This is a genomic window from Vibrio sp. R11-SG3-ISO3-SZ (genome assembly GCF_059834345.1).
In genome coordinates this window covers 1-40,870 of sequence record NZ_JCBDGX010000031.1, presented here as the reverse complement: position 1 = coordinate 40,870, position 40,870 = coordinate 1, and the positions used below count along the sequence as shown (strand labels likewise).

General features: G+C 49.9%; 39 protein-coding genes and 1 pseudogene. 16 read left to right on the top strand and 24 right to left on the bottom strand.

The window, feature by feature from the left end:
* The 3 genes and pseudogenes from AC6R1O_RS04420 to AC6R1O_RS04410 all read left to right on the top strand — a co-directional run.
* A pseudogene (locus AC6R1O_RS04420) lies at nt 1-247 on the top strand (thiamine ABC transporter permease); the annotation flags it as partial.
* The gene (locus AC6R1O_RS04415) at nt 213-851 is read left to right on the top strand and encodes an ATP-binding cassette domain-containing protein (RefSeq protein ID WP_500632483.1); all 639 of its coding nucleotides are present in this window, start codon (nt 213-215) and stop codon (nt 849-851) included. The pseudogene AC6R1O_RS04420 and the gene AC6R1O_RS04415, both read left to right, overlap by 35 nt.
* 2 nt (nt 852-853) lie before the next feature.
* Nucleotides 854-1,468, top strand: coding sequence for a CDP-alcohol phosphatidyltransferase family protein (locus tag AC6R1O_RS04410; RefSeq protein WP_500632484.1), 615 nt, complete (start codon nt 854-856; stop codon nt 1,466-1,468).
* Nucleotides 1,469-1,565: 97 nt separating this feature from the next.
* Here AC6R1O_RS04410 and AC6R1O_RS04405 read toward each other — a convergent pair whose 3' ends face one another.
* From AC6R1O_RS04405 to AC6R1O_RS04395, 3 genes are all read right to left on the bottom strand, one after another.
* Complete coding sequence (locus tag AC6R1O_RS04405; protein WP_500632491.1) at nt 1,566-2,450, bottom strand: class I SAM-dependent methyltransferase; 885 nt, start codon at nt 2,448-2,450, stop codon at nt 1,566-1,568.
* Nucleotides 2,451-2,526: 76 nt separating this feature from the next.
* Nucleotides 2,527-3,219: a TIGR01621 family pseudouridine synthase gene (locus AC6R1O_RS04400; RefSeq protein ID WP_500632485.1), complete on the bottom strand. Its 693-nt coding sequence runs from the start codon at nt 3,217-3,219 to the stop codon at nt 2,527-2,529.
* A gap of 107 nt (nt 3,220-3,326) precedes the next feature.
* Entirely contained in the window at nt 3,327-4,754 is a 1,428-nt protein-coding gene (locus tag AC6R1O_RS04395) for a sodium-dependent transporter (RefSeq protein WP_500631601.1), read from the bottom strand.
* Between the two features lie 422 nt (nt 4,755-5,176).
* On the opposite strand from AC6R1O_RS04395, the gene cls reads away from it, so the two are divergent.
* On the top strand, nt 5,177-6,631 hold the full coding sequence (cls, locus tag AC6R1O_RS04390) for a cardiolipin synthase (RefSeq protein ID WP_500646184.1): 1,455 nt from the start codon (nt 5,177-5,179) through the stop codon (nt 6,629-6,631).
* 77 nt (nt 6,632-6,708) lie between these two features.
* Entirely contained in the window at nt 6,709-7,911 is a 1,203-nt protein-coding gene (locus AC6R1O_RS04385) for a cystathionine beta-lyase (RefSeq protein ID WP_500632608.1), read from the top strand.
* A gap of 87 nt (nt 7,912-7,998) precedes the next feature.
* Here the strand turns inward: AC6R1O_RS04385 and AC6R1O_RS04380 are convergent, their stop codons facing one another.
* The 4 genes from AC6R1O_RS04380 to AC6R1O_RS04365 form a co-directional block, all read right to left on the bottom strand.
* On the bottom strand, nt 7,999-8,760 hold the full coding sequence (locus tag AC6R1O_RS04380; RefSeq protein ID WP_487902069.1) for an iron ABC transporter ATP-binding protein: 762 nt from the start codon (nt 8,758-8,760) through the stop codon (nt 7,999-8,001).
* Between the two features lie 10 nt (nt 8,761-8,770).
* Nucleotides 8,771-9,721 (bottom strand): iron chelate uptake ABC transporter family permease subunit, encoded by a 951-nt coding sequence (locus AC6R1O_RS04375; RefSeq protein WP_500632609.1) that lies wholly within the window; start codon nt 9,719-9,721, stop codon nt 8,771-8,773.
* Complete coding sequence (locus AC6R1O_RS04370; protein WP_500631605.1) at nt 9,714-10,670, bottom strand: ABC transporter permease; 957 nt, start codon at nt 10,668-10,670, stop codon at nt 9,714-9,716. The genes AC6R1O_RS04375 and AC6R1O_RS04370 overlap by 8 nt, the downstream gene beginning before the upstream one ends.
* A gap of 69 nt (nt 10,671-10,739) precedes the next feature.
* A complete protein-coding gene (locus AC6R1O_RS04365) occupies nt 10,740-11,648 on the bottom strand; it encodes a siderophore ABC transporter substrate-binding protein (RefSeq protein ID WP_500631695.1) in 909 nt (302 codons plus the stop codon).
* A gap of 270 nt (nt 11,649-11,918) precedes the next feature.
* Here AC6R1O_RS04365 and AC6R1O_RS04360 point away from each other — a divergent pair, with 270 nt between their 5' ends.
* Together AC6R1O_RS04360 and AC6R1O_RS04355 are read left to right on the top strand one after the other, a co-directional pair.
* Nucleotides 11,919-12,884: a LysR family transcriptional regulator gene (locus AC6R1O_RS04360; protein ID WP_500632610.1), complete on the top strand. Its 966-nt coding sequence runs from the start codon at nt 11,919-11,921 to the stop codon at nt 12,882-12,884.
* Nucleotides 12,885-13,025: 141 nt separating this feature from the next.
* On the top strand, nt 13,026-15,008 hold the full coding sequence (locus AC6R1O_RS04355) for a TonB-dependent receptor domain-containing protein (protein ID WP_500632611.1): 1,983 nt from the start codon (nt 13,026-13,028) through the stop codon (nt 15,006-15,008).
* Nucleotides 15,009-15,185: 177 nt separating this feature from the next.
* Here AC6R1O_RS04355 and AC6R1O_RS04350 read toward each other — a convergent pair whose 3' ends face one another.
* The 7 genes from AC6R1O_RS04350 to pspA all read right to left on the bottom strand — a co-directional run bounded on the left by AC6R1O_RS04350 (nt 15,186) and on the right by pspA (nt 22,647).
* The gene (locus AC6R1O_RS04350; RefSeq protein WP_500631608.1) at nt 15,186-15,758 is read right to left on the bottom strand and encodes a DNA-3-methyladenine glycosylase I; all 573 of its coding nucleotides are present in this window, start codon (nt 15,756-15,758) and stop codon (nt 15,186-15,188) included.
* Between the two features lie 34 nt (nt 15,759-15,792).
* Nucleotides 15,793-18,942, bottom strand: coding sequence for an efflux RND transporter permease subunit (locus tag AC6R1O_RS04345; RefSeq protein ID WP_500632612.1), 3,150 nt, complete (start codon nt 18,940-18,942; stop codon nt 15,793-15,795).
* Nucleotides 18,929-20,023: an efflux RND transporter periplasmic adaptor subunit gene (locus AC6R1O_RS04340; protein WP_500632613.1), complete on the bottom strand. Its 1,095-nt coding sequence runs from the start codon at nt 20,021-20,023 to the stop codon at nt 18,929-18,931. Before AC6R1O_RS04340 ends, AC6R1O_RS04345 begins: the two co-directional genes overlap by 14 nt.
* Nucleotides 20,023-21,054, bottom strand: coding sequence for an efflux RND transporter periplasmic adaptor subunit (locus AC6R1O_RS04335; protein WP_500632614.1), 1,032 nt, complete (start codon nt 21,052-21,054; stop codon nt 20,023-20,025). Before AC6R1O_RS04335 ends, AC6R1O_RS04340 begins: the two co-directional genes overlap by 1 nt.
* Nucleotides 21,055-21,266: 212 nt before the next feature.
* Nucleotides 21,267-21,656, bottom strand: a complete 390-nt coding sequence (gene pspC / locus AC6R1O_RS04330) for an envelope stress response membrane protein PspC (RefSeq protein WP_334550740.1) — start codon at nt 21,654-21,656, stop codon at nt 21,267-21,269.
* Nucleotides 21,649-21,882, bottom strand: coding sequence for an envelope stress response membrane protein PspB (gene pspB / locus AC6R1O_RS04325; protein WP_334550742.1), 234 nt, complete (start codon nt 21,880-21,882; stop codon nt 21,649-21,651). Before pspB ends, pspC begins: the two co-directional genes overlap by 8 nt.
* 90 nt (nt 21,883-21,972) lie before the next feature.
* Entirely contained in the window at nt 21,973-22,647 is a 675-nt protein-coding gene (gene pspA, locus AC6R1O_RS04320; RefSeq protein ID WP_500631611.1) for a phage shock protein PspA, read from the bottom strand.
* A 188-nt stretch (nt 22,648-22,835) separates the two neighbouring features.
* Here pspA and pspF point away from each other — a divergent pair, with 188 nt between their 5' ends.
* The 7 genes from pspF (at nt 22,836) to AC6R1O_RS04285 (ending at nt 30,077) form a co-directional block, all read left to right on the top strand.
* A complete protein-coding gene (gene pspF / locus AC6R1O_RS04315; protein WP_500632615.1) occupies nt 22,836-23,870 on the top strand; it encodes a phage shock protein operon transcriptional activator in 1,035 nt (344 codons plus the stop codon).
* A gap of 139 nt (nt 23,871-24,009) precedes the next feature.
* On the top strand, nt 24,010-25,623 hold the full coding sequence (locus AC6R1O_RS04310) for an ABC transporter substrate-binding protein (RefSeq protein WP_334550748.1): 1,614 nt from the start codon (nt 24,010-24,012) through the stop codon (nt 25,621-25,623).
* A complete protein-coding gene (locus AC6R1O_RS04305; RefSeq protein ID WP_500631613.1) occupies nt 25,623-26,585 on the top strand; it encodes an ABC transporter permease in 963 nt (320 codons plus the stop codon). The genes AC6R1O_RS04310 and AC6R1O_RS04305 overlap by 1 nt, the downstream gene beginning before the upstream one ends.
* Nucleotides 26,572-27,459 (top strand): putrescine export ABC transporter permease SapC, encoded by an 888-nt coding sequence (sapC, locus tag AC6R1O_RS04300; protein WP_500631614.1) that lies wholly within the window; start codon nt 26,572-26,574, stop codon nt 27,457-27,459. Before AC6R1O_RS04305 ends, sapC begins: the two co-directional genes overlap by 14 nt.
* Complete coding sequence (locus tag AC6R1O_RS04295; RefSeq protein WP_334550754.1) at nt 27,459-28,457, top strand: peptide ABC transporter ATP-binding protein; 999 nt, start codon at nt 27,459-27,461, stop codon at nt 28,455-28,457. The genes sapC and AC6R1O_RS04295 overlap by 1 nt, the downstream gene beginning before the upstream one ends.
* Entirely contained in the window at nt 28,454-29,239 is a 786-nt protein-coding gene (locus tag AC6R1O_RS04290) for a peptide ABC transporter ATP-binding protein (RefSeq protein WP_500632616.1), read from the top strand. Before AC6R1O_RS04295 ends, AC6R1O_RS04290 begins: the two co-directional genes overlap by 4 nt.
* 28 nt (nt 29,240-29,267) lie before the next feature.
* Nucleotides 29,268-30,077: a DUF2927 domain-containing protein gene (locus tag AC6R1O_RS04285; protein WP_500656533.1), complete on the top strand. Its 810-nt coding sequence runs from the start codon at nt 29,268-29,270 to the stop codon at nt 30,075-30,077.
* 19 nt (nt 30,078-30,096) lie between these two features.
* On the opposite strand, the gene AC6R1O_RS04280 is transcribed toward AC6R1O_RS04285, so the two are convergent.
* Nucleotides 30,097-30,471 (bottom strand): DUF2750 domain-containing protein, encoded by a 375-nt coding sequence (locus AC6R1O_RS04280; protein ID WP_500631616.1) that lies wholly within the window; start codon nt 30,469-30,471, stop codon nt 30,097-30,099.
* Between the two features lie 73 nt (nt 30,472-30,544).
* The gene (locus AC6R1O_RS04275; protein WP_500631617.1) at nt 30,545-31,450 is read right to left on the bottom strand and encodes a manganese-dependent inorganic pyrophosphatase; all 906 of its coding nucleotides are present in this window, start codon (nt 31,448-31,450) and stop codon (nt 30,545-30,547) included.
* 191 nt (nt 31,451-31,641) lie between these two features.
* Here AC6R1O_RS04275 and AC6R1O_RS04270 point away from each other — a divergent pair, with 191 nt between their 5' ends.
* Nucleotides 31,642-32,367: a transporter substrate-binding domain-containing protein gene (locus AC6R1O_RS04270; protein WP_500632620.1), complete on the top strand. Its 726-nt coding sequence runs from the start codon at nt 31,642-31,644 to the stop codon at nt 32,365-32,367.
* Nucleotides 32,368-32,530: 163 nt separating this feature from the next.
* A complete protein-coding gene (locus AC6R1O_RS04265) occupies nt 32,531-33,736 on the top strand; it encodes a putative manganese transporter (RefSeq protein ID WP_500656532.1) in 1,206 nt (401 codons plus the stop codon).
* Between the two features lie 88 nt (nt 33,737-33,824).
* Here the strand turns inward: AC6R1O_RS04265 and hisIE are convergent, their stop codons facing one another.
* From hisIE to hisG, 8 genes are all read right to left on the bottom strand, one after another.
* Nucleotides 33,825-34,460 carry a bifunctional phosphoribosyl-AMP cyclohydrolase/phosphoribosyl-ATP diphosphatase HisIE gene (gene hisIE, locus AC6R1O_RS04260; RefSeq protein ID WP_334550764.1) on the bottom strand — a complete coding sequence of 212 codons (636 nt, stop codon included), beginning with the start codon at nt 34,458-34,460 and terminating at the stop codon, nt 33,825-33,827.
* Nucleotides 34,457-35,230, bottom strand: coding sequence for an imidazole glycerol phosphate synthase subunit HisF (gene hisF / locus AC6R1O_RS04255; RefSeq protein WP_500631620.1), 774 nt, complete (start codon nt 35,228-35,230; stop codon nt 34,457-34,459). Before hisF ends, hisIE begins: the two co-directional genes overlap by 4 nt.
* Nucleotides 35,212-35,949 (bottom strand): 1-(5-phosphoribosyl)-5-[(5-phosphoribosylamino)methylideneamino]imidazole-4-carboxamide isomerase, encoded by a 738-nt coding sequence (gene hisA / locus AC6R1O_RS04250; RefSeq protein WP_500656531.1) that lies wholly within the window; start codon nt 35,947-35,949, stop codon nt 35,212-35,214. The genes hisF and hisA overlap by 19 nt, the downstream gene beginning before the upstream one ends.
* Before the next feature lie 13 nt (nt 35,950-35,962).
* Nucleotides 35,963-36,577 carry an imidazole glycerol phosphate synthase subunit HisH gene (hisH, locus tag AC6R1O_RS04245; protein WP_334550767.1) on the bottom strand — a complete coding sequence of 205 codons (615 nt, stop codon included), beginning with the start codon at nt 36,575-36,577 and terminating at the stop codon, nt 35,963-35,965.
* A gap of 11 nt (nt 36,578-36,588) precedes the next feature.
* Entirely contained in the window at nt 36,589-37,662 is a 1,074-nt protein-coding gene (gene hisB / locus AC6R1O_RS04240; protein ID WP_500631621.1) for a bifunctional histidinol-phosphatase/imidazoleglycerol-phosphate dehydratase HisB, read from the bottom strand.
* A 59-nt stretch (nt 37,663-37,721) separates the two neighbouring features.
* Nucleotides 37,722-38,795: a histidinol-phosphate transaminase gene (gene hisC, locus AC6R1O_RS04235; protein WP_500631622.1), complete on the bottom strand. Its 1,074-nt coding sequence runs from the start codon at nt 38,793-38,795 to the stop codon at nt 37,722-37,724.
* A gap of 3 nt (nt 38,796-38,798) precedes the next feature.
* A complete protein-coding gene (hisD, locus tag AC6R1O_RS04230; RefSeq protein WP_500656530.1) occupies nt 38,799-40,097 on the bottom strand; it encodes a histidinol dehydrogenase in 1,299 nt (432 codons plus the stop codon).
* A gap of 5 nt (nt 40,098-40,102) precedes the next feature.
* The coding region (gene hisG / locus AC6R1O_RS04225; protein WP_500656529.1) for an ATP phosphoribosyltransferase at nt 40,103-40,870 on the bottom strand (768 nt) is incomplete at its 5' end.

The window sequence follows — 40,870 nt, the reverse complement described above, 5'->3', positions numbered from 1 at the left end:
GACGATCACCACCGAAGCTGTGGCACTTTCCAGTGGCTTTGATCGCCGTGTCACCGCCATTTACGCAATCTGGCAAGCCTTACTACCCTTTGTCTTTTTTAGTGGTGCCTTGCTGTTGAGCCGCGCTGTCACCCGGAGAACAACACGCCGAGTATCAGAAAGCGCCGTAAGCGCCACTATCACATCCAATGCTGTAAAGGAAGATTCCACTCATGACGCTCTATCTCAAAAACCTCGCCATCCATAATCGACAAGGAGAGGCACTACTGCATGACCTTGATTTAACGATAGAAAATGGTGAAGTCGTCTGTGTCATGGGCCCTAGCGGCTGTGGAAAGTCGACACTACTGAATTTGATTGCGGGTCACCTCAGTGATGACTTTCAGGCGCAAGGAGAGATCATTCTTGATGAGCGAGAGATCAATCAGGTTGAGGCCCACCAGCGAGAAGTAGGGATTTTATTTCAAGATGATCTCTTGTTTCCTCACCTTAATGTTTGGCAAAACCTCGCCTTTGCTCTGCCCAATCAAATTAAAGGTCAGCAACGAAAAAAAGACGCACTGCAAGCCCTTCAGAGTGTCGGCTTGGACGCGTTAGCGAACCAATATCCTGAGCATATTTCTGGTGGTCAGCGTGCTCGTGTCAGCCTGATCCGCATGTTGCTGGCCAAGCCTAAATTGGCGCTACTTGATGAGCCGTTTAGCAAACTCGATCAACAACTCAGAGTCCAGTTTCGTGACTGGGTCTTTTCACAGCTAAGCAAAGCGCGCATCCCCACGCTACTGGTCACCCACGATGAACAAGATGTGCCGCCAGAGGGACGTATTTTGCATTGGCGTTGGGGGAAATAATCATGCTCGATAGAGTGAGTATTCGCGTGATACGCACACCGCTAACCCTTGCGGCTAAGGGATTGGATAAGCTTGGTGTAACGGCCAACCAAACCACACTATGTGGATTTTTACTTGGCGTTTTGGCTTTGCCAGCGCTGATCGTTTCTCGCTACGACTTGGCACTGTTTTTCATCGTCCTCAATCGACTCTGTGATGGCTTAGATGGCGCGCTGGCACGTAGACAAGGGATCACCGATGCGGGTGGATTTTTAGACATCAGCCTCGATTTTCTGTTCTACTCTTTAGTGCCATTTGGTTTTGTATTGGCCAACCCAGAACAGAACGCCGTTGCGGGAGCGTTTTTGATTTTCTCATTCATCGGCACCGGCTCAAGTTTTCTCGCCTTCGCCGTTTTGGCAAGTAAACGAGGTATTGAGAACCCGATCTACTCTCACAAGTCGCTCTACTACATGAGTGGGTTAACGGAAGGTACAGAGACCATCGCCTGTTTTATTCTGTTCTGCCTATTACCTGAACACTTCGCCCTGATAGCCTATGTGTTTGGCGCAGCATGCTGGTTTACCACCTTCACACGGATTTATTCTGGCTTCCATACACTGAAGTCAGCGCCATAAAGCAGGCATCTTGAAGTCATCAACTTACTGCGAACCCTCGCTTGAAAATCAGGGCTTCAATGACCGTTCGATAGCTCTATTATTCGATAACTAGGCGTTAGCGAAAACGCAGTACTTTCAGCGCGGCCTCATCGTCGACATCGGCAAATTCAGGCGGGTTCGCTAGGCGCTCAACAAACGATAGTTGCGGCGCCTCACTTTGCATACCATCAATAAGGAATTGGCTTGTGACTTGCGGTGAGTTGACACACGCCAGCACCTCACCGTCTTGCGCCAATAAATCGGGCAAGCGACGCAAGATCTTTTGGTAATCTTTCGTCAGTGCGAAACTGCCTTTTTGAAACGAAGGTGGATCGATAATCACTAAATCAAACGGACCACTTTTCTTGATTTTTCCCCACGATTTGAAGATGTCATGGGCCAAGAACTTCACTTGATTGAGATTGTGGCCATTGAGTCTATGGTTATCTCGTCCTTTGCTCAATGACGCCTTAGCCATATCGACGTTGACCACGTGATCGGCGCCGCCTTCTATAGCGGCGACGGAGAAGCCACAGGTATAAGCAAACAAGTTAAGCACGTTTTTATGGCGCGCGTTCGCTTTGACCCAATCCCGGCCAAAGCGCATATCGAGAAACAACCCGAAGTTTTGATTTCGACCAATATCGAGCTGATACTTCAGTCCAGATTCCACCACCACAGGGTGACGGTCTAACTCACCGAACAACACTTCCGTAGGCGCACCTTCACTGTATCGGTGTTGAATCACCACTGAACGCCCGCATTTTTCACGCCAAATATCGCGCTCGGCCATGGCGATAAGCGCCGCTTTAAGTGCCTGCAAACTCTCGTCGCTGACAGGTTTAAACAGGTTCACCATCAACTGACCATTGACCCAATCACAGGTGATTTGCTCTAGCCCTTCATACTGACGTCCGCGACCGTGAAATAGACGTCGAACTTCATCGCTCGCCTCTGACATCGCATGGGTCAACTGTGTGATCAATGATTCAATGGGCAGTAATTGCATAGGTCGTTATCCGTTATTTGATTAGCCGTTATTTAATGGTTGGCCAGTTGAGTGTCCAAGGCGTAAGCCAAGCGTCGATAGTTTGTGATACTGGTGCCTCACGCCATTTATTCCCCAGCGTCTCGTGCTCGCGTGGGTCACAGACAAACTGGTAGCGCTCACCTTGATAGTCAAAGCCGAGCGCAAACGCGTGTAAGTAGCCTCTATCGGCTTGGGAGCTGGCATTATAGATTGGATCACCCACAATGGCCGAGCCAATAGATTTTAGCGCTACCCGAATCTGATGAGTTTTTCCAGTATGTGGCTTACACAAAAACAGACGCTCGCCAGGCATCGCCGCGGCAGAGAAAAACTGTGTCAGCGCTGGGTTACACTGTGTATTGATTAACTTCCAACTTGCTCGGCGCGATCGCGTCATGTCACCACTGATCAATCCCTGCTTCTTTTTTGGTTTTTTGCTGCCGATTGCCAGATAAAACTTACTCACCGTTCGTTTCGCAAACAGCGCTGATAGCTCACTCGCGGCCTGACTGTTTCTACCTAGAAGCAATAACCCGGAGGTCATCTTGTCAAGGCGATGGATAAGATAGAGTTTGTCATCCCCCGAGAGACTCGCGATAGCTTGCAGAAGCAGCGTATCACCGTCGTCTTTGTGTACGGAGACACCGGGGTGTTTGTTGATGATAAGAAAGTCTGGGTGAGTGTGTAGAATATCAAACATAGACGGGCCTTTACTTGGAAAGGCGAGTATACCGATTTGAGGCGAAAGCGAAATAGCAAAAAACCTCCCAGAGGGAGGTTTTTGTTTATCAGGTCAACGCTTAGCGATTACAACTTCTTAGAGAAGATACCCGCCAATGCGATGATACCGATACCCAGCAGCATGATTTCGCCTTTACCGCTATCAAAACCAGATTTGATACCCATGAAGGCAACAATCGCGATAGCAACAGGGATAACGAATTTCACTAGGTTGTACCATAGACCGAATAGTGGGAAAGACACTTCGCCATCGTTGGTGATTTCTTTCTTCAGGTCGTCACGGTTCAGTCTCCAGCCTGCGAAGATACAGATCAACATACCACCCACTGCTAGGAAGATTTTATCCGTTAGTAGATCGAAGATGTCAAACGCACCGGTATCAAACAGTGTAGGACCGACGCCACCAAGAGAAAGCGATGCAATGATGCATAGTGTCGCCATTACAGCGCCTGAACCAATTACCGCTGTTGAACGCTTCAGACCTTTTTCATCGATAAGGTAAGACACAACCACTTCAAGTAGAGAAACGGAAGAAGTCAAAGCCGCCACTGTTAGACCAATGAAGAACGCCAGAGCAAGCAATAGACCTACGACACCACCCATTTCAGCAAACAGTTGAGGTACAACCACAAATACTAGACCTGGGCCCGCTGCTGGCTCCATACCGAAAGCAAACATTGCTGGGAACATGGCGATACCGGCAAGGATAGCAACACCGGTGTCCATCGCAGTAACGATAGCCGTGTTCTGTACTAGATTCTCTTTCTTCTTCAAATAAGAGCCGTACGTCAGCATTGCACCCATACCCAAGCTGAGCGAGAAGAACGCTTGACCTAGTGCTGCAAGTACTACGTTGCTGTCAACTTTCGAGAAATCAGGGCTAAATAGGAACTCAAGACCCGCTGTCGCGCCTGGTAGCATAAGGCCACGCACCGAAACCACGATGAGGATTAAGAAAAGCAACGGCATAAGAATTTTGCCTGCTTTTTCGATACCACCAGAGATACCTTTGATAACGATCATGATGTTTAGGAAAAGGTAAACCGCCATCCAAAGGAGAGGCTGAACAGGATCAGAGATGAAACCACCAAAGCTGCTGCCAATCGCGTCCGGTGTGCTCAGTAGACCACCACCGACTTTAAACACGTATGCTAACGCCCAACCACCAACGACTGGGTAGAAGCCCATGATCAATAGACCACTGAACACACCCAATACGCCGGTAAAGGCCCAGCGACGGTCTGTTGACTTGAACGCGCCAACCGCAGAAAGACCCGTCTTACGACCGATCGCAAATTCTGTCAGCATGACGCTGAAACCGATAACAATAACGAACACTAGGTAAATCGCAACGAACGCGCCGCCGCCGCTTTCCCCAGCAGTGTAAGGAAACTTCCAGATGTTACCCAAACCAACAGCAGAACCTGCTGCGGCCATGATGAAGCCTAATTTAGACCCCCACGTATCACGGGCTGATGAACTTGATGTAGCCACGGTTACTCCATTAAAACTTGATTGATGTTGTGTATGCTTCTGTTAGGCGTCTTTAAAAGTTATGTGTATATTATTTTTTACACTTTTAAGAATTTAGAGTGACGCTAACGTTGTGGTAAGTAAACCAGTTTACCAGTAAAATTGGAAGCCCTGCCAAGTACAAATTACCAACATATTTGTAACTTGCGCAGTTAAATGCTGCTTTTTTGACCTAGCGCGCATGCTTGTGTCTTCGTTTTACAATTCTCTAACACAATCGTTCTGTTTCGCTATACGAAACCAGTCTGGTATATAAGCCGTTCTCTACCCTATTACACATTCATAAATGTTATGCATTTGTGTCCATAGCAAACTTTCAAACGCTTGTTGGAAAACGGGGCTCGAAGTAAGATGGACAAGCTATTGCAGTCTTAGGTTAATTGATGGATAAATTTTACCAGTTCCTCACCCTCGCGGGGATCGTACTCTATTGGATACTTGTTGCTGGCGTCACGCTTCGTGTCGTCCATAAACGGCGCGCTGTCAGCGTATCGTTAGCATGGTTGATGATCATTTATATTCTTCCCGTGGTGGGCGTTGGGTGCTATTTCTTGTTTGGCGAACTTAACTTAGGTAGAAAACGCGCCGAACGGGCGAAAGAGATGCTCGCTCCCTTTGCAACTTGGTTCTCAAAACTCAATGATTGCCATGCACACTCCCCTGAGATGTTTGGCCGCCACATCACCCGCATTGACGAACTGTGCAATAATCGCCTCGGTTTGCCCGCCTTATCAGGCAACTCATTATCTCTGCAGAGTTCACCCAATGAGATATTGCGCTCCATCATAGAGGATATCGAACACGCTCAATCGAGCATTCGAATGGTGTTTTACATTTGGCACCCCGGTGGGCTCGCCGACTCTGTCGCCTCTGCCCTTATTCGCGCGGCAAAGCGAGGCGTAAATGTCAAAGTGTTGCTCGATTCCGCAGGCAGCCCGCGCTTTTTTAGCAGTGATTGGCACACCATGATGAAACAAGCAGGCGTCGAGGTGGTTCAGGCGCTCGAAGTGAGCCCGTGGCGTATTTTTCTGCGTCGCCTCGATTTGCGCCAACATCGCAAGATCATCGTTATTGATGAAAAAGTGGCGTATACCGGTTCGATGAATCTGGTCGATCCTGCCCATTTCAAACAAGATTCCGGTGTCGGTCAGTGGATCGACATCATGATCCGCATCACTGGCCCCACCGTCAATGTCCTCTCTGCCATCCATTGCTGGGATTGGGAAGTGGAAACCGGCCAGCGCAGCTTACCCTCCATTCCAGAATGCCGAATAGATGACAGGCAGACCCAGCACCCTGTGCAAGTGGTCCCTTCTGGTCCCGGGATGCCTGAGCATTTGATCTCCCAAGTTTTAACCTTGGCGATCAATCAAGCCAACCAATCCGTGCGCATTACGACGCCTTACTTCGTCCCGAGCGCCGATTTGTTGGAAACCTTGAAGATGACCGCTCAGCGAGGCGTCAAAGTAGAACTCATCATTCCACACAAAAATGACTCACTGATGGTGCAGTGGGCATCTCGCGGCTTCTACGCTGAATTGATGCAAGCGGGTGTGTCGATTTTTGAGTTCTATGGGGGGTTATTGCACACCAAATCGGTCGTGATCGACGAGCAGTTCTGTTTGGTTGGCACCGTCAATATGGACATGCGCAGCTTATGGCTTAACTTCGAGTTGACCCTTGCCATCGATGACGTGGCGTTTACTAAAGAGATGTATTGGTTACAGCAAAGCTACATCGAGAGTGCCTATAAGGTGGAGTTAGAGCAGTGGAACGAGCGCTCTCTCTATTCCCGCTTCTTAGAGCGTATCTTCTACTTGTTTAACCCACTGTTATAAGGCTTGATCATTGCCGCTCGCCATGTTTTAAATAGAGGTTCGTTTCATTGGCAACGCAGCAAAGACAAGGACTTAAGATGTCAGAGGGCAAACAAACAAAATTCGTCACCGCAGGTCGTGACAAAAAATGGACCAACGGCGTGGTCAACCCACCCGTGCAACGCGCCTCAACCGTGGTGTTCGACACCGTTGCGGAAAAACATCACGCCATGGTCAACCGCGCGAACAAAACCCTCTTCTATGGTCGTCGTGGTACTCACACCCATTTTGCCTTTCAAGATGCGATGGTCGAGATTGAAGGTGGCGCAGGGTGTGCGCTGTTCCCCTGCGGTACGGCCGCCATCTCCAACGCGATTCTCTCTTTTGTCGAGACTGGCGATCATATTCTTATGGTGGATACCTGTTACGAACCGACACGTGATTTCTGTAACACCATCATGAAGAAGATGGGCGTCTCGACGACCTACTTTGACCCTATGATTGGCGAAGAGATCGAATCACTTATCCAACCTAACACCAAAGTGCTATTTCTCGAGTCTCCAGGCTCAATCACCATGGAAGTGCAGGATGTCCCGACGCTCGCCGAAATTGCGCATAAACACGATATCATTGTGATGCTCGACAACACTTGGTCAGCGGGCGTCCACTTCTCACCGTTTGAACATGGGGTCGACATTTCGATTCAGGCGGCAACCAAATACATCGTTGGTCACTCGGACGTCATGCTAGGTACCGCGGTGGCAAATGAAAAGTACTGGGATCAGTTACGTGAGCAAAGCTATTTGATGGGGCAATGTGTCTCGCCGGATGATGCTTATCTAGGTCTGCGCGGCATTCGCACGCTGGATGTGAGACTAAAACAGCATGCGCAGAACAGTCTGAAAGTCGCCCAGTGGCTGGCCAATCGTCCAGAAGTGGATCACGTTCGCCACCCTGCGCTCGATACCTGTCCGGGTCATGAGTTTTTTGCCCGTGACTTTACCGGCGGCAACGGGTTGTTTTCCTTTGTACTCAAAACCAGTTACCCAAGAGCCACCACCGCCCTACTCGATGGAATGACGCATTTCAGTATGGGCTACTCATGGGGTGGATTTGAAAGTTTGATTTTAGCCAACGAGCCAAAGAGTTTTAACAGTTTACGCACGGTAGCCAACCCGAACTTCACTGGCACCTTGATTCGTGTCCACATTGGTCTTGAAGACGTTGACGATCTGTTGGCCGATCTGGAGGCGGGTTTTCAGCGCTACAATGCTCTCATTGCCGAAAAAGCGGCTCAGTGACAAATACCAAGCAGCCAATATGACAAAAGCGCCACGAAGGCGCTTTTGTTTTATGGATGATGCAGCGAGAGTGATTCACTAAAAGTGTCATCCTTGATAATACATACAAATACGATTGCCATCGACTTCACGAATCGTGAAAGGCAGCTCGTAAATATCACTTAATACCGACTCTTGAATCACTTCCTGCGTTGGGCCGCTTTTCACCACATGCCCCTTTTTCATCGCAATAATGTTATCCGAATAGCAGGAAGCGAAATTGATATCGTGAATCACAATCACAATCGCTTTGTTATTTTTATGCGCGAGACGCTTCAATGACTGCATCATATCGACCGAGTGTTTGATGTCGAGGTTGTTCAGTGGCTCGTCTAAAAATACGTAGTCGGTATCTTGAGCAACGACCATAGCGATAAACGCCATCTGACGTTGCCCGCCTGACAGCTGATCGATAAAACGATCTTGAATATCAGTGATCTCCAATTGCGCCAACGCATCGTCAATGACCGACTGATCCGCTTTGGTCAACCGTCCTTGTGAGTAGGGGAAACGGCCAAAGGCGACCAACTCACGCACCGTAAATCGCATATTAATGTTGTTGGATTGGCGCAGCACCGCAAGATGCTTAGCAAGCTCTTGGGTTTCCCATTGATTGAGTGGCTTGTCGCCAATCACAACCGTTCCAGCATCACTGTCGGTCAAGCGGCTCGCCATAGCAAGCAGCGTACTTTTTCCCGCTCCATTTGGGCCGATAATGCTCGTCACCTCCCCGAGAGGGAACAAAGCATCAGCATTGTTGACCACATACTGTTCGTCGTATTGTTTACTTAATCCACGGATGGTAATCATTTTGCTCGCCTTAACTGAGTTTTTCTCTGCTCAACAACATTAAGAAATAGGCACCACCGACAAAGTTGATGATGACACTAATCGTGGTTTGAAAATCTAATAGGTTCTCAACCATCCACTGCCCACCTACCAACATGACAATCGACAGCAAACTGGCACCAACCAGTAACACTCGATGCTGATAGGCGCGAAACAACTCGCGCGTCAGTGCCACCACTATCAGACCAAAAAACAGCACCGGACCGACCAACACTGTGGAAATGGAAACCAAAATGGTGATGGCAAACATCACCCTCATCGTCAGCTTTTGGGTATCGACACCGAGACTTTTCGCGTTCGCCTCTCCAAGCCAAAAAACGTCCAACTGTGGAGAGAGATAAAAGAGGTACGCCGCGCTCAAAGAGAGAGGCAACAGACTCCAGTAGACCAAGTCACCGTTGATGTTATTGAAACTCGCGAACATAGACCCCTGAATCATGATAAATTCATCGGGATCGACAATCATAGTGAAGAAGCCGGTGACGCTGCTAAATAGACTGCTCAACACCACGCCAATCAGCAGCAAGGTAAACAGGTTTCGCTGCGCCTTTTTGAAGTAAAAGCCAAACAGCGTCATGGCGAGCAACAACATAATCGACGTGGAGAGCAAAAAGTTGATGCCGCTGTTCACCACCCACACACTCATACTGCCCAACGTCACCACCAGCAAGACCTGAATCATCACATACAACGAGTCGAAGCCGAGAATACTGGGGGTGAGGATTCGATTGTTGGTGATGGTCTGAAACACCAAAGACGACGAGGCAATCGCCACCGCCGCAATCACAATCGCCAGCACTTTAGGGATGCGACGCGACAAGAAAAACTGATAGTTGTCGACGGTCAGCCCTTTCCCCAAAAAGTAACCGATAAACAGCAGTGACAAGGCCGCCAGCAACGCCATTTTTACGCCATTACGCATTGCTCTTATCCCTTAGAATCAGTGTCACGAAAATGGCCCCGCCTAGGATGCTGATGATCATCGAAATCGGTACCTCATAAGGGAAAATGATCACTCGTCCTAGCACATCACAGATCAGCACAAGCAACACCCCCCAATACGCTGTCCAGGGGAGATTGCGGCGCATGTTATCGCCCATAAACAGTGACACCACATTAGGCACAATCAAACCTAGAAAGGGAATCACGCCGACGATCATCACCACAGAAGAGGACAACACCGCCACCAGCAGTACGCCCACAGTGACGATTCGTTGATAGTTGAGACCGATATTTCTCGCAAAGCTCTCCCCAATGCTCGCCGCGCTAAACCGACTCGCGTAGAGGTAGGCCAAGATCGACGTCGGGACAGCAAGATAAAGCACTTCATAATTGCCTTTGAGAACGGACGCGAAATTGGCCACTGTCCATGAGCCTAGGGTTTGCACCAAATCGTATTTGTAAGCAATAAAGGTGGTCATAGAGGAGACGACATTGCCGTACATGATCCCAATCAATGGCACCAGCATAGCGTTCTTAAATTTCAGCTTTTGAATAAAACGGACAAAGATCAGCGTTCCAAGCAGAGCAAAACTCATAATGATGGTGAGATGCAGCCAGCTTTGCGCCTCGGAGAACAGCACTAGTCCGATAATGTAGCCGAGCATAGCGCAGTCAACCGTCCCCGTGGTCGACGGGGCAGCAAAGCGGTTTTGAACAATCTGCTGCATGATCAAGCCCGCCACACTAAGCCCTGCGCCCGCAAGCCCTATCGCCAACAGCCTTGGCAGCCGACTGGTCACAATGATGTCGAGCGTGTGACTGTCACCAACCATCAGAGACGACAAATTGATCGTCGCCACACCCACAAATAAAGAAGCAATACTCAGTGTGCACAAACCAAGTATTGCGAAGAGAATTTTGTTATTCATTACATAAAGTAGACGGATGGCCGACACCATCCGTCGCTGTCTCAAGGATAAAATTTAAACGTCAGAGGCTCAGTGGAACACTTTTTCGACGTCGGCCACCATGGTTTGCGTTGAGTGGTATCCCCCTGCGGTCAAGTACCACGCAGCAGGGTCCAAAAACACAATGCGGTCATGCTGGGCGGCGGGTGTGTTGTTGACCAAAGCATTATCAAACAGCTGTTTAGAGACATTATTGCCCGCGCCAATCGCCTGCTGTCTATCAAGGATAAACATTACATCCGGTTTGGCGTCAGCGATGTATTCAAAGGAGATCAAGTTGCCGTGTGTCGCAGCGACGGTCTCAACATTTTTGCTTTCGTTGGTATGGAAACCAAACTCGTCATACACAATCGAGAAACGACTTTGATGACCAAACATAGAAATGCGATTGCCATTGTTCATCACGGTCAACGCGCTGAACTCACCAGACTGCGCTTTCTTCGCGACGGCATCAAACTGCGCTTGCACGTCTGCGATCATCTGCTCAACACGCTCGGATTGACCAAACACATCCCCCATCACACGCCAGTGATGCTGCGTCGTTGTCCAGTAATCCGCACTGTCAATTTGGTACATATAGGTCGGCGCGATGTCAGACAAAGCAGAGTACATTTCCGCTTGGCGCCCTTCAGCAATGATCAAATCCGGTTTCGCCATGTAAATGGCTTCAAAATTGGGTTCTTTCAAACTGCCCAGCGACGCATATTGCTCCGCTTGATATTGACTAAGGTGCTCTGGGATCAGTTGCTTCACCACACCCACCACTTCAACATTCAACTCATCGAGCAAATCCAACGCGCCGTAACTAAGCACTACCACGCGTTTGGGCTGACCTTCAATCTCAATGCTACCCAAATTGTGTTCGATTGTTTTCGCACTTGTCCATGTACTTGCCAGCGCAACTGCACAACCCAATACGATGTTCCAAGAAAATACCATGTTTAAAGAAAAAGCCTTAAGCCTTGCCATACGGAGGTTCCACCTTTACCTAACCACACTCAATGACAGGATGTATCACTGAGGATTCACGACATCACCACGTTTAAGGTGTTGTTCCATCTTCAAATATTGAATCATTCTTCTCACCAATAGTTGGCAGCTAAAAGGCTATATCGCAAATGGTAACAAGAATGATTCTTGATTATGATTGAGAATATCAGCTAATATCAATCCGTCAATAGGATAGTTTCCATACTGGTTATGCAGAAAATGAATTTAGATAAGGTTGACTTAAACTTGCTGGTGATTTTGAAACACCTGCTGGAGGAAAAACACGTCTCCAATACCGCACTGACCCTCCATATGAGCCAACCCAGCGTCAGCCGCGCATTGAACAAATTGCGCGTACTGTTTAACGATGAGTTACTGGTTCGCACGTCCCAAGGCTACGAACTTACCTCCAAAGCGACTCAGTTGCAGCAAGAGCTTGACGGGTTACTCCAGCGACTAGAACGCTTTGTCAATGGCGGACAATTTATCCCACACGAGTCGGAACAAACGGTGCGGTTTTTCGGATTGGTTCCGCAAATCAACTGGTTACTGCCACCGATTCTACGTCGTATTCGCCGCTTAGCGCCGAATCTGATTGTCGATTTGGATACGGTGCCAAAACGTCATTTTGATGCGCTCAATGAAGGTAACGTCCATTTTGTTCTTTCAACCATCGAACCGAGCAACAGCGAGCAAAACCTGTATCGCATGTTCATCCGTTCCCGTGATTTCCGACTGCTGATGAGCGAAGATCATGAATTGGCGAAGCGCCCTATCACAGTGGATGACCTTCGCCACGCCCATTTCGGTCAAATATCCATCCAGGGTGGTAAAACACTCTCCATCGAGCCCCGATTTAGAGAGCTGGGCTTACTGGCCAAAAACGAAAAACTCTCTACACCAGTGATGTTGACCAACTTTAACGCTGCCGCCAATGTCGCTCAGGAAACGGATCTGATCTTTCATCTTCCGACCCCGTTCGCCGAGGAGGTCGCGGCCGGTAAGCGCTTAGTGACTCGAGAAGTGCCCGATGCCATCAAGTCCTCATACCAAAACATCTACTTGTATTGGCACAAGCGCTACCACTTGGATCCCATGTGTGTCTGGGTACGTGACCTATTTCGTGAGCACTATCATCACGAGCAAAAAAACGTCGCTAGGCGGCATGACGAGCAAGCGAAATAGAATAAAAAACGCACAGGTTATTCATTAGTTGAATAACGAGCATGTAAAAATCGTATGAAACTTTGATTGCACTTTATCACTCATGCATATGTAATGCGAACCATTCTCATTGGTAATTACATTAAGGATAAAGTGCATTCCATGAATCGTTTCACGTTAACCCCCATCGCTCTGCTTGTCGCGTCTTCTCTCCCTACTTTTGCGGCCAGTGGCGAAGAAACGGAAAAATTTGATGAACAAATGGTGATCACTGCCACGCGCACCGAAACCACGCTGGCGAAAGCGCCCGCTTCAGTCTCGGTGATCACCCAAGAGCAAATCATCGCCGAACCTTCTCTCGCATTGAATGATTTGGTTCAGTACGTCGCTGGCGTCGAGAGCCAAATGGACGGTGGGCGCGCAGGCCGTAAAAAGATCTCAATTCGTGGTATGGACACCAAGTTCACCATGATCCTGCTTAACGGCAGAAAACTCAGCTCTTCTAACGCTATTTTCCGAGGTAACGACTTCGATTTAGCGACCATTCCTAAAGAGAGCATTGAAAGAATTGAAGTGATACGTGGACCTATGTCTGCACTGTATGGCTCAGAGGCCCTTGGCGGCGTCATCAATGTCATCACTAAGCAACCAACTAACGACTGGCAATCTCAAATCAACACCGATTATGCCTACCGAGATGATGACAAGGGCAGCGAATACAGTGTTGGCTTTAACACCTCGGGGGCTTTGATTGACGACGAACTTTATCTCGCGTTGTCCATCAATAAAAGCGGCCGTGACGCTTACCACGCTTTCGATGGCACCGCTTCCGGCCGCAGTGGCGAGTATGATCGTGCAGATGCAACAACACTAGAAGAGCGTGAAACCTTGGCCATGAGCGGTAACCTTCAATGGTACATCAACCCCAATCATGACCTCGCTTTCGATTTCGCATTCAATGATGACGATCGTCAAGGCGTGATTGAATCTACCTCGGGATTAACCGAATCAGACGCGACCATCAAGCGCGACATGCAAGCACTCACCTACAATGGCGCCTTCAGCTGGGGTGATGCTCAGCTTAGGTACAACCGTGATTCCGTCACCAGTGAAGACGCGGCCGATACGGATACGGCGGTCAACGATGTCATTGAGACCAATCAACAGCTTTACGGTCACGCTACGACCTTTATCGCCAACCACACCCTAACCATGGGCGGCGAATGGAGCTACGCCGAACTCGATAATCCTGAAAGTTTGACGGTCACCGGTAAAGCAGACGCGCACGAACAAGCGCTCTTCGTGCAAGACCAATGGGCGCTTGGTGACGCATACACCCTCACATACGGCACTCGCTTGGACTTTCATGAAAGCTATGGCAGTCACTGGAGCCCACGTGCTTACTTAGTCAATACCGTCACCGACAAATTGACCCTTAAAGGGGGTGTGGGCTCAGCGTTTAACGCGCCTTCGCTATTGCAAACTTCATCGGAAAACATCATCAATAGCTGTAAGGGCAGTTGCCAAATCAGTGGTAACCCGAACTTGAAGCCAGAAACCAGCGTCAGCTATGAGGTTTCCGCGATTTATAATGAGCAAGATTGGGGCGTCGAAGCGAGTGTATTTAGAAATGATATTAAGAACCTGATTGATCGAGATCTGTCCGATGGCAGTGAAGTCGGCACGGGCCCCGATGGCCAACCGATTTACACCTACTGGAACATCAATAAAGCGATGACTCAGGGGATTGAGTTGTCTGGCCACATTAATCTCACTGAAAGCTTGGAACTGAACGCCGCCTACACCTATCTCGATACTGAAAACAAAGAGACCGGTGAAACCTTGGAGAACCGACCTAAGCACAAAGCCAACGCTCGACTTACTTGGTACGCGACCGACTGGTTGGATACCTTTGCTCGTGTGAATTACATTGGCGATACCACTCTGAGCGTGAGCGATGACATCACACGCCCAGCGGTGACCACCGTCGATTTAGGTATGAATTATCACTTCCAGCAAGAGTGGCGCCTCCGAGCTGGCGTGCGTAACCTCACCGACGAACAATATGATGATTTAGACGTGACGCAGCGCGGTTATAGCGTCGACCCTCGCTCTTGGTACGTGGGACTGACGGCAAACTTCTGATCCCTTGAGTGATCGTTTTGAGTGATTGTTGCTAGCTCGAATTGCATACCAAAGTTTCATCGTGCAGAGCAACAAGCGAAACGTTAAAAGTATACCGATACGATAAAGGGGCTTGATAGCCCCTTTGCTTATTTACGTTACTCCGTTCACTTTTGTACGTTACTGAGTTCACTTGGCTTATGCGTGTTGAATCGTGGTTTTCTCCCGGCAGAAACAGTCCAAATCATGATCGAAGACTACCCCAACCGCTTGCAGATACGCATAAAGCGTCGTACTTCCCAAGAACTTAAATCCACGCTTTTTCATCTCTTTAGACAGTTGATCAGACAATGGCGTGGTGGCCACAGGGAGACGCTCTTCACTGCGATTATCGACGGGCACCCCTTGGACGTATCCCCAAATAAATGCACTGAATGAGCCAAACTCCTTTTGCACCTCAAGAAAGCGCTGAGCGTTGTTAATTGCTGCTTCAATTTTCGGCCGGTGGCGGATAATGCTGGCGTCTTGCATCAGTTGCTCAACCTTTTTGGCATCAAACTGTGCGACCTTCTGCGGGTCAAAGCCTGCAAACGCACGGCGATAACCCTCGCGACGCTTTAAGATGGTGTACCAACTCAACCCTGCCTGCGCGGACTCGAGAATTAAAAATTCAAACAACACCTTATCATCATGGACAGGCACGCCCCATTCATTGTCATGATAAGCCACGTAATCTGGCTTTGATTCATCCACCCAACGGCACCGTTGCATGCGCTCTCCTTTTCTTGGTTGTTCTAACTGCGAGTTACTGAGTCGCCTCTTGCATACCCTGTGCTGAAGGGTCACTTGGCTCTCGACCATTCGGCACACATACTGAGTGGAATAGGCGATACAACACGGGTACCACAATCAACGTCAGCACGGTGGCAAACCCAAGACCAAACATAATGGTCACGGCCATCGGTTTAAAGAAGATGTCCGGTAGCAGCGGTATCATACCTAAAATGGTAGTAATCGCCGCCATACACACCGGACGTACACGACTCAGCGCCGCATCCACCACCGCGACGTAGGGATCTTTACCCAGTTTCATCTCTATCTCGATCTGATCCAGCAGCACAATGCCGTTTTTCAATACCATGCCAGACAGACTCAAAAAGCCGAGTAGCGCCATGAAACCAAACGGTGTATCCAGCAGCAATAGTCCACTGGTGACACCAATCAGGGCCAATGGCACGGTGCACCAGACGATGATCGGCTCTTTGATGGAGTTGAACAAGAACACGGTGATCAAGAACATGAACAAATAGCCCATCGGCATCGTAGTAAATAGCGATGCTTGCGCATCGGCGGAAGACTCATACTCCCCGCCCCATTCGAGCGAATACCCCGGCGGGAACTCGAGCGCTTCTATCTTGGTTTGTAAGCGACTTTGCAGAGTGGCCGCTGTTTCTTCGCCGAGCAAGTCTGGGTCAGCCATGACAGTCAACATACGTTTGCGGTTTTTACGCACAATAATCGGGTCTTCCCAGCGCATGTCATAACCTAGCGTGACTTGCTGCAGGGGAATAAATTCGCTCAGTGCAGGGCTCCATATCTTCATCCCTTCGATGTTGCGAATATCCACCCGCTCTTCCTCAGGCAGTCTTGCGACAATTGGCATCAAGGTCGTCCCATCTCGGTACACACCGATGGAGAGCCCAGAGAACGACATCGAAAGAAAATCGTCAACATCGGATTTTGTGATGCCGTAACGTCTCGCTTGGCTTTCGTTGAACTTGGGCTCTAAAACCTTAGTGCGCTCACGCCAGTCATGACGGATGTTGGTCGCGCCAGGATCGTCACGCATGATGCCCTGCACCTCTGCGGCGAGCGAACGCAGCACCGTTGGGTCGGAGCCAATCAGGCGCGCCTCAATTTTTGCGCCACCGCCCGGGCCGAGCTCAATCTTCTTCAGCTTGTAATTGACTTCCGGAAACTGCTGCTCAACGTGGGCACGAAATTTCACCATCAAGGCATCCAAAGATTCATAGCTGGTGACTCGCGTGGTGATCTCCCCATAAGCTGCGTAGCTTTTCTCCGGAGCATACGTGAGCATAAAGCGCTGCAAGCCTTTTCCGGCGGTCGTGGTGACATGCTCGACGCCATCTTGTTGAGTGATCCAACTCTCTAACGCTTTGAGCTTAGTGTTGGTCGCGCGAATGTCCGTCCCTTCTGGCAACCAAATATCCGCCTGAAACATGGGCGTGGTCGATGAGGGGAAAAACGCCTGCTTAACAAAGCCAAAGCCATACACACTGGCGGCCAACCCCACCACCAAGACGATGACCGTGAACCAAGCTTGGCGCATACACAACTGCAAAAAGCGTCGATAGACGACAAAGATAATCCCATTGTAGGGATCGGCATCCTCACTGCCCGCGGCGTTTTTTTGCCCTTTAAAGAAGATATCAGCAAAAAACGGCGTAATCGAAATCGCGGTAAACCAACTGAGCATTAACGAGATAAGCAACACGGTAAACAAGGTACCGCAATACTCACCGGTCGAGTCTTCAGACAGCCCAATAGGCGCAAACGCAGTAACCGCAATCACCGTCGCACCGAGCAGAGGCCACTTGGTTTGCGTGACGATATCCGTCGCGGCTTGCAGTCGGGTGCGCCCTTTTTGCGTGCCAATCAGTATCCCTTCCACCACCACAATCGCGTTGTCCACCAGCATACCAAGTGCGATAACCAGGGCACCAAGCGAGATGCGCTGCAAATCGATCGCAAAGTACTTCATAAAAATAAAAGTACCCAACACGGTCAGCAGTAATATAAGACCAATCAAGAGCCCGGAGCGTAAGCCCATGAAAAACAGTAGCACCACAATCACAATCGCGACCGCTTGGCCCAAGCTGACCACAAAGCCACTCACTGACTTGTCGACTTCCTTCGGCTGGCTGTAGATTTCTGCAATCTCGACGCCTACCGGCTGCTGATATTTCAACTCAGCCAAACGGCGATCAAAACGCTGCCCTACTTCGACCACATTCACCCCTTGCGCAAAAGAGACGCCGAGGTTGAGCGCCAAATGGCCGTTAAAGGTAATAATGTTGCTTGGGACTTCGATGTATCCGCGCGTAATCTCGGCGACGTCCCGCAGATAGATAAGTCCTTGTGCGCCCGATTCTGTCAAAATCAAGTCGCCCAACTGGTCGACATTTTGAAACTCACCCGTCGGCTGAATGCGAATGTATTCGCTGCCAATGCGCACCGCGCCGGCATCCGAGACCACATTTTGTGTCGAAAGCAAGTTAAACACCGTGCTCGGTGATAACCCGAGGCTACTGAGGCGCTTCATGGAAATTTCGATAAACACTTGCTCTTGTTGCTGACCACTCACCGAGACTTTGCTGACACCGTCTATCAGTTCAAGCTCTCGACGCAGATAGTCGACGTAATCAAGCAGCTCTTTGTAACTGTAACCATCTCCGGTGACGGCGAGCAAAATGCCATACACATCACCAAAGTCATCAATCACTTGTGGATCATTTACCCCAGGTGGCAGCGAGCCTTTGAGGTCGTTGACTTTGCGGCGCAACTCGTCCCAAATTTGCGGCAGATCATCCGGCCCGTAGTTGTTTTTCATGGTGACGGTGATTTGCGATAAACCTCGACTGGAAATGGAGTTCACTTCATCGACATAGGTCAGTTGCTGAATCGCCTTTTCTAGTGGGTAAGTCACCTCTTCTTCCACTTGCTGCGGTGTGGCACCGGGATAGGAAGTGACGACCATAGCATCTTTGATGGTAAAGGCAGGGTCTTCCAAACGGCCCAAACCAAAGAACGCCGCCGCTCCACCAATCAAAAAGATCAGTGAAATCATCCAACTGATGACTCGATTGCGAATAAAGTACGCGGCGATGCCTGTAATGTCGTCGTCTGCGCGTGGCGTTTGATTAGAGTTCGTCATGCTGCGCCTCCTTGGCGATGACTTCAACTCGCATTCCCTGTGTCAATTTCCCGAGCCCTGCGATTACGACTTGTTGACCCGCTTCCAGGCCTTCAAGGATCTGCACCGATGTTTTGGTCGCCTTGCCAGTCACCACGGCTTGCTTGCTAACCGTACCGTCATCGTCTAGACGCCAGATGAAGGTTTCGCTACGCGCCAGTGCGTCGCCATCGGCATTAAATATCGCTTCAATCGGTACTTGTACCCCTGCTGATAAATTCAAGCCTGCGTTTTCCCCACGTGAGGTCACTTCGACCGCCATGCCGTCCAAAATGTACTCCTCTTCTGGCATGGGCATTGATAAGGTCACGGTGAAAGTGCCCGTTGAGGGATCGGGCTCAGTGGTGAACGCCTTGATGGTTGCTGAATATTCGTTGCCACTAGGCACACGAACCACCGCATCGATTTTTTCCAGTTTGGCTTGCTCTGGTTGGCGGGCGTAGAGTCTGTCTGGCAATTGAATCACCACTTCGACGTTGTCTAAGCTGTGAATGTTCACCACTTGCTGACCCACTTGAATATTTTCGAACTGATCCACCGCCACACGTGAAATCACCCCATCGACGGGTGCCAATAATTGGGTAAACGAGAGCCGCAACTTAGCCAGTTGCAGTTCTGCGAGCGCAATTTGGCGGTTCGCGGCAATTTCATCAAACTGAGACTTCGCCAACAGCCCTTTATCCACCAAGGGTTTTGAGCGGCGATATTGACTGTCAACCACGGTGTATTTGGCACTGGCGTTGTCGACATCCAACTGGTAGTCGGTTGGGTCAAGCACGGCGATGACGTCACCTTTTGCGACTTTATCCCCTTCTTTGACATTCAATTGGCTAATTTCGCCAGCGACACGAAAACTAAGATGAGCTCGGTCAGCGGCATTGGCCACCGCAGGAAAAAAGAGGCTATCACCGCTGAACTCGCTGCCGACGCTCGCCACTTTAACTTTAGGCAAGCCAAAATCTAAGTAGTCCGCTTCTCTTTCACAGCCAAACAATACGCTGGTGCACAGCAAGGCGACCGATGTGGTCCATATTCTGTTCATCACAACCCCCGCTCTTTAATCCATTCACGCACTTTGATACCTGCAGTCATGCTGTTGACCCCAGAGGTGACTATTTGGTCGCCATCACTGAGCCCCGACACCACATAACGGCGCTCATCCAATGTGACTGGCGCTTTTTCCACTAGACCTTGGTCATCGACTCGCCATACATAAGTGACACCGTCTTGTTCAAGCAGTGCTGATTTCGGGATGGTTGTCGCTTCTCCGCTGCCCGCGGTGACACTGACAATGCCAGCCATGCCAGGCAAAATCCCGACATCCGTTGGGCGCTCCATAATCATGGTCACTTTGTACGATCCGGTTTTGGGGTCCGCTTCCGTATCTAACTCTTGAAAACTCAGCGAATATTGGTACTCAGGAAAGGCGTCAAAAGTCATGACGGCTTGGGATCGTGCCCCTCGCGCAAAATGATTGAGCAGGTAGTCTGGCAGTTGGAACACCACTTTCATTAATTGATTGGTTTGAATATTCATCACTGCTTGCTTAGCAGCGACATATTCAAAGTTTTCAGCGGGAATCAACGAGATGGTGCCATCATAAGGCGCAAGTAAGCGTGTGTAGCCCAGATTCGCGTTGGCTTGATCAAGCTGTGCTTTTGCCGAATTGTGGTTGGCTTGCGCTTGGTCAAAATCTTGCTCGGAAACGACTTTATCTTCACGCAGTTTTTTATAACGGCGATATTGCACGTCAGCCAGTGTGAACTGCGCGTTGGCTTGCTCGGCAAGTAAGGCATATTCATCGGGGTTGAGGGTGGCTAACACTTGACCACGCGTGACATTTTGCCCCTCGCGCACATCAATGGTTTGCAGCTGCCCAGGCACGCGAAATGCAAGAACGGCGCGATCTCCGGCTTCAGAGACTGCCGGGAATTGACGTTCAAATTGCGTGTTGCCAACCGAGACGGTAAATAATTTCGCCGGACGAGAGTCTGGCTCAGGGACAGGGGCAGGCTCTTTTCCGCAGCCACTAATCAGCGCGGCGCCCACCACGAGCGTTAAGGAAGTTCGCATAGTCACAGTTCCATTGTTCGCTATTCATCTATTTAATCCAACTATTAATAAAGGTAGATGATAGCGATGCACGCTTCCATAACAGGGATAATAAATTATTATGAAAATTAGGGATTTGGCCGAGTTTTAGACATCAGTCTCAGTGATGAACTTTCACGCTTTGATGATAAAGGCATGAAGTGGGCGCCCCATCACTGTTTGCCGCCGCCCCGTTAGAGCGAGCGAAACTCCCGCTCGACACTAAACGTATCTGAGGTGACGTAGGCTTCCATATCTCTGATTTTGCCTTCGAGCTGATCAAACTCTTGCTCAATATTATCGAGTAATGCGCTTGGCGCTTGACCCTTTTCCCAAGGCTTACTCTTGAGTTTATGTCCTTGCTCGCTCTCCATTTCCGCTTGATAACTGGCGGGCATTTTTTCCAACATAAAGCTGAGAGCAACATAGGCTAGCAGCACCAGAAACGAGCCGCCCAACAGCGCTGCAGAGATGACCAAAATACGTACTAGCCACACTTCTAGTGAGAAGTAGTTGGCCAGCCCAGCGCACACGCCCGACAACTTACCGTTGGCAGGATCTCGATACAGTTCACGTTTACTCATAGCGACGTCTCCAGTTTGGGGACTGCTCGTCAAGGATCCGCTCTAAGGTTTCTACTCGTTGCTGCATCGCATCGGCTTTGTTGGATAAGCTTTGCAGGCGCTGGTAATCCTCTTGAGATAAGCCACTGCTGGTTCTTTTTTTGCTGCGATAGTGCAAGAAAAGCCACAAGGGGGCGACAAAAATCAAAAAGACAATTAATGGCCCTGTAACCATAAACGATGACATACATGACTCCTTTTAGGCGGAGAAGCTGATCGCTTCTCCCTATTGTTGTGGGGCGAATGTTCTGCGGCGAAATGATTTTTCACAGAGGGATTAAGAGGATTTTTTCTCTTCCATCTGCTGCTTTAGTTGCGCGAGTTCTTTCTCAATTTCATCTTGAGCTTGCAACTCAGCAAATTCTTGGTCAAGTGATTTACTCTGGCCAGATTGCGCAAACACATCTGCTTCCGCTTCCAGTTCATCAATCTTACGTGAATATTGATCAAACTTCGCCATCGCTTCGTTGGTTCGGGCCGTGTGCAGATGTTTCTGAACATCACGACGATTGGAGGCGGCTTGGCTGCGAATCGCCAACGCCTGTTGCTTGGCGCGAGTCTCGGTAATTTTACTCTCTAGCTTACTGATTTCACCGGTCAGCTTCTCGATGGTTTCTTCCACTAAGGTTTGCTCTGTGTGAAGACCTTTGAGTACGTCTTGTAATTTCTGTTTCTCAATCAAGGCAGCACGGGCGAGATCCTCGCGCTGCTTAGTCAATGCTAAAGAGGCCTTCTGCTGCCAATCATGCACTTGCTCATCAATGGCTTCCACTTTGCGCGCCAGCTCTTTTTTGTCCGCTATCGCTTTGGCGGAGTTAGTGCGCACTTCGACAAGTGTATCCTCCATCTCTTGGATAATGAGGCGGATCATCTTCTCGGGATCCTCGGCTTTATCAAGCAGAGCACTGATGTTGGAGTTAACGATGTCGGCGAATCTTGAAAAAATACCCATGATGAGGCTCCTTAATGGTTGTCGCTACGAGTGTGAACAATACAAGTGTCGTGCCAATAAATAAGCGCATTTAAAACAATCACTTAGATTTTAGCTCTTGATTGAAAGACACGCATGTGATGAAAATAACCAACATAAGGTAAATTTTACCAACCGCCCATAGGGGCGATATTGAGTGAGCCGCGACTATGCAACAAAATCTGATTGGCGAGTCACCCGCGTTTCTTGCGGTGCTCGATAAAGTCTCCAAATTGGCTGCGATAGAGCGTCCGGTGTTAATTATCGGCGAGCGAGGAACGGGCAAAGAGCTGATCGCACAGCGCCTTCACTACCTGTCCAAGCGTTGGGACCAACCTTTAATTTCACTTAACTGCGCGGCGCTTAGCGAAGGCTTGATAGATTCCGAGCTATTTGGGCATGAGCAAGGAGCCTTTACCGGCTCCAAAGGGCGTCATCAAGGCCGATTTGAGCGTGCGGAAAATGGCACGCTGTTTCTAGACGAGCTGGCCACTGCCCCGCAAATGGTGCAAGAAAAGCTGCTGCGCGTCATCGAGTATGGTCACTATGAGCGAGTCGGAGGGCAAAAACCACTGACGGCCAATGTCAGGCTCATCTGCGCCACCAACGCCGATTTACCCACCATGGCGAAAGACGGGCATTTTCGCGCTGACTTGCTCGACAGGCTCGCCTTCGATGTCATTTACCTCCCACCGTTACGAGCGCGTCAACAAGACATCCTATTGCTTGCCCAATACTACGCCATCAAGATGTGCCGTGAATTAGGGCTTAGCTATTTTGCCGGCTTCACCGAACATTCGGAGGCAGCGTTGCTCGATTACGACTGGCCTGGCAACGTGCGCGAGCTGAAAAATGTCGTCGAACGTGCCGTGTACCTTCATGGCGAGCAAGAAACGCCGATTGATGAGTTGACCTTTAACCCTTTTAAGCCGCAGTGGAGTGAGCCTCTCGAATCCGCTTCTCATGACACTATAGAGAAGGCGTCCAATGCTGAAGGTGCGCCTGTGTTTACTTTTCCGATGGATTACAAACGCTGGCAGGAAGAGCAAGACATCGCTCTGCTTAACCAAGTGCTGGCAGAAAGCAAATACAACCAGCGAAAAGCCGCACAATTGCTCGGTCTTAGCTATCATCAGCTCAGGGGAATGGTGAGAAAGTATCAATTAAATACGCCAAACCTTGAGTCTTCCGCAGACGATGAGTAAATCGGCTCTTGATAACCCAACACTTGGGTTATCAAGAGGTTTAATGATAAATTACCCTTATCTTTTATGGTAAATCACTCAGATATTGAGGCATAATGTCCAATCGCTTTGTGCTTTATCTCAGGCAATCGCTCTTTCTATGAAAGCATTACTACAGTTAACATTCGGTCTCGTTGGCCTCGGTTTGCTTAGCGGCTGCGGAGACGACATCGACCACAGCAAAATCCGCCAAAGTGGCTTCGTCTATTGTGGCCAAGGTGGCCCCGGGACCTTTAACCCGCAACTGGTCGACAGCGGCATCACGTCTGAAGCGCTCAGCCCTCAGATTTTCGATACCTTACTGGTCCTCGATCCAGATACATACGAACCCATACCCAGTCTCGCCACCGCATGGCAGGTCGATGCAAGCGGCACGGAGTACACGTTTACGCTTCGTCCCAACATCCAATTTCAAATCACACCGTGGTTTACGCCCTCTCGAGCACTGAATGCACAAGACGTGGTGTTTAGTTTTAAGCGTATCATTGACCCACAACATCCGTTTCATCACGTCGGGGGCGGTATTTACCCTTGGTTTAACAGCATCGACTTCCCCAATTTAATTGAAGATGTCGTGGCTACCTCAGATGACCAAGTCCGCTTTATTCTCTCTCGTCCGGATAACACGTTTTTATCCAACATCGCCACCAGCTACCCGGTGATTCTCTCCAAAGAGTACGCGAGTGAACTGGAGATAAAAGATGAAAAAGCGCGCTTAGATTCTCACCCCGTCGGCACCGGACCCTTTTATTTGGCAGAGTACCAAGTCAACGACCTGATTCGCCTTAAACGCCATACACGTTACTGGAAACAGCCCGCCTTGATGGAGCAAGTTGTGTTTGACATCTCCCATCGCGGTACTGGCACACTGGCTAAACTGCTGCGTAACGAATGTGATGTACTGAGCTCGCCTCTGTCGAGTCAACTGCCCATCATTCGCGAGCAAGATAACATTGAGCTGATTTCCAAGCCCGCAATGAACATCTCCTTTATTGCTGTCAATACCGCCCACCCTGCGCTCAAAGATGCGCGCGTGCGCAAGGCACTCAACTTTGCCATTAACCGACAAAACATTTTAGATTCTGTCTACTATGGTACGGGTAGCCAAGCCTATTCGGTTCTGCCGCCTAGCTCTTGGGCGTACCAAAAAGACGCCAACCAAATTCGTTACGATCGCAACTATGCTTTGGCACTGCTGCGAGAATCTGGATTCAGCGAAGGTTTGGAGCTCAGTATGTCGGTACCTCTTGAGCCTCGCGCATTCAACCCAAGCCCGCGCAAAACCGCGGAGTTGATTCAAGCGAACTTGGCAGACATTGGCATCACCTTAAACCTCATTACTGATGAGCGCTTCGAGCGAACCAACCTCACGAGCAACATCGATCTCTACCTCACCGGTTGGATCGCCAGTACGGGTGATCCGGACAACATTCTGCGTCCACTCTTGTCGTGTGATTCCGATCGCGTTGGACTGAATGTCTCCAGTTGGTGTAACCCAGATTTCGACTTTTTGCTCGATTTGGCGCTGGAAGTGGATCGTCCTCGCTATCGCCTCAACCTCTATAGGCAAGCGCAGAATATTTTGAACGAAGAATTTCCCGTGATCCCACTCAATCACGGCGTACAGTTGCAAGCGCATGATCGCTCGATTCGTGGTTTTCGCATGAGCCCATTCAATGCACAACCTTTTGATAAAGTGGAGAGGGTGAACTGATGCTGCTGTATACCCTAAGAAGACTGAACCTCTTCATCATCACCTTGCTTATCTTGACCATGGTGGGCTTTAGCTTACTTCGTTTAGAGCCCGACTCCGCCTGGAGCCAAATGAGCTACTGGTCAGGATGGACGACTTACGTCGGAGAGTTGATGCACTTAAACTTTGGCGTTAATAAGCAAGGCGTGGCGATTATTGACGAGCTGGGAGTGGTCTTCCCTGCCACCATTGAGCTGTGCTTTATCGCGTTTGTCATCTCCCTGATGATTGGTATTCCGATTGGCACGTTAGCGGGCATGCGCCAAGGTAAGTGGATTGATACGGCGATCTCCTTTACCTCGATGTCGGGCTATTCTGCGCCGATATTCTGGATTGCACTATTAATGATCATGGCGTTCTCACTGCACTTTGAGTTATTTCCCGTTGGCGGCCGCTACGATCTTCTGTATCAAATTGAACACGTGACCGGCTTTGCCTTAGTTGACGCGTTTTTTGCCAAAGGTGCGTACCGAGCGCACGCGCTGCAAAGTGTTATCGAACACCTGATCTTGCCCTGCTTGGTGCTGGCACTCGCTCCGACCACACAAGTTATTGGCTTGATGCGCGCCTCGGTTGCGGAAGTGATGGGGCAAAACTACATTCGCGCAGCGCGGATTAAAGGCCTCTCAAATCACGAGATCGTAACTCAACACGTGCTGCGTAATGCCATCCCACCCATCATCCCCAAAATCGGTATTCAGTTATCAAGCATGTTGACCTTGGCCATCATTACCGAGTCTATTTTTAACTGGCCGGGGATTGGTCGCTGGCTACTGGATGCTTTATCAAACCGTGACTACGTCTCTATTCAAGCGGGTGTCATCGTAGTGGCAACACTGGTACTCACCGCCAATATTGTCTCGGATCTGTTGGGTGCTATGGTTAATCCGCTGGTAAGGAAGGAGTGGTATGCTAAGCGATAACATCTATCAAGAAGAGTTGATACCCACTCAGTTTGAGCGTTTTTGGCGCAGCTACAAAGCCAATAGCTTGGCGATGTTTGGTTTGTGGTGTTTGATTCTGCTAATCGTCATCACGCTACTCTCTCCGTGGATCACACCCCATGACCCGCAAGCACAAACCGGTGAATTGCTGATCCCCCCTTCTTGGGATCCGACCGGCACCGTCGAATACTTCCTTGGCACCGACGATTTAGGCCGAGACATTCTCTCGCGCTTAATCGAAGGTTCACAGCTGACGTTCGGCGCCGCCATCATCATCACACTCATCGCGGCCCTCATAGGTTGCTCAATCGGTATTTTGGCCGGAATGACCAAAGGCCTGCTCTCCAGTACGCTCAACCACTTGCTTGATACTGTGATGTCGATCCCTTCCCTGCTGTTGGCGATCATTTTCGTCGCCTTTCTGGGCTTTGGCGAATTCAATATCTTACTGGCGATCGGTCTAGCGCTTATTCCGCGTTTCGTGCGCTCTTTGTATATCGCGGTGCACGCAGAAGTGGAAAAAGACTACATCATGGCCGCAAGACTCGATGGTGCCAATGATTTCTACCTGCTGTGGAACTCCATTCTGCCCAATATCTTAGTGGTGATCGCAGCCGAAATGACCTACGCGTTGTCATTGGCCATCTTGGACATCACCGCACTGGGCTTTCTAGGCCTTGGCGCTCAAACGCCAAGTACCGAATGGGGCGCGCTACTCGGTGACTCCGTCGAGCTCATCTATTTAGCGCCTTGGACAGTGACGTTGCCGGGCCTTGCCATTATGTTCACAGTCATCGTGATCAACCTCGTTGGCGAAGGGGTTCGCCAAGCATTAAATGCGGGGATTGAATAATGCCGCTGTTAGATATCCGTCATCTCACGATCGAGATTGAAACGCCACAAGGGCTGATGAAAGCGGTCGATCGAATGAGCCTGACTCTCAACGAAGGCGAGATTCGCGGGCTTGTGGGCGAATCTGGCTCAGGTAAAAGTCTGGTGGCGAAAGCCATCGTTGGTGTGTGCAAAGAGAACTGGAAAATCACCGCCGACCGCATGCGCTTAGGCAATATAGACCTATTGCAACTCACGCCGAAAGAGCGTCGCCGCGTTATTGCGCGCGATGTGGCGATGATTTTCCAAGAGCCCTCCACCTGTTTGGATCCATCGGAAGAAGTGGGCAAACAGCTGATTGAATCGATTCCAGCCAGCGCCTTTGAAGGCCGCTGGTACGAGCGCTTTAGTTGGCGTAAGAAGCAAGCCATTGGCCTACTGCACAAAGTGGGCATTAAAGATCACAACCGTCTGATGAACAGCTACCCTTATGAGCTGACGGATGGGGAGTGCCAAAAGGTGATGATCGCGATGGCGATCGCGGCCAAACCCAAGCTGTTAATTGCAGACGAACCCACCAATGACCTCGATCCGATCACGCAATCGCAAATCCTGCGTTTGCTCAGTCGAATGAATCAGATCAACAACACTTCAATCTTGCTGATTGGTCATGATCTCACCACCATCACCCAGTGGGCCGATCGCATCACCGTGATGTACTGTGGTCAATCAGTGGAGTCGGCAGATACCGAGCAGTTGCTTGAAAAGCCAAAACACCCCTACACCGTGGCGCTATTGAAAGCGATGCCCGATTTTAGTGAGTGGATTCCTCACAAAGAAAAACTGCAATCCTTGCCCGGCACCATTCCACCGTTGCAACATTTGCCAATTGGCTGTCGCCTTGGACCCCGCTGCCCATACGCGCAGCGTCAGTGTGTTGAGATCCCCATGACCAGACGGATTAAAAACCACAAATTTGCCTGTCACTTTCCACTCAATACGGAGAGAAAAAAAGCATGAGTGCGCTACTTGAAGTCGACCAACTGTCGAAACAGTTTGTCACGCGTTATGGCTTGTTTCGAAAGAAAATCCAACAGGCTGTCAAGCCCGTGAGCTTTAGCTTAGAAGCAGGGCAAACTGTGGGGTTTATCGGCCAAAATGGCTCTGGTAAGTCCACGTTAGCGCGCATGTTGGCCGGTGTGGTTGAACCCAGCTCTGGCGAAATCCGAGTGAATGGCGAAGCGCTGCGCCATGAAGATTACTCGACGCGTTGTAAGCTCATTCGCATGATTTTCCAAGATCCGAACACCTCGCTCAATCCAAGAATTCAGATTGGCCGTATCCTTGAGGGGCCATTGAAGCGAAACACCAACATGCCACCCGAAGCACGCATTAAGCGCGTGAAAGAGACCCTACTTCGAGTGGGATTGTTGCCCGAGCATGCGTACTTCTACCCGCAAATGTTGGCAACAGGTCAAAAGCAGCGCGTCTGTCTCGCGCGAGCGTTAATTTTGCAGCCTTCTGTCATCATCGCCGACGAAGCGCTCAATGGTCTTGATATGGCGATGCGCTCACAGATCATTAACCTGTTTCTAGAACTGCAAGAAGAGATGGGCGTATCGTTTGTCTATGTGTCGCAGCATATTGGCACCGTCAAACACATCACTGACAAAGTGATGGTGATGCACGAGGGAGAAGTGGTCGAGGCGGGTGATACCCACAAGGTGCTGACTGACCCACAACACCCGATCACTCAGCGCATGGTTGAAAGCCACTTTAACAAAGCGCTCTGCTTTCGCTAAATCGCCATTTCAATCAGGGATGTCAGCAATGGAACAGCGAATCTATCTATTCAAACGGGGCAAAGCGATTCTACTTAGCCCCTTGCTGCTCTTTGCTCACCTCACCTTCGCCTACCCTAGCCAGACGACCTGGCTTGACCCAAACTTTGTTGAACGCGCTTTTCTCGATGTTGCACTAAAAAACGAATACCGCCCTGGTGACAAGCCACTGACAAAATGGCAGGCACCGATTCGTATTTGGATCGATCACCGCGTGGCTGATCACGTGCTTCATGATGAGCTGACCAATGCACATCTGCGCGACTTATCCGCGATGACTGGCCATGACATTCGGCGCGTTTCACGCCGAGATGACGCCAACGTGGTGTGGATATTCACCCGTCAAAGTCAGTGGCAAGACGAGATCGCCGAGGAAATAGGCCTTTTTGCTCTTGAGCACATCAAGGGGGCCATCTGCAAAGCGAGCTTTAGTTATACGAACAGCAGCGTTATCGACAAAGGGGTCGTCATTATCCCGGTGGATCAAGCGCGCAGTCACGGCAAGCTGCTGGCATGCATCGTCGAAGAGATCACCCAAGTGCTTGGTCTGCCCAATGACGCAGAAAGCGCCTACCCTTCGATTTTTAATGACGAAACGCCTGAAGATCTGCTCTCGCCTCTCGACGTCATTTTATTAAAACTGCTCTACGAACCTGAGCTGCGCCCCGGTATGAGCCGAGAGCAGGCCGCGCCAGTGGTGCGTAGACTGCTGCAACGCTATCAGCAACAAGGCATCTTACGCGATGCTGCCAAGCAGGCAAAAAACAACCAGCTATTTAAGCTGGTTGGTGGTTATTAATCACGTTGAACGGGCACGGTTAGCCGCGTTTTTTCAGCTCAAATTCAAACTCGTCTGGAAACAGCACGACGCCCTCTTCATTGCTGTCAGGAAAGACAACGACAGAGAGCTCATCTTGCTCAAGCCCGACGGTCCAACGGCTGAACCATTTTGCCGTGGAAATGGATTGCGGCTCGCATTTAGACCACTCACCAGTCGCCCACTCACGCGCAAACTCTTCAGAGGGCCACACAGGCACGCAATCATCATCTTCGGTGTTGAGCATCACGCAGCCATGCTCATCGGTTAAGATCCACACTTTGCGCTCTTTTGCGATCGTATTTAAACAGTAATTAAAACGCTCATCCGGACGCATCTTGTTAATGCTTGTCTTTTGCTCTTCACTGAGTGACATGTTACCCCCTTAAACAAAGAAAAAAGCGCTCACAGGCGACCCTGTAAGCGCTTGAAAATGATCACTGTTTGGATTACGCCAACTCAGTTTGTAGCCAAGGCCAGCCTTGCTTCTTACGGCTCAGCGTGTTTTCCATCATCAGCATGCCATCTTTCTCATGCTTAACCAGCTTCTGCGCCCACTCACCTTTATAGAGTAGACGAGTTTGCGCTGTGGTGATGTCTGTCAGCATCACAGCTGCAAACGCAAGACCTTCTTCATCGCAGCGACGCTCAAGATCCGCTTCCAGCGCGTCAATCATGCCATCAACTTGCTCTAGCGTTGCAAGCTCAACCTGACCCACCACGACATCACGACCGTTGAATGGGTAACCTTTAAGATCTTTCTCAACCAATTCCGCTGCCGACAGACCTTCGATGTTCGTCTTAGCAATCAGAAGGTCTTTGATGAAGGCATCAATGTCTGCCACATCTGCGATCTTCGCTAGCTCTTCAACCGCGTCTTTGTCTTTTTGCGTACACGTTGGCGAAGCAAAGCCCACGGTGTCAGACAAGATGGCCGACATCATCAACTTGGCAATCTTAGGCGTGATTGTGTGGCCTTCGATTTTAAACATATTGAATAGAACCGTGTTGGTGCAGCCTACTGGCCAGATCCACGCTTCCATCGGGTTGATGGTCATCACATCACCTAGACGGTGGTGATCGACGATACCTAGGATTTCTGCGTCTGCCACATCATCAGGTGCCTGTGCGAGATCTGAATAGTCAACCAACCAGATTTTCTCACCGGCCACAGACGTACGAAGCTCTGGCGTCTCTGCACCAGCAACGTCAAGGATGTGTTGAGTTTCACGGTTGATTTCACCTTGGCGGATAGGCATGGCTTGCTCGCCACGTGCCTTCAGCAGTTCAGTTGCCACCAAAGCACTACAAATACTATCACTATCAGGGTTCTTGTGACCTACGACTAGAATCATCTTATTTCCTATACGACTATTACGAGCCCGATCTGGGCGATTACTCACGAAGCCCGATACTTTACCTGATTTTGAGAATTTGTCATCGCCTAACGGTGCCAAAAGCGCCAATTAACCCCTATCGGGTGTTTTGGCTGTCGGGCAAAAGGTGTCTACACTCAAAGGACAATAATCATAAATGAGTCAATGCCATGCGTTTTTGTTTTTATGCTCTGCCGCTGCTTCTCCTTAGCACAGCGCTTTGGGCCAGCCCTCCCGTGATACGCGCCACTCAAGCGCAGTGGCCTCCCTATGTGTTTGAACGGGTCAACTCCGGGCTAGCGATAGAGATTGTTCAAGAAGCGTTTGCCACGCAGGGCTATGACATCGATTTGGAAATTTTGCCTTGGCTGCGCTCACTTAAAGAAGTGCGAAACAGTAAAAAAGATATGTTGGTGTCGCTTTGGTGGTCAGACGATCGTACCCAAGAGCTAGAATTTAGCGTGCCCTATTTGATGGTCCACCTAAAGTTTATTGTGCTAAAAGAAAACGCCTTTGAGTACCGAGACTTCACCTCATTAGAAGGCATGACGGTCGGCATTATTGAAGATTATGGCTATGGAGAGCGCTTTAATGAATCCACCTACTTTACTCGGGTAGTCGCGAGCGATCTCGCCACCAATCTTCGAAAACTGCGCGCAAAACGCGTTGACGCCATCATCGCCGATGAGCGAGCCGCCATTCATACCATGAAGGAAATCGGTTTAGACTCAGACCACTTTTACTTTGTCGATAAAAGCTTGATGATAAAACCCGTGCATCTCGCCATCGCCAAAGATCATCCCGAAAAAAACACCCTAATGGTCCGTTTTATGATAGGGCTGCACCAGCTAAAACAGAGCGGACGCTATGATGAACTCGTAATGAAGTACCGATAGCCTTCGTGCTCTTGTCAACCATCAGCGTTTACCACTTTTAAATCAAGGGGTTTAAGTCGGCTCGTTTTAACCATTGAATCGATAGGTGAAATCGATTTAAATGCATTTGCAAATCATTATCATTTTCATATAATCAAAGAAATGCTTTACGATGGTTTGCACTATGAATCACTTCGATGCCCAAACTGCCACGCTTGACTCGCTGCAATTTAGACCCGCTTACAAACGCTTGCTGCTACCAGTAGGGCTATTGGCGCTGTTATTAAACGACTCAACACGCGCGCTCACGGTTTCGACCCTCTCTGATGCCTTCTGGGCCGTGTCTTGTTACGTGGCAATGACACTCGCTCTCTACCACTCGATTGCGAAGATCACTCGTTCGGACAACCGAATCGTGGCGTTGTATCAGCACTCGCGCCACTACCAAGTGATTTTTGCCGCTCTGCTCGGCGCTCTGCCAGGTTGTGGTGGCGCGATTGTCGTCACCACCCAATTTGTTAGCGGGCGAGTCGGATTTGGCGCCATCGTCGCTGTGCTGACCGCCACCATGGGTGATGCGGCCTTTCTGCTCCTCGCCAGCCAGCCAAATGTGGGATTGGGTGTGATTGCACTGGGTGTTGTCGTGGGTATTGTCAGTGGCTTGGTGGTTAACGCAATTCACAAAGACGACTTTTTGCGTCCCGCACTTAAGCAAGCCCTAACGTTACAGACGCTGCAACACGCAGCCAATAAAGAGACGAGTAAAGCGATTGAAATTCAAGCCATCAATCTGCAAGGGACATTCTGGAAGTGGCTGCTGATCCCCACCGCTCTTGTCGCCATACTCGGTTCCTTTCAAGTTGATGTGAATCAGTGGTTAAACGTGCCTGACATGACCATGGAGTGGCTTGGGACGGGTTTGATTGTCATGAGCATGCTACTATGGTCTCTGACTCGTGAGATCAAAGACTATGAGTCAACGGTAGCGGAAGATTGCAAAATCGTCTCGTCACACCCGATTCAAAAAGCCGCGCAAGATACCAACTTTGTGACTGCCTGGGTGATTGTCGCCTTCCTCGCCTTTGAGCTCATCCAACAGGCTGCGCATATCGATATCACTAATAGTGTGGCTCAACTTGGGGTTTGGATGCCTCTAATGGGGGTTGCTGTGGGTCTGCTTCCCGGGTGCGGGCCGCAAATTTTGGTGACCAGTTTGTATATCTCTGGTGCGGCGCCCCTATCAGCACAATTGGCGAATGCCATCTCTAACGACGGCGATGCCTTGTTCCCGGCGATTGCACTGGCGCCAAAAGCCGCCTTAGTCGCGACCGTCTATTCAGCCTTACCGGCGTTACTGGTCGGTTACGGCTACTTCTTTTTGTTCGAATAGACGCTCAAAAAAAACGCCCTCGGTATCGCCGAGAGCGTTTTTCTGTCAGCAAGCGATGTCATGCACCACTCATTCATCAATAATCATGTTACTTATGACGCTCTTTAAGCTTATTGATTACATCGTTCATAGATAGACCTTGGTCTTGAAGCAGCACCATCAAGTGGTAGATCAGATCTGCCGACTCACACACTAGCTCCGCCTTGTCGCCCGACGTCGCCGCAAGCGCGACTTCAACGCCCTCTTCGCCCACTTTCTGCGAAATACGTTTGGTGCCACGGGCATAAAGGCTGGCAGTATAGGAAGAGTCTGGGTCGGCACTCTTGCGGGCAGCCAATAGCTGCTCAAGTTGATGAAGCCACACCATTTGCGACTCTTCTTGCTTGTCAGCGTCCCAGCACGTCGTGGTACCTGTGTGGCACGTCGGTCCGATAGGCTCCACTTTGACCAACAAGGTATCGTTGTCACAATCAAGCGCCATGTTTTTCAGTTGAAGCACATTCCCTGAGGTCTCACCTTTCGTCCACAGACGTGATTTCGTACGTGAAAAGAAGGTCACTTGTCCTGTCTGCGCGGTTTTCTCTAGCGCATCTTGATTCATGTAGCCCATCATCAGCACTTGGCTCGATTGGAAATCTTGGACAATCGCAGGCACTAAGCCATCCACTTTGTCCCAGTCGATACGCTCAGCAAGTGCGCTCACTTGCCCGCTAGCAAAACTCATACTCGTACCTCTACGCCTTGTTGTTTCAGGTAGTGTTTTAATTCACCGATATTGATGATTTGCTTATGGAAAACCGAAGCCGCTAATGCACCATCGACGTTAGCTTGATGGTAAGCGTCTGCAAAGTGGACCATTTCACCGGCTCCGCCAGAAGCAATCAGCGGTACCTTGCACACTTCACGCACCATGTTGAGCTGTTCGATGTCGTAGCCGTTGCGCACGCCATCTTGATTCATCATGTTAAGGACAATCTCACCGGCGCCTCGTTTTTGAACTTCTTGTACCCAGTCGCGTGTTTCCCACAGTGTCGCTTTGGTACGTTGTTCGTCACCAGTGAACTGGTACACCTGGTATTTGCCTGTCTCTTTATCGTAATAAGAGTCAATGCCTACCACGATGCACTGTACACCAAATTTATCCGCAAGATCGGTAATCAGCTGTGGATTGGCTAAGGCCGGCGAATTAATCGACACCTTATCAGCACCGAACTCGAGAATGCGCGCCGCATCTTCAGCCGATTTGATACCACCAGCCACACAAAAAGGAATGTCAATGACCTCAGCAACGCGGGCTACCCAGCTCTTGTCGACCACGCGGCCATCACTGGATGCGGTAATATCGTAAAACACTAGTTCGTCCGCACCTTCTTCAGCGTAACGCTGCGCAAGGGGCACGATGTCACCGATAATTTCATGGTTGCGAAATTGAACCCCTTTCACCACCTGACCATCTCGAACGTCGAGACAAGGAATTATTCGCTTTGCCAACATGCAAACGCCTCCTCTGCAGTAAATTTGCCATCGAGTAACGCACGACCAACAATCACGCCAGACACACCGCTACCTTTGAGCGCCTCGACGTCAGCCAGCGACCCAATGCCCCCTGACGATTGAAATTGCACTTGCGGGTACTGCTTGCAAAGGTCGACGTAAAGCTCAACGTTAGAGCCCGTCAACGTACCATCACGTGAGATGTCCGTGCATAGAACATGCTGTAATCCGACAGTTAGATAATCGTCAATTAAGGCTTCAATCGTCACGCCTGAATCTTCTTGCCAGCCGGAGATCGCCACCTTGCGTACACCTTGATCATCGATATTGATGTCGAGCGCTAAGACAATTCTCTCCGCACCGTATTTTTCCATCCAACCTTTGACCAGTTCTGGTTGCTTCACCGCTGTGGAACCAACCACGACGCGCTCGGCGCCGGCTTCAAGTAAATCCACAACGTCTTGCTCACTGCGCACGCCGCCGCCAATTTGAATTTTTGCAGGGGTACTGGCTAACAGTTTGGCAATCAGGTCTAACTGACGCGCACTGGTATCTTTAGCACCAGTCAAATCCACCAGGTGCAGCCAGTTGGCGCCAGCTTGGTGATACAGATTAAACTGCTCAGCTGGATCCACTTTGTATTCGGTCACTTGGCCGTAATCGCCCTGATAAAGACGAACGACCTGACCTTCTATTAAATCGAGTGCTGGAATAATCACGAAGGTTATGTCCCTATAATGCTAAAAAGTTTTCAATCAGTTTTGAGCCGGCTTTCGATGAGCGCTCTGGGTGAAATTGCACCCCGTAGTAATTGCCACTTTGCACCGCAGCGGTAAAGGGTTGGCCATACTCACACTGAGCGATGGTGTAGTCGCCGACAGGCATCGCAAAGCTATGGACGAAATAGAAATACTCGCCCTCTTCAATCCCCTTAAACAGTGGGTGATCTGGGGTGGCCGATACCGTATTCCACCCCATGTGCGGGAGCGGAAGATCACCCGTCTCCATCAAGCGCACTTCGCCGTCACAAAGACCGAGACACTCAACCGCATTTTCGCCTTGCGTGCCTTTCTCTTGGGAGAGTTTGCCAAGCAGTTGCATACCTAAACAGATACCAAGCAGTGGCTTTTCGACCCGTTTCACCAAATCAATCAAATCACGCTCAGCAAGGTTTTTCATTGCTTCGCTTGCCGTGCCAACACCGGGTAAGAACAGCTTATCCGCAGCGAGCACCACATCAGGATCTTTTGAAATCGTCACGGATTGACCTAGGCGCTCAATAGCGAACTTGACCGATGAGACGTTGGCACAGCCAGTATCGATGATAACGACGTTTTGCTTTGTCATAGTCTCTCTCCTTACAACACGCCTTTACTGCTCGGCAGTTCATTGCCTTCCACTTTAATAGCTTGACGCAGAGTGCGACCAAACGACTTAAACAAGCTTTCGATGATATGGTGATCATTATCGCCGGCTGAAGAGAGGTGCAAGGTACACGCCAATGTATCGGTCAATGAGCGGAAGAAGTGCACCACCATTTCAGTGGATAAATCGCCGACCTGATCGCGGCTAAACTTGGCATCAAACTTCAAGTAAGGTCGACCAGAGAGATCCAACGCGCACTGCGCCAGACACTCATCCATCGGCAAGCTGAAACCAAAGCGGCCAATCCCACGTTTATCGCCCAACGCTTCTTTTAGTGCTTGGCCCAACGCCAGTGCAGTGTCCTCAATGGTGTGGTGATCGTCGATGTGCAGATCGCCTTCCACCTGACATACCATTTGGAAGCCGCCGTGCGTCGCAATTTGGTCTAGCATGTGGTCAAAAAAGCCAAGACCAGTGCTGATGGCGTTGCCACCTTGCTCATCGAGATTAACCTTCACTTTGATGTCGGTTTCTTTGGTGGTTCTCACCACTTCAGCAACGCGAGCATTCACGGTGAGCTCTTTTAAGATTTTCGGCCACCCCATGGTTTCTGGGTGGTATTGGATGCCGCGAATCGCCATGTTTTCCGCCAGTTGAAGGTCGGTCGCGCGATCGCCAATGACCACAGAGTGCTTGAAATCCACTTTGCCGCCTTGAAGGTACTCTTTGACCATACCCAATTTCGGTTTACGGCACGAACAGTTGTCCTCTTCAAAATGAGGACAAATCAATACATCATCAAACTTCACACCCTGAGAGGAGAAGATTTCCATCATCATGTCGTGCGGCGCATCGAAATCCGCTTGCGGATAGCTGTCTGTGCCTAGGCCATCTTGGTTTGTGACCATCACCAAGCGATACCCTGCGTCTTGCAGCGCAAGCAAACTTGGGATGACATACGGCTCTAGCTTGAGTTTGTCTAAACGATCGACTTGAAAATCAACCGGCGGCTCGACGATTAAGGTGCCGTCTCGGTCAATGAAAAGAATTTTTTGTTGTGTGCTCACTCGAACTTCCTTATCTCAATCTTAAAGGCGCCCGCCACAGCCAGCGCCCATTTGTTTCTTTACTGCGTGTCATCACGCGCTGTAGTAGTTGCGGATAAATAGTAGTTACGGATAAAACCGAGAGTCTTCTCGCACTCATCTCGACTACCAATACTGATGCGAACGCAATCCTCAATCGGCGAATTGCGCAAAATAATGCCAGTGTCCCACGCCGCTTTAAACAGTGCATCACCATCGGGGAATTTCACCAACAGATAGTTGCCCCACCCCTCGAACACCGTTAAACCAGCAATGGTCGACAGGCCCGCTTGCAAATACGCGCGATTGGCATTGAGGTCCAGAACTTGGAACTTGGCTCTAGCAAGCCCTGCCTCTGAGAGAGCTTGGGTGGCAATTTCCGCCACTGGCACAGGCACTGGGTATGGCGCGATCACTTTCAGCAAGACGTTGATCAACGCCTCATTCGCCAAGGTAAAGCCGCAGCGCAGACCGGCAAGGGCAAACGCTTTGGACAAAGTGCGCAAAATAGCCAAATTGGGGTACTGAGCCAGTAAATCGACCGTCGATGCTTCTGGACAAAAATCGATGTAAGCTTCATCCATCACAACAATAGCGCGGTCTTGGGTCATCTCAAGCAGTCGGACGATGTCTTCACGCTTAACCAAATTACCGGTTGGATTGTTAGGGCTGCAAACAAAGACCAGTTTTACCTTGTCTAAGTTGGCTTCAATGGCGCTGAGATCCAGTTGCCAATCTTGAGTCAACGGCACCACTTTTTTCTCCACACCAATGGTTTCCGCTGAAATAGCGTACATTCCGTAGGTAGGTGGACAATATAAAATGGCGTCTTCGCCCGGCTCACAAAATGCGCGAATCAGAAGCTCAATACCCTCATCCGCACCGCGCGAGGTCAGCGTTTGTTCAGGTTTCACCCCCGCGTAAGCGGCGTAAGCGTTAATCAACTCAGTAGGTTGGCACTCACTGTAGCGATTCAGGCGGGCGAAATCCATCTTATACTCATTGTTGAACGGCGACTCGTTGGCATTGAGCCACACATCGCCACTGCCGCCAATACGACGTGCTGACAGGTAAGGGGTCAATTGCTGAACTTGTTTGCGTGCTAGCTTTTCCATCTCTTACCCTTGCTTCTGAGCCAATTTTTCTACACGAATGGTAACGGCGCGTTTGTGCGCATCCAGTCCTTCTGCTTCCGCCATGGTCACGACGGTCGGCGCAAGATTTTTAATCCCTTCCTCTGAGAGCTCTTGCACCGTCATACGCTTGGAGAAATCCGCCAATCCTAGACTTGAATAGGTGCGAGTGTAACCATAGGTAGGCAGAACGTGGTTGGTGCCCGACGCATAGTCGCCCGCTGACTCAGGAGACCAATCACCAAGGAAAATCGATCCAGCGTTATCAAGAAGAGGAAGCAGTTCACGTGGGTTCTTGGTCTGTACGATCAAGTGCTCTGGGCCATAGTAGTTCGAAATAGAAACCGCCTGAGTGATGGAATCAGAAATGATGATCAAACTCGACGCCAGTGCTTTTTCTGCAATAGAAGCGCGAGAGAGTACTTTAAGTTGACGCTGAACAGCATCCGTCACTTGATCGGCAATCACTGGCGATGGCGTGACCAACACCACTTGTGAGTCTGGGCCGTGCTCAGCTTGGCTCAAGAGATCCGCAGCAATGAAATCTGGGTCGGCGGTCTCATCAGCGATCACTAACACCTCAGAAGGGCCCGCTGGCATGTCGATCGCGGCACCGCGAAAATCGTTGCTCACTTGGCGCTTAGCTTCTGTGACGTACGCATTACCAGGGCCGAAAATCTTGTCCACTTTCGCCACGGTTTCTGTTCCGTAAGCCATCGCAGCAATCGCTTGACCACCACCAACATTGTAAACTTCATCGATACCACACAGCTTCGCCACGTAGAGGATTTCATCTGCGATCGGTGGTGGTGAGCAGAGTACCACTTTACGACAACCCGCAATCTTAGCCGGTACGCCGAGCATTAATACGGTCGATGGCAGTGGCGCACTGCCACCTGGAATGTAAAGACCGACTTTCTGAATCGCTCGAGTCACTTGTTCACACACAACACCAGGTTGCGTTTCAACTTTAATAGGCTGTGGCTTTTGGGCTTTGTGAAACTTAGCGATATTGGCGTACGCTTGCTCAAGCGCTTGCTTCATGGTTTCGCTTAAGCGCTCTGACGCCGCCTCAATCTCTTGAGTTGAGACTCGAGTCGACTCTGGTTTGACGCGATCATACTTTTCCGTCAACGCCAATAGAGCAGCATCGCCTTGCGTTTTTACTTGTGCGATAACCTCAGACACCGCAGCGGTAATATTCGCCCCTTCGGTAATGGCAGGGCGCTCTAAAATGGAGTCTTGTTGAGATTCACTCAATGATTGCCAAACAACTGTTCTCATCGCCCTTACTCCATCATTTTCTCAATTGGCAGTACTAGGATTGAGCTAGCACCAAGCTCTTTGAGTTGTTCCATGGTTTCCCAGAACAAGTTTTCGGTACTCACAAGGTGAACGGCCACTTTTTGTTTATCAGCAGAGAGCGGCAAAACGGTTGGATCTTCTGCGCCAGGAAGGAGCGATTTGATCTGCTCAAGTTTGTCTGCTGGGGCGTGCAGCATGATGTATTTCGACTCTTTCGCTTGCTGAACGCCTTGCATACGAGTCAATAGCTTATCAATCAGTTTGGTTTTATCTTGTGCGAACTCACCTTTGCGCTGAATAAGGGTCGCTTTTGATTGGAAGATGACTTCCGCTTCTTTTAAGCCGTTCGCTTCTAAAGTAGCGCCGGTAGACACTAGGTCGGCGATGGCATCAGCAAGGCCAGCACGTGGCGCGACTTCAACAGAACCGGTCAGCATACAGGTTGAGAACGGTACGCCTTGCTCATCCATGTAGGCTTTTAACAATTGTGGGTAGGTGGTAGCGATACGCTTACCGGCCAAATCTTGCGGGCCGTTGTACTCTTCATCCTTATCGATCGCAATAGAGAGGCGGCAGCCACCAAAATCGAGACGGCGCAATGTCACAAACTCACTAGGCTCACCCAATGCTTTGCGGTCTAGGCGGACTTCTTCCAATTCGTTTTCGCCAATGAAACCAAGATCAACCACACCGTCCATGATCAAACCTGGGATATCGTCGTCACGCACAAGCAGCAAATCGATTGGCATGTT

Bases quoted from the DNA above. Each gene is read 5' to 3' on its own strand.
- AC6R1O_RS04415 (WP_500632483.1), top strand. From the start codon at position 213: ATGACGCTCTATCTCAAAAACCTCGCCATCCATAATCGACAAGGAGAG.
- AC6R1O_RS04410 (WP_500632484.1), top strand. From the start codon at position 854: ATGCTCGATAGAGTGAGTATTCGCGTGATACGCACACCGCTAACCCTT.
- AC6R1O_RS04405 (WP_500632491.1), bottom strand. From the start codon at position 2,450: ATGTCAGAGGCGAGCGATGAAGTTCGACGTCTATTTCACGGTCGCGGA.
- AC6R1O_RS04400 (WP_500632485.1), bottom strand. From the start codon at position 3,219: ATGTTTGATATTCTACACACTCACCCAGACTTTCTTATCATCAACAAA.
- cls (WP_500646184.1), top strand. From the start codon at position 5,177: ATGGATAAATTTTACCAGTTCCTCACCCTCGCGGGGATCGTACTCTAT.
- AC6R1O_RS04385 (WP_500632608.1), top strand. From the start codon at position 6,709: ATGTCAGAGGGCAAACAAACAAAATTCGTCACCGCAGGTCGTGACAAA.
- AC6R1O_RS04380 (WP_487902069.1), bottom strand. From the start codon at position 8,760: ATGATTACCATCCGTGGATTAAGTAAACAATACGACGAACAGTATGTG.
- AC6R1O_RS04375 (WP_500632609.1), bottom strand. From the start codon at position 9,721: ATGCGTAATGGCGTAAAAATGGCGTTGCTGGCGGCCTTGTCACTGCTG.
- AC6R1O_RS04370 (WP_500631605.1), bottom strand. From the start codon at position 10,670: ATGAATAACAAAATTCTCTTCGCAATACTTGGTTTGTGCACACTGAGT.
- AC6R1O_RS04365 (WP_500631695.1), bottom strand. From the start codon at position 11,648: ATGGTATTTTCTTGGAACATCGTATTGGGTTGTGCAGTTGCGCTGGCA.
- AC6R1O_RS04360 (WP_500632610.1), top strand. From the start codon at position 11,919: ATGAATTTAGATAAGGTTGACTTAAACTTGCTGGTGATTTTGAAACAC.
- AC6R1O_RS04355 (WP_500632611.1), top strand. From the start codon at position 13,026: ATGAATCGTTTCACGTTAACCCCCATCGCTCTGCTTGTCGCGTCTTCT.
- AC6R1O_RS04350 (WP_500631608.1), bottom strand. From the start codon at position 15,758: ATGCAACGGTGCCGTTGGGTGGATGAATCAAAGCCAGATTACGTGGCT.
- AC6R1O_RS04345 (WP_500632612.1), bottom strand. From the start codon at position 18,942: ATGACGAACTCTAATCAAACGCCACGCGCAGACGACGACATTACAGGC.
- AC6R1O_RS04340 (WP_500632613.1), bottom strand. From the start codon at position 20,023: ATGAACAGAATATGGACCACATCGGTCGCCTTGCTGTGCACCAGCGTA.
- AC6R1O_RS04335 (WP_500632614.1), bottom strand. From the start codon at position 21,054: ATGCGAACTTCCTTAACGCTCGTGGTGGGCGCCGCGCTGATTAGTGGC.
- pspC (WP_334550740.1), bottom strand. From the start codon at position 21,656: ATGAGTAAACGTGAACTGTATCGAGATCCTGCCAACGGTAAGTTGTCG.
- pspB (WP_334550742.1), bottom strand. From the start codon at position 21,882: ATGTCATCGTTTATGGTTACAGGGCCATTAATTGTCTTTTTGATTTTT.
- pspA (WP_500631611.1), bottom strand. From the start codon at position 22,647: ATGGGTATTTTTTCAAGATTCGCCGACATCGTTAACTCCAACATCAGT.
- pspF (WP_500632615.1), top strand. From the start codon at position 22,836: ATGCAACAAAATCTGATTGGCGAGTCACCCGCGTTTCTTGCGGTGCTC.
- AC6R1O_RS04310 (WP_334550748.1), top strand. From the start codon at position 24,010: ATGAAAGCATTACTACAGTTAACATTCGGTCTCGTTGGCCTCGGTTTG.
- AC6R1O_RS04305 (WP_500631613.1), top strand. From the start codon at position 25,623: ATGCTGCTGTATACCCTAAGAAGACTGAACCTCTTCATCATCACCTTG.
- sapC (WP_500631614.1), top strand. From the start codon at position 26,572: ATGCTAAGCGATAACATCTATCAAGAAGAGTTGATACCCACTCAGTTT.
- AC6R1O_RS04295 (WP_334550754.1), top strand. From the start codon at position 27,459: ATGCCGCTGTTAGATATCCGTCATCTCACGATCGAGATTGAAACGCCA.
- AC6R1O_RS04290 (WP_500632616.1), top strand. From the start codon at position 28,454: ATGAGTGCGCTACTTGAAGTCGACCAACTGTCGAAACAGTTTGTCACG.
- AC6R1O_RS04285 (WP_500656533.1), top strand. From the start codon at position 29,268: ATGGAACAGCGAATCTATCTATTCAAACGGGGCAAAGCGATTCTACTT.
- AC6R1O_RS04280 (WP_500631616.1), bottom strand. From the start codon at position 30,471: ATGTCACTCAGTGAAGAGCAAAAGACAAGCATTAACAAGATGCGTCCG.
- AC6R1O_RS04275 (WP_500631617.1), bottom strand. From the start codon at position 31,450: ATGATTCTAGTCGTAGGTCACAAGAACCCTGATAGTGATAGTATTTGT.
- AC6R1O_RS04270 (WP_500632620.1), top strand. From the start codon at position 31,642: ATGCGTTTTTGTTTTTATGCTCTGCCGCTGCTTCTCCTTAGCACAGCG.
- AC6R1O_RS04265 (WP_500656532.1), top strand. From the start codon at position 32,531: ATGAATCACTTCGATGCCCAAACTGCCACGCTTGACTCGCTGCAATTT.
- hisIE (WP_334550764.1), bottom strand. From the start codon at position 34,460: ATGAGTTTTGCTAGCGGGCAAGTGAGCGCACTTGCTGAGCGTATCGAC.
- hisF (WP_500631620.1), bottom strand. From the start codon at position 35,230: ATGTTGGCAAAGCGAATAATTCCTTGTCTCGACGTTCGAGATGGTCAG.
- hisH (WP_334550767.1), bottom strand. From the start codon at position 36,577: ATGACAAAGCAAAACGTCGTTATCATCGATACTGGCTGTGCCAACGTC.
- hisC (WP_500631622.1), bottom strand. From the start codon at position 38,795: ATGGAAAAGCTAGCACGCAAACAAGTTCAGCAATTGACCCCTTACCTG.
- hisD (WP_500656530.1), bottom strand. From the start codon at position 40,097: ATGAGAACAGTTGTTTGGCAATCATTGAGTGAATCTCAACAAGACTCC.